At 44.4% G+C, this 41,593-nt stretch carries 49 protein-coding genes and 2 pseudogenes (1 of these 51 running past the window's edge); 45 read left to right on the top strand and 6 right to left on the bottom strand.

Features of this window, described 5'->3' with window-relative positions:
• The 7 genes from V7K97_RS22055 to V7K97_RS22025 all read left to right on the top strand — a co-directional run.
• A partial coding sequence (locus V7K97_RS22055) for a Fe-only/vanadium nitrogenase subunit delta (protein ID WP_334803115.1) occupies positions 1-834 on the top strand: 834 nt, incomplete at its 5' end.
• Positions 835-1,332: 498 nt separating this feature from the next.
• Complete coding sequence (gene vnfK, locus V7K97_RS22050) at positions 1,333-2,718, top strand: V-containing nitrogenase subunit beta (RefSeq protein WP_334803114.1); 1,386 nt, start codon at positions 1,333-1,335, stop codon at positions 2,716-2,718.
• A gap of 108 nt (positions 2,719-2,826) precedes the next feature.
• Positions 2,827-4,356: a nitrogenase component 1 gene (locus tag V7K97_RS22045; RefSeq protein WP_334803113.1), complete on the top strand. Its 1,530-nt coding sequence runs from the start codon at positions 2,827-2,829 to the stop codon at positions 4,354-4,356.
• Between the two features lie 339 nt (positions 4,357-4,695).
• Positions 4,696-6,219, top strand: a complete 1,524-nt coding sequence (locus V7K97_RS22040) for a nitrogenase component 1 (protein ID WP_334803112.1) — start codon at positions 4,696-4,698, stop codon at positions 6,217-6,219.
• A 421-nt stretch (positions 6,220-6,640) separates the two neighbouring features.
• Positions 6,641-6,856 carry a hypothetical protein gene (locus tag V7K97_RS22035; RefSeq protein ID WP_334803111.1) on the top strand — a complete coding sequence of 72 codons (216 nt, stop codon included), beginning with the start codon at positions 6,641-6,643 and terminating at the stop codon, positions 6,854-6,856.
• Positions 6,857-6,863: 7 nt separating this feature from the next.
• On the top strand, positions 6,864-7,289 hold the full coding sequence (locus tag V7K97_RS22030) for a type II toxin-antitoxin system VapC family toxin (RefSeq protein ID WP_334803110.1): 426 nt from the start codon (positions 6,864-6,866) through the stop codon (positions 7,287-7,289).
• A gap of 118 nt (positions 7,290-7,407) precedes the next feature.
• The gene (locus V7K97_RS22025) at positions 7,408-8,979 is read left to right on the top strand and encodes a metallophosphoesterase (protein WP_334803109.1); all 1,572 of its coding nucleotides are present in this window, start codon (positions 7,408-7,410) and stop codon (positions 8,977-8,979) included.
• A gap of 229 nt (positions 8,980-9,208) precedes the next feature.
• Here the strand turns inward: V7K97_RS22025 and V7K97_RS22020 are convergent, their stop codons facing one another.
• Positions 9,209-10,585, bottom strand: coding sequence for an ABC transporter substrate-binding protein (locus V7K97_RS22020; protein WP_334803124.1), 1,377 nt, complete (start codon positions 10,583-10,585; stop codon positions 9,209-9,211).
• Between the two features lie 158 nt (positions 10,586-10,743).
• On the opposite strand from V7K97_RS22020, the gene V7K97_RS22015 reads away from it, so the two are divergent.
• The 3 genes from V7K97_RS22015 to V7K97_RS22005 all read left to right on the top strand — a co-directional run bounded on the left by V7K97_RS22015 (position 10,744) and on the right by V7K97_RS22005 (position 12,664).
• A complete protein-coding gene (locus V7K97_RS22015; protein WP_334803108.1) occupies positions 10,744-11,502 on the top strand; it encodes a YebC/PmpR family DNA-binding transcriptional regulator in 759 nt (252 codons plus the stop codon).
• Positions 11,503-11,716: 214 nt separating this feature from the next.
• A complete protein-coding gene (locus V7K97_RS22010) occupies positions 11,717-11,896 on the top strand; it encodes a hypothetical protein (protein ID WP_334803107.1) in 180 nt (59 codons plus the stop codon).
• Positions 11,897-12,415: 519 nt separating this feature from the next.
• Entirely contained in the window at positions 12,416-12,664 is a 249-nt protein-coding gene (locus V7K97_RS22005) for a nuclear transport factor 2 family protein (RefSeq protein WP_334803106.1), read from the top strand.
• Here the strand turns inward: V7K97_RS22005 and V7K97_RS22000 are convergent.
• From V7K97_RS22000 to V7K97_RS21990, 3 genes and pseudogenes are all read right to left on the bottom strand, one after another.
• A pseudogene (locus V7K97_RS22000) lies at positions 12,638-13,868 on the bottom strand (RNA-guided endonuclease TnpB family protein). The gene V7K97_RS22005 and the pseudogene V7K97_RS22000 overlap by 27 nt on opposite strands.
• A 469-nt stretch (positions 13,869-14,337) precedes the next feature.
• Entirely contained in the window at positions 14,338-14,643 is a 306-nt protein-coding gene (locus V7K97_RS21995; protein WP_334803105.1) for an RNA recognition motif domain-containing protein, read from the bottom strand.
• Between the two features lie 264 nt (positions 14,644-14,907).
• Positions 14,908-15,129, bottom strand: a pseudogene (locus V7K97_RS21990) (phycobiliprotein lyase); the annotation flags it as partial.
• An 842-nt stretch (positions 15,130-15,971) separates the two neighbouring features.
• Between V7K97_RS21990 and V7K97_RS21985 the strand changes: the two are divergent.
• From V7K97_RS21985 to V7K97_RS21975, 3 genes are all read left to right on the top strand, one after another.
• The gene (locus tag V7K97_RS21985) at positions 15,972-17,417 is read left to right on the top strand and encodes an efflux RND transporter periplasmic adaptor subunit (protein WP_334803104.1); all 1,446 of its coding nucleotides are present in this window, start codon (positions 15,972-15,974) and stop codon (positions 17,415-17,417) included.
• A gap of 71 nt (positions 17,418-17,488) precedes the next feature.
• Complete coding sequence (locus tag V7K97_RS21980; RefSeq protein ID WP_334803103.1) at positions 17,489-20,770, top strand: efflux RND transporter permease subunit; 3,282 nt, start codon at positions 17,489-17,491, stop codon at positions 20,768-20,770.
• A complete protein-coding gene (locus V7K97_RS21975; RefSeq protein ID WP_334803123.1) occupies positions 20,771-20,980 on the top strand; it encodes a GNAT family N-acetyltransferase in 210 nt (69 codons plus the stop codon). It abuts the gene before it with no gap.
• A 42-nt stretch (positions 20,981-21,022) separates the two neighbouring features.
• Here the strand turns inward: V7K97_RS21975 and V7K97_RS21970 are convergent, their stop codons facing one another.
• Positions 21,023-21,499, bottom strand: coding sequence for an NAD(P)H-quinone oxidoreductase subunit N (locus tag V7K97_RS21970; RefSeq protein ID WP_334803102.1), 477 nt, complete (start codon positions 21,497-21,499; stop codon positions 21,023-21,025).
• Between the two features lie 799 nt (positions 21,500-22,298).
• On the opposite strand from V7K97_RS21970, the gene V7K97_RS21965 reads away from it, so the two are divergent.
• The 32 genes from V7K97_RS21965 to prfA all read left to right on the top strand — a co-directional run bounded on the left by V7K97_RS21965 (position 22,299) and on the right by prfA (position 41,017).
• Complete coding sequence (locus V7K97_RS21965; RefSeq protein WP_334803101.1) at positions 22,299-22,442, top strand: hypothetical protein; 144 nt, start codon at positions 22,299-22,301, stop codon at positions 22,440-22,442.
• 106 nt (positions 22,443-22,548) lie between these two features.
• Positions 22,549-23,181 carry a 50S ribosomal protein L3 gene (gene rplC / locus V7K97_RS21960; protein WP_334803100.1) on the top strand — a complete coding sequence of 211 codons (633 nt, stop codon included), beginning with the start codon at positions 22,549-22,551 and terminating at the stop codon, positions 23,179-23,181.
• 103 nt (positions 23,182-23,284) lie between these two features.
• Complete coding sequence (gene rplD / locus V7K97_RS21955) at positions 23,285-23,923, top strand: 50S ribosomal protein L4 (protein ID WP_334803122.1); 639 nt, start codon at positions 23,285-23,287, stop codon at positions 23,921-23,923.
• Positions 23,916-24,230: a 50S ribosomal protein L23 gene (locus V7K97_RS21950; protein ID WP_094349089.1), complete on the top strand. Its 315-nt coding sequence runs from the start codon at positions 23,916-23,918 to the stop codon at positions 24,228-24,230. The genes rplD and V7K97_RS21950 overlap by 8 nt, the downstream gene beginning before the upstream one ends.
• 99 nt (positions 24,231-24,329) lie before the next feature.
• A complete protein-coding gene (gene rplB / locus V7K97_RS21945) occupies positions 24,330-25,193 on the top strand; it encodes a 50S ribosomal protein L2 (protein WP_334803099.1) in 864 nt (287 codons plus the stop codon).
• Between the two features lie 86 nt (positions 25,194-25,279).
• Positions 25,280-25,558, top strand: a complete 279-nt coding sequence (gene rpsS / locus V7K97_RS21940; RefSeq protein WP_334803098.1) for a 30S ribosomal protein S19 — start codon at positions 25,280-25,282, stop codon at positions 25,556-25,558.
• 81 nt (positions 25,559-25,639) lie between these two features.
• Positions 25,640-25,996 (top strand): 50S ribosomal protein L22, encoded by a 357-nt coding sequence (gene rplV / locus V7K97_RS21935; RefSeq protein ID WP_334803097.1) that lies wholly within the window; start codon positions 25,640-25,642, stop codon positions 25,994-25,996.
• A gap of 53 nt (positions 25,997-26,049) precedes the next feature.
• Positions 26,050-26,829, top strand: a complete 780-nt coding sequence (gene rpsC / locus V7K97_RS21930) for a 30S ribosomal protein S3 (RefSeq protein WP_334803096.1) — start codon at positions 26,050-26,052, stop codon at positions 26,827-26,829.
• Between the two features lie 104 nt (positions 26,830-26,933).
• Positions 26,934-27,359, top strand: a complete 426-nt coding sequence (rplP, locus tag V7K97_RS21925) for a 50S ribosomal protein L16 (RefSeq protein WP_334803095.1) — start codon at positions 26,934-26,936, stop codon at positions 27,357-27,359.
• Positions 27,360-27,362: 3 nt separating this feature from the next.
• A complete protein-coding gene (gene rpmC, locus V7K97_RS21920) occupies positions 27,363-27,590 on the top strand; it encodes a 50S ribosomal protein L29 (protein ID WP_104906404.1) in 228 nt (75 codons plus the stop codon).
• 6 nt (positions 27,591-27,596) lie between these two features.
• On the top strand, positions 27,597-27,845 hold the full coding sequence (rpsQ, locus tag V7K97_RS21915) for a 30S ribosomal protein S17 (protein WP_334803094.1): 249 nt from the start codon (positions 27,597-27,599) through the stop codon (positions 27,843-27,845).
• 46 nt (positions 27,846-27,891) lie between these two features.
• Positions 27,892-28,260: a 50S ribosomal protein L14 gene (gene rplN / locus V7K97_RS21910; RefSeq protein ID WP_069070772.1), complete on the top strand. Its 369-nt coding sequence runs from the start codon at positions 27,892-27,894 to the stop codon at positions 28,258-28,260.
• Positions 28,260-28,613, top strand: a complete 354-nt coding sequence (gene rplX / locus V7K97_RS21905) for a 50S ribosomal protein L24 (protein ID WP_179068335.1) — start codon at positions 28,260-28,262, stop codon at positions 28,611-28,613. Before rplN ends, rplX begins: the two co-directional genes overlap by 1 nt.
• A 112-nt stretch (positions 28,614-28,725) precedes the next feature.
• Positions 28,726-29,274, top strand: coding sequence for a 50S ribosomal protein L5 (gene rplE, locus V7K97_RS21900; RefSeq protein WP_334803093.1), 549 nt, complete (start codon positions 28,726-28,728; stop codon positions 29,272-29,274).
• A 20-nt stretch (positions 29,275-29,294) separates the two neighbouring features.
• On the top strand, positions 29,295-29,696 hold the full coding sequence (gene rpsH, locus V7K97_RS21895) for a 30S ribosomal protein S8 (protein WP_334803092.1): 402 nt from the start codon (positions 29,295-29,297) through the stop codon (positions 29,694-29,696).
• Positions 29,697-29,816: 120 nt separating this feature from the next.
• Positions 29,817-30,365 carry a 50S ribosomal protein L6 gene (rplF, locus tag V7K97_RS21890; RefSeq protein WP_334803091.1) on the top strand — a complete coding sequence of 183 codons (549 nt, stop codon included), beginning with the start codon at positions 29,817-29,819 and terminating at the stop codon, positions 30,363-30,365.
• Between the two features lie 2 nt (positions 30,366-30,367).
• Positions 30,368-30,730 (top strand): 50S ribosomal protein L18, encoded by a 363-nt coding sequence (gene rplR, locus V7K97_RS21885; protein WP_094349098.1) that lies wholly within the window; start codon positions 30,368-30,370, stop codon positions 30,728-30,730.
• Between the two features lie 184 nt (positions 30,731-30,914).
• Positions 30,915-31,442, top strand: coding sequence for a 30S ribosomal protein S5 (gene rpsE, locus V7K97_RS21880; RefSeq protein ID WP_229547634.1), 528 nt, complete (start codon positions 30,915-30,917; stop codon positions 31,440-31,442).
• A 215-nt stretch (positions 31,443-31,657) separates the two neighbouring features.
• Positions 31,658-32,101, top strand: a complete 444-nt coding sequence (gene rplO / locus V7K97_RS21875; RefSeq protein ID WP_334803090.1) for a 50S ribosomal protein L15 — start codon at positions 31,658-31,660, stop codon at positions 32,099-32,101.
• 74 nt (positions 32,102-32,175) lie between these two features.
• Positions 32,176-33,486 (top strand): preprotein translocase subunit SecY, encoded by a 1,311-nt coding sequence (gene secY, locus V7K97_RS21870; protein WP_334803089.1) that lies wholly within the window; start codon positions 32,176-32,178, stop codon positions 33,484-33,486.
• 2 nt (positions 33,487-33,488) lie between these two features.
• Positions 33,489-34,043 carry an adenylate kinase gene (locus tag V7K97_RS21865; protein WP_334803088.1) on the top strand — a complete coding sequence of 185 codons (555 nt, stop codon included), beginning with the start codon at positions 33,489-33,491 and terminating at the stop codon, positions 34,041-34,043.
• A 212-nt stretch (positions 34,044-34,255) separates the two neighbouring features.
• On the top strand, positions 34,256-34,480 hold the full coding sequence (infA, locus tag V7K97_RS21860) for a translation initiation factor IF-1 (protein ID WP_006276978.1): 225 nt from the start codon (positions 34,256-34,258) through the stop codon (positions 34,478-34,480).
• 117 nt (positions 34,481-34,597) lie between these two features.
• On the top strand, positions 34,598-34,711 hold the full coding sequence (gene rpmJ, locus V7K97_RS21855) for a 50S ribosomal protein L36 (protein WP_015129703.1): 114 nt from the start codon (positions 34,598-34,600) through the stop codon (positions 34,709-34,711).
• Between the two features lie 115 nt (positions 34,712-34,826).
• Positions 34,827-35,207 (top strand): 30S ribosomal protein S13, encoded by a 381-nt coding sequence (gene rpsM, locus V7K97_RS21850; protein ID WP_334803087.1) that lies wholly within the window; start codon positions 34,827-34,829, stop codon positions 35,205-35,207.
• A 54-nt stretch (positions 35,208-35,261) separates the two neighbouring features.
• The gene (gene rpsK, locus V7K97_RS21845; protein ID WP_069070761.1) at positions 35,262-35,657 is read left to right on the top strand and encodes a 30S ribosomal protein S11; all 396 of its coding nucleotides are present in this window, start codon (positions 35,262-35,264) and stop codon (positions 35,655-35,657) included.
• Positions 35,658-35,967: 310 nt separating this feature from the next.
• A complete protein-coding gene (locus tag V7K97_RS21840) occupies positions 35,968-36,915 on the top strand; it encodes a DNA-directed RNA polymerase subunit alpha (RefSeq protein WP_334803086.1) in 948 nt (315 codons plus the stop codon).
• 32 nt (positions 36,916-36,947) lie between these two features.
• Positions 36,948-37,298: a 50S ribosomal protein L17 gene (gene rplQ / locus V7K97_RS21835; protein ID WP_229547639.1), complete on the top strand. Its 351-nt coding sequence runs from the start codon at positions 36,948-36,950 to the stop codon at positions 37,296-37,298.
• Positions 37,299-37,442: 144 nt separating this feature from the next.
• Positions 37,443-38,291, top strand: a complete 849-nt coding sequence (gene truA, locus V7K97_RS21830) for a tRNA pseudouridine(38-40) synthase TruA (protein ID WP_334803085.1) — start codon at positions 37,443-37,445, stop codon at positions 38,289-38,291.
• A gap of 146 nt (positions 38,292-38,437) precedes the next feature.
• Positions 38,438-38,899: a 50S ribosomal protein L13 gene (gene rplM, locus V7K97_RS21825; RefSeq protein WP_334803084.1), complete on the top strand. Its 462-nt coding sequence runs from the start codon at positions 38,438-38,440 to the stop codon at positions 38,897-38,899.
• On the top strand, positions 38,899-39,315 hold the full coding sequence (gene rpsI, locus V7K97_RS21820) for a 30S ribosomal protein S9 (protein WP_104906415.1): 417 nt from the start codon (positions 38,899-38,901) through the stop codon (positions 39,313-39,315). The genes rplM and rpsI overlap by 1 nt, the downstream gene beginning before the upstream one ends.
• Before the next feature lie 258 nt (positions 39,316-39,573).
• Entirely contained in the window at positions 39,574-39,816 is a 243-nt protein-coding gene (gene rpmE, locus V7K97_RS21815; protein WP_109011936.1) for a 50S ribosomal protein L31, read from the top strand.
• A 103-nt stretch (positions 39,817-39,919) separates the two neighbouring features.
• Positions 39,920-41,017, top strand: coding sequence for a peptide chain release factor 1 (gene prfA / locus V7K97_RS21810; protein WP_334803083.1), 1,098 nt, complete (start codon positions 39,920-39,922; stop codon positions 41,015-41,017).
• Between the two features lie 153 nt (positions 41,018-41,170).
• Here the strand turns inward: prfA and V7K97_RS21805 are convergent, their stop codons facing one another.
• Positions 41,171-41,593 carry the 3' portion of a hypothetical protein gene (locus V7K97_RS21805; protein ID WP_334803082.1) on the bottom strand. It continues 24 nt past the right edge of the window, so 423 of the gene's 447 nt are visible here — the last part of the coding sequence; its start codon lies beyond the right edge, outside the window — the gene reads right to left on this strand; the stop codon is at positions 41,171-41,173.

Below are 41,593 nucleotides of genomic sequence, written 5' to 3'. Positions count from 1 at the left end.
TTTGAAGGTGCGGTGAATATGGCACGCGATATGTACAATGCCATCTATTCCCCTCTGATGAAATTGGCTAACCTTGATATCCGTGGTGAGCAAAAGCTGCCAAGCACCAATGGTAATGGCAACGGTAAAGCAACCAAAGAGCTATCTGAGGAAGTCGTTTCTTTAATTCAACAGCAAGTTAAGGAAGCTACTTCAGAGGTCAAACAGCTAGTTAAGGAAGTTGCGCCACAGGTTCAAAAGCCAGCTAAGGAAGTTGCGCCACAGGTTCAACCCCAAGCTAAGGAAGTTGCACCACAGGTTCAAAAGCCAGCTAAGGAAGTTGCACCACAGGTTCAAAAGCCAGCTAAGGAAGTTGCACCACAAGTTCAACCACAAGCTAAGGAAGTTGCGCCACAAGTTCAACCACAAGCTAAGGAAGTTGCGCCACAAGTTCAACCACAAGCTAAGGAAGTTGCGCCACAGGTTCAAGTGCAAGCTAAGGAAATCGCGTCATACATTCAAGAGCGAGCTGCGGAAGTCACAAAATTAATTCAAGAACGGTGTTTGTGGCAGTTTCACTCTCGTGCATGGGATCGGGAAGAAAACATCAATGGTGTTCTCAATATGGCCGCCCAAATCTTGACTGGAGAAAAGGTGGTTCTGGAAACCTTGATCCAGAGGGGTTTTTATGCAGATGCGAAGATCCTTTCGGCTGACCTGGAAATTAGGTTTTCATGGTTAAATAGCATGGAGAACTCGCAAAAGAAAGCAGTACTGGAAGCTGTTAAGGCAATGCTGATCGATATTGTAATAACCAAGTCGAAGAATGGTGAGTTGCATTATTCGCTTTATTAAAGCAATTAGATCGGTAATTCAACCAAACTAGGACTTACGCAAAGGTAAGGAAAAACTAACCACAGAGGACGCAGAGGTTACGGGGGAATGAGAGTTTGAGAGGGTTTTTGCGTAAGTCCTACAAACGAACAGCGTTGTTGAATCGGAGTATGAATTAGAGTCTTGTCATCCTGTTAGTGTTTGTGCAGAAATTTTCTTACAGAGTAGAGACTTACAGAGTAGAGAGTGATGTCACCGACGGGCTACACCAAAAGTATTCCTAAGAAGCTTGGTATCTGACTACAGAAGCATCTCATCTAGCTTTCAAGATTTTCACGAAATTCAATTCTACTTTTCTTTTGTAATCGATGCTATGGGTAGCTTGCTTCTTGGTTGGATGCAGCGTTAGCTTGCCGCAGACATCGCTCCACTTTCTTAAGCTCAAAAAGACAATTCATCTCTTTGTTCAGCAACGCCAAACAAAATCACGCAATTTTTTACCACATAGGAGTCAAGAGAATGTCTTTAGTTGTAAAACAGAAAGAACGCAAGGGAATCATCAATCCTATATTTACCTGTCAGCCTGCTGGGGCTGAATATGCTTCCATCGGAATCAAAGATTGTATTCCCTTGGTGCATGGAGGACAGGGGTGTAGTATGTTCGTTCGTCTCCTGTTTGCCCAGCATTTGAAGGAAAATTTCGACATTGCTTCTTCTTCACTCCATGAAAATAGCGCTGTCCTTGGAGGACAGCCACGCATTGAGGAAGCCGTCAAGACCTTAGTAGCACGATATCCCGATTTACGGATTATCCCAATTATTACAACTTGTTCAACTGAGACAATTGGGGACGATATCGAAGGAACCATTAACAAGCTCAACGGCTTTTTAAAGGAGGCTTATCCCGATCGCAAGGTTATCCTTGTTCCTGTACATACCCCCAGTTACAAAGGCTCTCAAGTTACTGGCTATAATGTCGGCGTACATGCAATTATTTCTAGCCTAGCAAAAAAAGGCCAACCAACTGGCAAGTTGAACATCATCACTGGGTGGCTTAACCCTGGAGATGTCATTGAAGTTAAGCGCATCTTAAAAGAGATGGACGTTCCAGGGAATATCTTACTGGATACAGAATCCTTCGATGCGCCCACCATGCCCGATAAGACAAGTTTTGCCTTTGGGAATTCAACCATTGAAGAAATTGCTGATTCTGCCAATGCGTTAGGAACTATTGCCTTATGTAAATATGAAGGCGGTAGCGCAGCCGAATTCTTAGAAGAAAAGTTTAAGGTACCTGCAATCATTGGCCCAACACCAATTGGGATCAAAAATACCGACATCTGGCTGCAAAATATCAGCAAACTGACTGGTAAACCAATACCAGAATCTTTAGTCAGAGAACGTGGTAAAGCTATTGATGCGATCGCCGACCTCGCCCACATGTTCTTCGCTAACAAGAAGGTTGCTATTTACGGAGATCCCGATTTAGTAATTGGTCTAGCAGAGTTCTGCTTAGAAGTTGAGTTAGAGCCAGTGCTGATGTTGTTGGGAGACGACAACAGAGCCTGCACCAAAGACCCCAGAATTGCCCAGTTGGAGAAGCAAGCAGCCTGTGATATCGAAGTCATCTGGAATGCAGACCTCTGGGAATTGGAGCGCCGCATCAAAGATAAATCCCTGGAAATCGACTTGATTCTAGGTCATTCCAAGGGTCGATATATTTCCATCGATAACAAAATTCCGATGGTTCGGGTTGGCTTTCCCAGCTTTGACCGCGCAGGTCTGTGGAAATATCCTGTGATTGGCTATAAAGGAGCAGAATGGCTAGCAGATAACATTGCCAACGCCATGTTTGCAGATATGGAGAACAAGCACGATCGCGAATGGATCTTAAACGTTTGGTAATAGGCTGAAGAGGATACTTGATTATCTACCAGATCCCCGACTTCTTTAAGAAGTCGGGGATCTAAATCACCTACGCAACAGAAGTTTACGAAACATTGGAGAGTTATCATGACTGCAAGTATAGATCAGAATGTCGTATTTTACGGAAATTTGAGCGAACTCTATCGCTTGGCAAAAGAGGGTAAAATCAAGACCACTTTACAAGGTAGTCATACCCGCCCTTGTAAATTTTGGACTGCAACGAAGATTTTAAGTGGCATTAAAAATGCGATCGTCATTTCTCACGGGCCGAGTGGCTGTGCTTATGGTGTCAAGCGGGCATACAAGCTGACCAATAGCCGCAATAGTGGTTCACCTTATGAACCCGTGGTGACTACGAACATGAGTGAGAAAGCGGTAATTTTTGGTGGAGAAAAAGAATTAGCAGGCGCGATTCGAGAAGTAAATGAAAAATACCATCCAGATGCGATCGTTGTTGCCACTAGTTGTGCGTCTGGTATTATTGGGGACTGTGTTGATGACGTCGTGAATAAGGCGCGTGGCGAAATCCAGTCTGAAATCATGACGATACATTGTGAAGGATTTGCCGGGGAATATCGCAGTGGATTTGATATCGTATTTCGGCAAATCGTAGACTTTATGGAGCCGCCAACTCCAGAGCGGAAGGCACAACTAGCCGATGCTGTCAATATTGTGGGCGCAAAAATGGGCCCTGAAAGAACAGAAGTCGAAACTGATGTTAAAGAACTGGTGCGATTGATAGAAGGAATGGGGGCACGAGTTCACAGTGTCATCGCTGGTGACTGTACTTTAGAAGAACTCAAGCAAGCACCGAGTGCGGCAGTAAACTGTACTTTATGTTTGGATCTTGGCTATACCATCGGCAAAGCCATGTCAGACAAGTTCGGTACTCCGCTAAACTCTACCATCCTTCCCTATGGAATCACCGCTACAGAAAAATGGCTCGAAGGGGCGGCAAAATATTTAGGCATGGAAGAACAGGCGGCTGCCCTAATGGAAAGGGAATATGCCGCAATCAAGACTGAATTTGAAGCAGCTAAGGGTTATATAGAAGGTAAGTTAGCGATTATCGAAGGACATGATGCTATCAAGTGCTTATCCCTTGCTCACATGTTGGATCGTGATTTTGGGATGCGTGTAGTAATCTATAACTTCCATCCCTGGAGTACAGAAGCACGAGAAACCAGTGTAGACTACCTATTGGAAACAGGGTTAGACCCGGAAATCCTGATCACGAAAGGGACACTGGCCTTTGGCAAGTACGAGTCCATGAAACAAACAGAAGATGAATTACTGGATTTCATTGGTGGTCTTGATGCAGAATCGGTAGTTTATTTTGGTTCTTCCTTGAGTTTCCCCCATATTCCCGTAGTCGATTTAAATGCTATCTTAAATCGTCCCAGATTTGGCTATCGCGGAGCCTTAAAGGTCGCAAGGTGTATTAAAACAGCACTTCAATATGGCTTTAGACCTCGGAGTGCTTTAACCAAGCAAATGGTATTCCCTAAAGATTCTGGGTTGGCATCTGCTCAATCACTGACCGGAAAACTAGCCCAAGACCTACCTGACTGTACCGTATATGCAGAGAAGAGACGGGGCAAATGTTGCAACGAGTAATAAATGAAATGTGACTTTGCTAAATAAAAGTATGGATTTGTCTCACGCAGAGGCGCAGAAAATTGTAGCAGCTGTCTTATATCAGGTTCGGTTGAATACTTATAATTAGGGCTGACGCAAAGACACGGAGACGCTCTGACGCGGAGAGTTTGGAATTATGAGTAATTAAGCAAACTTGATATTAAAAGTCAAGCGATTGTTAACAAAAAACCGGGACTGGGTGCATTGAAGAACTGGAAAACACTGCACGCTGATTCGGTGGCGTCTAATACGAGCAAGGCTTAAGCCAAAAATGTCAAGGCGGAAGCCGTTACAGGCTGCGCGAAACACGGAATCGTCTTGGCAGAAGTCGCTACAGAGAAGACAGAAGCCGTTACAGGCTGCGCGAAACACGGAATCGTCTTGGCAGAAGTCGCTACAGGCTGCGCGAAACACGGAATCGTCTTGGCAGAAGTTGCTACAGGCTGCGTGAAACGCATTTACCATAGTCAAGCCTTAGAAAAACAGGAGGAAAAAATGTCTGCTGAAACAACTTTTGACAATTGTAATCATAGTAAAGACCCAGTAGTTGGCTGTGCCCTTGAAGGTATTGCAACTACAGTTGCTGGTATTAAAGATGTCAGTATTGTAATTCAGTCTCCACAGGGTTGCGCGTCTACTGTCGCAGCTGGGTATGATGCTCATGAGGTTGATTTCACCAAGCGGAAAGTAGCTTGTACTCGTCTTTTTGAGTCAGACATTGTAATGGGAGCGTCTGAGAAACTCAAAGGTATGATTAAAGACGCGGATAAATCTTTTGATGCTAAGGTGATGTTTGTCGTTGGTACTTGCGCGGCAGACATCATTGGTGAAGATATTGCGGGATTGTGCAACCAGCTTCAGCCAGATATCAAAGCCAAACTCGTTCCTTTAATGGCTGGTGGGTTTCGGGGCAATGCTTACGATGGCTTGGAGATGGGTTTGGAGGCTTTACTTCCTTTTATCAAAAAAAGGCAGACCAAGAGAAGGGGCAGGAAGCCAAGGATTGTAAATATCATTGCACCACAGGCAAATCTGAATCCTACTTGGTGGGCTGATTTGGAATGGGTAAAGCAGACGTTAAAATCTTTAAGGATTAAAGTACAGACGGTCTTCTCTCATAATACCTCCTTTGAAGAACTAGAGCAAGCTGGTGAGGCAACCGCCAATATTGTTCTCAGTCATGATGTTGGGTATAAGTTTGCTCGGAAAATGCAACAGACCCATGACATCCCTTTGATCCTTGATGATATACCTTTACCAATAGGTGTAAACAATACTACCCGGTGGTTGAAGGCATTGGCAGCACATTTTAAGATAGAAGAAAAAGTGGAGCCAATCATCAAACAAGGCGAAGAAATGGTCGTAGATACACTTCGCAAACGAGCATTGATGATTATTCCCCGATATCGTAACTGTAGAATTGCCGTATCTGCGGATGGGACGCTTGGCATTGGACTGGTCAGAATGCTCTTTGAAGAATTAGAGATGATTCCAGAAGTCTTATTGTTTCGCTCGGCGATGCCTGATTCTCGTTCAATTCTGGAGCGAGAACTAGACAGTCTCGGTCTTACTTCCCGCGTAATCTTTTCGGCAGATGGCTATCAGGTAAAACAGACTTTAGAAGAGTTTGATGTTGATGCTGTGATTGGCTCGGCATGGGAAAAATACATGGCAGAGGAATTGGGAATCAAAATTGCTTTTGATGTATTTAGCCCCACTAACAGAGAAACCTATGTTGACAAGCCATATTTTGGTTATGAAGGCATGATCAATATGATGGAGGTGATTGCTAACGATTGGGATAGAGCTTTTCGTTCCAAAGAGATTCATTGGACAAGTTAGTTTTGAGGATTTGTAGTAAGGACTTTAGTCCTTACTACGAAATTGCTTATCCATCAATTTCAAGTTGAAAATAAATTATCAGGATATTCATTTCAAGAAAATAGATTGAAAAAGTTTTCCCAAGAAAAATTCGCTTGTGAGGCAGGTGTAATTAAGGTATTAAGTAGGTAGGCACGATCAAACCAATATATGTTTAGTTTTGTAAAAACGGTGAAATAACATTGAAAAAGTAGCCAAATCTGACTCTTCTTGGTTGACAAATGGACAGTGGGGTGTAGTTCAGTTAGTGGCTTAGACAATTTTGAAAAATTGAGATAATTTGTAAGAGAAGTATACGTATCTTTACTACTTATTGCGTCGTCTAACCTACCCGTATCACCACAATCGGCTTAGGATAGACTAGAAGTAATTTTTGAGGAAAATGGTAGAAAAAATCACAGCTATATTTAATGGCAAAGTGTTCTATCCATCTGAAGCGATCGCACTGCCAATCAATACCCGTGTGCGAATCAGTTTTGAAATTTTACCGCCAAGTGAACATGAAACGGTATCATTTCTGCAAACGGCGCGATCGCTCAACTTAGATGGGCCACCTGACTGGTCTGCCAATATAGATAAATATTTGTATAATAAGTAAACTCTTCATGCATTCTGAAGTCTTTCTTGATACATCATTTGCCATTGCCTTATCTGCACCGAGCGATCGCTTGCATGACCGAGCCTTACATCTGGCTAAAATGTTACAAGCGGCAGAAACTCGTTTGGTGACAACACAGGCGGTAATGTTGGAAATTGGCAATGCCTTATCCCAACAACCTTATCGTCAGGCAGCAATCATATTATTAAATTCTCTAGTAGCAGACTCCAAAGTAGAAATTGTCCCCCTCTCCCAAGAACTCTATGAACGTGCTTTTGAGCTATATCGCGAACGAACAGAGAAAGAATGGGGATTTATCGATTGCGTATCTTTTATTGTGATGGAATATAGCGGAATTACTGAAGCACTTACTACTAATGAGCATTTTCAACAAGCAGGTTTTCGAGCATTACTGCGAGAAAATTTGCCGTAAGGATTGAGCATGGGCATTGGGCAGAGGGGAAAAACTTACTGCAACTTCTCCCCAGTCCCCACTCCTTCTTATTTCGTTACAATCGGCGTGTGCATTAGGCATTCAAGAGTTATCAGCCATGAAATTGATTTCCGATCCACCCATTCCTGTGAAAATCCAAAAGATGAAGGAACGGGTGCGGTGGATGCATCCAAGTTTTGTGCAACGGGGAATTGACCAAACCTGTATGGTTATAGATGATGGCAGGAAAGATAGTCCAGAATTTTCGTTTATGGTTATCGGTGATTCCGGTACCCAATCCCATTATCGACACCACCCGCAACGGCAAGTAGCCGAACTGATGCTGACTCACCGCGATGATTGCAGTTTTGTCTTGCACACAGGCGATGTCATCTATGTGGTGGGTTCCCAAGAGTATTATTCAACAAACTTTATTGAGCCTTACCGGGAATTTCTTGTCGGTGGCGACAAACCAAAAAGCATTCCTTATGATTGTATGGTGTTTAATCTGCCATTCTTGCCAGTACTTGGTAATCATGATTACTATGATGTGCCGTTGATGTACCGTTTATTTACTGGCACAACATCCTCACTACGTCGCCTGTTCCGCTACAAAGATATTGAGATTGGCTGGCATGGATCATATCAAGGTAATGCCTATGCACGGGCATTTATGGACTATACACAGGCGATCGCTTCCCCACAAGAACTAGAACGTCATTTAGATCAACATTACACTGCTAAAACTGATACAGGGCGGTGTTTGCGTTACGAACCTGGACAGTTTACCCGCTTACCCAATCGTTATTACACCTTTCGTTACGGCGGGATTGACTTTTTTGCACTGGATTCTAATACCTTTAATACACCATCACCTTTACCTGCAACTCAAGAAGGGGAAATTTACCGTCGGGAATTGCAAAAGCGTCGTGATGAGATCGATCGAGAAGAATTGCAGATTTTGAAAATATGCGATGGACTCAACCCAGATAAACCCACCGAAGCAGAACAACTCGATGACCTTAGTGCCAAATTAGACCAAATTAATGAGATAAAAATCGATATTGAAAAACAACTAGCATCTCAGAAAATGCCTGCGATCGACTTTGAACAACTTGAATGGTTGCGAAGCAGACTAATCGAATCTTGGAATAACTCTGAAGTGCGTGGACGTGTAATCTTTTTCCACCATCCCCCCTACGTCACAGAAGCTACTAAGTGGAATCAGGCACAAACCTTAGCGGTTCGCCACCGCTTGCGCTGGGTGTTTGAACAAGTGGCAGAAACTCTTGGTTCTCTAATTAAAGAACGTCCCATAGTTGATTTGATTTTAAATGGACATGCTCACTGTTTGGAGCATCTTTGCACAACTGATACCGGATTTGCGGACTCCCACATTAACTGCATTATCTCTGGTGGTAGCGGTCATCGTCCCCGCTATCAAAGGCGAGAGGGAACTGAATTGATGGAGACTTTTAGAGAAATTGCAGGTAAACCCACTCAGAAAGTTGCGGATTCAAAGCTTTTTGTGGGTCGTCATGACTACAATCTCCAAAACCGACTGCCTTACTCATGCGTGCGGATTGATGTTCTCGATGGTACGCCGCCCAAGTTTATCATCAGACCACTGATTACTGAACGGGTTGAAGATGAGTGGCATAACAGTGAACTTGAACCTTTTATGATTTAAAGGGGATGCGATGCCTAGGTTGCTAAACTACGCACCTGATAGCGCTTTTCAACTAAGTTGAACTACACCATTCCCCACTACTTCGGCAACTCTTGGAGACGCTACGCGTAGCAAGATCCCCGGAGGGGTACGCTCAGTACAAGTCCCCACTCCCCACTCCCTATTCCCCATCTCACCAAACACCTCGCGCCGTGGAAGCCCCTGGCTTCAGACATGGGGGTAAGCTTTTTCAAGCCCCCGGATTTATCCGTGGGGTTTCTGACTTAAAAATCAAATCTAGGCGTTGCTGAGTTGCTTTGAGTGATTCTGTTGGCGAACTTTTACCCAACAATACAGACTCAATCGCCCGACCTACACTGTCAGAAATCCGATTGTAACCAGGAAATATTGGACGCGATCGCCCATATTTAGCTTGATCTAAAAATACCTTCACCTGTGGTCTTTTATTCACAAAATCCTGATATTTTCGACTTTGGCGAGACTTCAAATTCACCGGCAAATAGCCAGTTCCCAATGCTAATTCTGTCTGAAATTCTTCACTCAAAGCATATTCGACAAACTTAAAAGCTGCTCTTTCGCGTTCCGGCGTGGTTTTAAAAAAGAAGAGATTTTCACCACCAATAACAGTAGCAGGTTTTTGCCCAACCGGAATGGGAAAAACATCAAAATCGACACCAGTCTCTTGAAATTGCCCCAGAATCCAAGGGCCATTTAATTGCATTGCGACTTTACCACTCAGCAAGTCATCTGTCTCATAGCCCCGTTCTGGACCAGATAAAATAGCGGAACCTTCGGTAATTAAATTGCGCCAGAATTGCAAAGCCGCGATCGCACCTTGATTATCTGACAAATCTACTGCTGCCGCATTCTGGGAATCACCACTCACCAACTCGCCACCACCACTCCACATAAACGGCAACCAGGTGAATACTGTAAATTCTCCCTTCCCCAAAGGCAAAAACATTCCATACTGATCTGTTCGTCCATCACCATTGGTATCACGAGTTAATTTTTTGGCAACTTGTCCAAACTCCTGCCAAGTCCGGGGTAATTCAGTAATTCCCGCAGCCTTAAACAAACTCGGACGGTAAAAAATACCAACATTGTTCGTTGCAAAGGGCACAGACCAAATTTTACCGTCGTATTTCATTGATGCATACAAAGCGGGGTCAATTTCGGCTTTGATTGGAGATTTTTCGAGCATTTCATCCAAAGCTAAAATAGCATCAAGTTCTACTAATTGACCTGCGATCGTCGGATTGTACCACAACAAATCTGGGGGTGCATTTCCTACCACCGCCGCTAAAATTTTGGGCGTTTGCTGATCTTGTTGCCCAACATAAAGGGACTCTACTTGAATATCTGGGTGCGATTGATTAAACTTGTCTACCAGCTTTTGCAGCACATCCCGATTTGGCGGCGGATTGACACCTTGCCAGAGGGTTAAATGAATTACTTTATCTTCTTTAACACCAGGTAGGATATTTTGACATCCAACTAAAGCTAGTATGCCCACGAATAATACAAGCAGCAAACTCGGAAAGTAGTGTGACACTTTCTTGATTTTTTGCTTGGCATAGCGAGGAGGGGAAAAAAAATCATGCATAATAATATTGATTAAATTGGGCATGGGGCATTGGGCATTGGCATTAGTTATTTTCCTCACCTCCCCTAATCCCTACTCCCTTTTACCAAATGCACCTTTGCATCGGGGCAAAAGCTAGGTATATCCTAATCTTGAATAGAGTTTGATAATTTTAAATTATGGCAGGACACAGTAAATGGGCAAATATTAAGCGCCAAAAAGCGGTAGTAGATGCAAAGAAGGGAAAAACCTTCACTCAGTTATCGCGGGCGATTATCGTTGCGGCTAGAAGCGGCGTACCAGATCCGGCGCTGAATTTTCAACTTCGCACGGCAATTGACAAGGCAAAGGCAGCGAGTATCCCCAATGATAATATTGAACGAGCGATCGCTAAAGGTGCAGGTACTTTTGGCGGGGATAATGCTATCTTTGAAGCGATTCGCTACGAAGGTTACGGCGCTGGTGGTGTAGCGATTTTAATCGAAGCCCTCACAGATAATCGCAATCGCACTGCTGCTGACTTGCGCGTAGCTTTTAGTAAAAATGGTGGCAATCTTGGTGAAATAGGTTGCGTTAGCTGGATGTTTGACCAAAAAGGCGTTTGTGTAGTCAAGGGTGTGGTTGACGAAGAACAGCTTTTAGAAGCATCCCTGGAAGGCCGTGCCCAGTCTTATGAGATGACTGAAGATGAGATGGCTGAGGTATTTACTGACATCGCAAATTTGGAAGCCCTTAGCCAGAGGCTCAAAGATCGAAGCATTAAGGTAATTGATGCCGAATTGCGCTGGATTCCCAGTAATACTGTAGAAGTTACCGATCCCGATCAGGCGCGATCGCTTTTCAAATTAATTGATACTCTAGAAGGCTTGGATGACGTGCAAAATGTCACAGCTAACTTTGATATAGCAGAAGAATTGATGGATATCAGCATTTCTTAATCAAAATTAACATAGGGATCATCGCCAAATTGATAATGTCAAAAATATTACATTTACGGTAGAAATGCCAGTAAGTACTAATACCACAGTATTGCACGTAAGTCATATATCTAAGGATGTAAAAATAGACATGAAAGATTCATATCAATTACAAACTTATGACATACGTCTAGTGGATAGTTAAATTGTTGGATTAACTGATGAGGATTTTCAAGTGAATAAGTTCGCTAAAGCGTTACTTCTGGCTCTAGTCTTTGCTGCTCCTGTAACCGTTTTTGCATCTCAAGCTCAAGCTCAAACTATCCATCACGCTAGCGTCAAAGCTGGTAAGCGTCATCACAAGACACATCACAAGCATAATGCTAAAAACCTAACTCATAGAACTCATAAATAGTTACTATTAGTCATAAAAGTTTCTAGTAGCTCTGTAATAAAGTTTAGTGTTGGTTTATCTGAAAAAATAATTGCATTATTTAACCCCGTTGGAATCCCTACCAATCAACGGGGTTTTTCAATTAACTTGCTCATGAAGACGCGATCGCGTAAAATAGTTACAACAGCCAGTTTGTTAATGTTTTTCATGTTCACCGATGTACGAGTCTTTTAATACCTCTCAAATATAAGTTTTAGTACTCAATGTTTGGGTTAAGACACCGTGAAATAACTGTCTAAATATAGAAAGACGGTATTTTCTTCTACCTTTGAATTCAGATTTTATTTACGTAATAATACTGATTATACTTTTAGATCGTTGCTGGCAAGGCGATTCAGATTGGTTATATATCCAGCATCAAAGGTCTGTTTAACTTTCGTAACCTTTCCTGGAAGTCAGCAGTGAATCGCAAAATACAATTAGTTGAGAGCGATCGCCTGATGCTACTTGCCACTATACAATTTAGTATTAACAAAATATATGAAAGCAGACTATTTAGAAGAATTGCTTTTTCGTGAGTTTGAGGAGCGTTTGCTTCAACCGAATGTACGAAAGTCAGCTAAAGATATCATCGACTTACTCGCTGACGAGTTCATTGAGTTCGGAAGTTCAGGGCGTGTTTTCGATAAACAGCAAATTATTAAGAGCTTGCAGAATGAACCTATCGAAGCCCTGACTCAAAGATCGATAACAGAATGTGAACTACCCCAACTTACCGAGTACGGTTGAAGTTGGGGCTTCTGTAATCACAGGGGAGTGCCACTACTATAGACTTTCGCCCAAGAATAGGACTTACCTCCCCTCCTACAGCAGAGACGGCTGAACCTTCCGCCTTTATCATTCTGATACCCTCGGCTCTAATATTTATCGCTGCGTTTCCATCCCTGTCATGATGAGTATTGCAATGAGGACAAGTCCACTCACGGACATCCAATGACAACTCACTGATTTGATAAAAACAATTAGAGCAGAGTTTGGAACTAGGGAACCACCTATCGATCTCAATCAACTTCGCACCTCTGCGCTCTAGCTTATAGGCTAAAAAGTTGGTGAATGTTCCCCATCCAACATCAGATATTGATTTTGCCAATTTATGGTTGCGTACCATACCTTTGATATGAAGATTCTCTACTATGACAGCTTGGCTATCGCTGACCAACTTATAACTAAGTTTATGCAGAAAATCCTGCCGCGAATTAGTAACTCGCTCGTACACTTTGGCAACAACTCTTCTATATCTATTTCTTGAAATACTCCCTTTTAATTTACGCGCTAATTTTTTCTGTTTGGCAATCAGATTTTTCTCATGTTTGGCAAGGTGTTTAGGATTGTCGTACTTAGAAATATGATTTCCGTCAGTCACAACTGCAAAGTGTTTCAACCCTAAGTCAATACCATAAATTTTACCCTCTGAAATAATTGGATTTTCACCCTTAACTTCAGTCAGTATAGATGCGAGATATTTACCTGATGGTGTTTTACTCACAGTAACAGTCTTTATTATCCCCTCAATCGCTCTGTGTATTTTGGCTTTGACTATCCCGATATTGCCAGGGAGCTTGACATCACCATCTACAATCAATACGTTTTGAGGATACTGGATAGACTGTTTTCCAAATTTAGATTTGAACTTAGGAAATCCAGCGCGTTTTGCAAAAAAGTTTTTGTACGCGGTAGTTAGATTCAGTGTTGTAGCCTGTAAAATTTGACTATAACAATCGCCTAACCAAATAGTCTCAGCAGATTTCTTGAGTACAGGAAGAAATGCGTTGAGTGCTGCACGGCTGAGTCCTTGACCCGTTTCCTTGTAAGTCTCGATTGACTTATTTAGAGCGTAGTTCCACCACCATCTAGCACACCCAAAAGCTTGTGCTAATTGAATTTGCTGCTCAACTGATGGATATAAACGGACTTGTACAACCTTGTGCAACACTCAACATCACCTCCTTGATATTTGTACTCTACCATAAATATGTATTGTGGTAAAGTACTAAAATATAATAATTGGTGGCATCTCTTACACCCCACTCCCTAATCAACCTGCGGTTGATATTAGTCGGAGGTGTTTTCGTCGTCACCCGGCTATCCATCCCCGCCCTGTAGAGGGACGGGGAATTCCGCCGAATCAGTTAAAACTTTAATTTTGGCAACAGGGGTTGTTTTGGTAACTTATCGTATACTCAGACATATATCTGGCGAAGAGCCTGTTCATTCACTGCGAAGTTCCATCTGGAAATTGAACAATGCTCGATGGAAAATGATCTTTCATCAGGGCACTCTGGTTAAAGAATGATATGTGCGGTATAATAACCAACTGCCCGAAATTATTTAGAGTCAAAGTTTTGCATAGAAAAGGCTCAAGCATTAATGCCTGAGCCTTTTGTAGATTAAATTAAGCTAATTTAGTAGCGGTTACGGTTGTAGCCGCCGCCACCACCACCACGGTTCCCACCACCACTTCTGTCTTCTCTTGGTTTGGCCTTATTCACTTTAAGGTCACGACCAAGCCATTCGGCACCGTCAAGAGCTTCAATGGCTTTTGTTTCTTCATCTTCTGAGTTCATTTCCACGAAAGCAAAGCCGCGTAAACGACCTGTTTCACGGTCAGTGGGTAGCTGAACACGCTTTACAGTACCATACTCTGCAAATACAGTACTCAGCGCATCTTGTGTAACATCATAGGAGAGGTTACCAACGTAAATTGACATTAAATGTCTCCAAAATCATAAGTTTGTAGAGATTTAGATTTCGGAGATAAGTCTGTAATACCAAAAGGGAAAAGCCTGTCAATACTAAAAACAAACACTGTCGCCGAATTAATTCTCATTTCACTTTCCATAATTACATAGCAACTAACTTTCGGGTGGAAAGTTTAAAAACCTGTTATAAAAAGTTATATAAGCAGTTAACAGCTAGGTGTTTGCTAGTCTCACAAGGGGTGAGGCTGTAGCCAGGGGCACTCACCCGATAAACTAACTCTCCACTCTCTTTTCTAAATATTGACCAATCATCAACTGCTCACCAGCACGGGAGATAATGGTTTGTCTGGTGCGGTATTTGCTGCCAATTAGCTTTAACTCTTCTTCAAACACTGAACCGTTGTACTCAGTTCGCAAACATAGGGTTTTCGGGTTGGAGAAATAATACTGAGCGGTGACTGGTTTGGATATGGCAAAACCGCGATCGCGATACAATCAAAAAAAGCAACTTATCTTTACTATTCTTAATATATTGGATTAAGCGTAAAAATTACTAGTACGACACGGCGGAAATAAAGCAACCATTTTAAATAGCCAGAAAGCCTACAAAATAAGCATTCTTTCTTTTTACTTTTGCCTTCTTGTACTAGGCATTTTGCTATGTTAATGTCAGCCTAAGTATCGCTACTTGATGTTGGGTATTTCCAAGAAATAAATTATCCAAATAAACGTAGACGCTGCATCGGCTTGCCGCAGGCTACCACAGAGACAAGGCAGCGCGGTCTTCTCCCTTGGCGCTAGCCTCTCCCAATGTGAGAAGGGGAGACGCTAAGAGCGATAGCGCCGGCGGCAAGCGAGTCCGCGTACCCTTACAGGGAAGCAAGCTACGCTTTTAGCGTCTCGTAGAGAGCGTCTGGGGGTTTCCCCCATGAGCGACTGCCGCGCAGAGAACACAGAGAGAAGATAAATAGAGAGGGTTTTGTGTCGGTTTTGGGATATTTTTTTATTTGTCAGTCCCTTGCCCGTTTTAGAAGTAGGGGCGTAAAAGCCCCGTATCTTCAGTAAAGGAAAGTCTTCTACTAGGGGCAGATTGCAAGAAATTTAAAAATATTTATACTGAGTAAAGAATTGCATCGGCGGCTAAAAAGCTGCCGACTCAATGTAATTAGTTAAAGTGGTGAGAATTTTTCTGAATAAAAAGTAATTTTTGATACAAAATTCTGCAAGAAGATAGCTAATTGACTCTCGCCGCTTTTCACTATTCATAATGTCTCAAAATTACTTGGTAATGCACGGCTGTTTAAACCCAAAAAGCTACCCAAATACGAGAAGAATAAATGATTTTGGATAAAAATAAGCCGCACAAGCAGGCGAAAATCTTACCTTTTGCAGCCGCTAACCAGGTAATTAATACCCAGTTAGATTCAGTTGTAAAAACTGATATGGCTGTTGTAGATACAAAGAGTAGCGTTGACACAAAGGTGTCTTTCCCTTTTGCATCCATATTATTGATTCCCTGTTTGCTGGGCATAGCACTGCTGACAACAAATTGCGGATCACTGCCCAAAGAAGAACCAGCTGATGCCCAATCTCAGAGTTCTGGTAGTGGACAACGTGGTGGTGCAACGGCTGTAGATGTGGCGATCGCTCGAACTGATTTGCTGCAAAGACAACCAGAATATATAGGTAATACAACACCCTTTCGGATTGTATCAGTGCGATCGCAAGTAGAAGCCCGGTTATTGGCTTTGAACTTAGATGTAGGCGATACAGTAAAGCTTGGGCAAAACGTCGGGCAGTTAGATGATGCCATACTTTTGACCCAATTAAAGCAAACAGAAGCAGAACTAGCAGCCCTCAAATCGGAAGTAGCTAGGGCAAACAATCAAGTAAGCAATGCCCGTGCAGATGTTGAACGGGCGCGGTTAGAAGTTGTGCAAGCCCTGGCAGACTCAGAACGGCAGCAGAAGTTATTCAAAGCAGGTGTAATCGCTGAACAAACTGCCCAGCAATCACGTACCCAGGCAAAAACAGCCGCCCAAGCATTACGGGCAGCCCAAGAGCAGGTTCGTACAGAACAGCAAGCCGTCGCTGCCGCCCAAGGTAGAGTACTTGCTCAACAGGCATTGGTTGCTCAAACCAAAGAGCGCAGCTCTTACGCTCGGCTCACATCACCTATCACTGGCGTAGTCACACAAAAGGTGACAGAACCTGGCAATCTTCTGCAAGCAGGTAACGAAGTCTTAAAAATTGGCGACTTTAACCGGATCAAAGTCATCGTACAAGTTTCCGAATTAGAACTGGCACAAATTCAGGTTGGACAGTCTGTACAAGTGCGCTTAGATGCCTTCCCCAAGGAAAGATTAATTGGCAGAGTTACGCGCATTTCCCCAGCTGCCGATGCCACAGCTCGCTTGATACCTGTAGAGGTAGTGATTCCCAACACTCAAGGGAAGATTGGTAGTGGACTGCTGGCGCGAGTCAATTTTGAAACCCAGACTCAACAGCGCGTAGTAGTGCCACAAACAGCGATTCAAAAACAAGCAGGAGCAGCAAAGGGAGCAGGGAAAGAGCAAGAAAACCCATCGGGGATGCTATTTGTGGTGAAAGACACAGAAGGTAAGACGAAAGTAGCGACGCGTGCTGTCACATTCGGAAAAAGGGCTGATGGCAAAGTGGAAATTCTATCTGGCTTGCAAGCGGGAGAGCGCTATGTTGTTCGGAGTGGTAAGCCGTTAAAAGAAGGTGACACTGTAAGTCTTTCAATTCTTTCAGAAAAGTAATAGTAGGGTGAGCAATAACCACCATACCAAGGAAAAAAGTACTCAGTAGTCAGCACTTATCACTTAGTATCATGCAACAAGCAAATAATAATGGCAATAGCGGATTTAGCCTGAGTGCGATCGCTATTCGCCAACACATTGGCACACTCATGCTTACCGTGGCAGTAATTGTCATTGGGGTATTTTTTCTCACAACGATCCAAGTCGATCTCCTTCCATCAATTACCTATCCACGAGTTAGTGTTCGGTTAGAAGCCCCTGGTATTTCGCCAGAAGTAGCCGTAGATGAAATCACCAGACCCTTAGAAGAAACTTTAGCGGCAACCGAGAATGTAGTGCAAATTTTTTCCCGCACCCGTGAGGGACAGGTGAACCTGGATTTATACTTCCAACCAGGGGGCGATATTGACCAAGCCCTAAACGATGCGACTGCTGCTTTTAACCGAGGCCGGGGACAACTGCCAGATACGATCGAGGAACCGCGCTTATTTAAAGTCGATCCCTCCCAATTGCCAGTTTATGAATTGGCACTGACATCTGCTTCGTTGCAAGGTAAAGATTTACGCGTATTTGCTGATGAAGAGTTAACGCGTGAACTCAGTGTTGTGCCAGGAGTAGCTTCAGTTGACGTATCTGGTGGTGCAGAGGAAGAAGTACGGGTGCTTGTTGACTTAAACCGATTGCAAGCTTTGGGTGTGGGGTTAAATGATGTCTTAAATGAATTAACAGCCCGTAACCAAGATACTTCAGGTGGTCGGATTCTGGGGCAAAATTCCGAGCCATTGACTCGGACTGTCGGGCGTTTCCAAAATGCCAAGGAAATTGAAAACCTTTCTTTGGAAGTTTCCTCTTCTTCTGCTACCGTTAATACCACTAATAGCAGTAATAACACTTCCACTACTACCCCTGCACCTTCCCGTCGCGTCTACTTGCGAGACTTTGCTGAGGTAATTGACGATACCGAAGACCAGCGAGTATTTGTTTACCTCAACCGTCAACCTGCTGTGAAATTTTCAATCCAAAAGCAGCCGGAGGCCAATACAATCACAGTTGTAGATGCTGTGAAGCGGCGAATTGAACAATTACGGCAATCGGGTTTAATTCCAGCAGACATGATTTTGAGTCCCACCACGGATGAATCCGTCTTCATCCGCAATTCTTTAAACGATGTGATTTTTTCGGGGATTTCTGGGGCGTTGTTGGCAGCAGCAGCAGTATTGTTATTTTTGGGATCGTTCAGGCAAACATTGATTATCAGTTTAACGATTCCGTTGTGTACTCTGGCAGCGATCGCTTTAATGAAAATATTTGGCTTAACGTTGAATGTTTTTAGTTTAGCAGGTCTGACATTAGGAGTTGGTCAAGCAATTGATACATCGGTTGTGATCTTAGAAAATATTTCCGAAAAAGCGGGGATGACCCCCAATCAGAGAGAGAGGGAAGAAGGGGATTCGGGGAGAAATTCTAAATTCTTTATCGACAGTGCGATCGCAGCTTCCCAAGAAGTAGAATCTGCTTTAGTTGCTGCTACAGCTGCCAACTTAGTTTCTGTAGTGCCATTCCTCTTAATTGGCGGCTTTATTGCACTGCTATTTAATGAACTGATTCTGACAATTAGCTTTGCAGTTGCAGCATCCCTTGTTGTTGCCATCACAATAGTACCGATGCTGTCTTCTCGACTCTTGGGAATTCGCTGGTCTAGTAGAATCAGTGAATTTTGGCTGCTTAAACAATTTAATCACCGGTTTGAAGACGCTACGCGGGGATACGGTAACTTCTTAACCAGAGTTTTACGCTATCGGCTGCTTGTAGTCACTGCCGCTTTACTAATTTTAGGCGGTAGTAGCTTCTTGATGTTTGGTCAAATTCCCCAAGAAATTTTACCCCGCATCAGTACTGGTCAAGCTAACTTGAGAGCGCAGTTTCCGCCCGGTACACCTTTAGCAACCTCTGAAAAAGTTATGCAAATTGTCGATGACATTTTGCTCAAACAACCAGAAACCCAATCTGCTTTCACAACTGTGGGTGGTAATTTATTTGGTAGCAGTACTACAGAAAATCCTTTACGTGCCAGTAGCACCATCAATCTTAAACCAGGCACAGATGTCGAAGCCTTCGTTAAAAAAGTAACTCAGGAATTTAACAAACTCAACTTAGCAGGAATTCTGCTGCGCCTCAATCCTGGTCAGGTGCGGGGTTTAATCTTGAGTAACTCCCCAGTACAAGGGTCAGACGTTGACGTGATTTTGCAAGGTGAGAATGAAGAAAACTTAACGCAAGCAGGCGCACAAGTGCTGCAAGCGTTACAAGAAAGGGCAAAATTAGCGACATTCCGACCAGATGCCGACCCCCGACAACCAGAAATCCAAATTCGCCCTGACTGGGAAAGAGTTTCAGCTTTAGGGTTGAACGCCGGACAAATTGGTGCAACAGTTCAAACAGCAATTGAAGGTTCAGTTCCGACGCAAATTCAACGCGGTAATCGTTTAGTTGATGTGCGGGTGCAGCTAAATAAAGAAGCCATTCAGCGTCCTTCCCAGTTAGAGCAATTACCGCTATTTACAGAAAACAATCAACTAATCCGGCTTTCAGATGTGGCCAACATTCAAGAAGGTCAAGCGCCTGGTGAGGTGCAACGGATTAATCAGCGCCAAGCTTTTATTGTCGCCGGAAATCTTAGCGAAGGAGCTAGTCTTGGTGAAGCGATCGCAGAAGTCAACAAGGTACTCCAGGATGTAGACTTACCTGATGGGGTTTCCATTGTGCCTAGTTCTGCCCAAGAAACTAATCAGCAACTTCAGGATGCTTTAAAAACTTTGGGGGCGTTGGCGACGTTCTTAATTTTTGTAGTTATGGCGGTGCAATACAATTCGTTGATTGACCCATTGGTAATTATGTTCACCGTACCACTAGCCTTAGCTGGGGGAATTTTTGGACTTTACATTACCAAAACTGCAATTGGCGCAACTGTTATTGTTGGTGTGGTGCTACTAGTGGGAATTGTGGTAAACGCAGGGATTCTAATGGTGGAACTGGCGAACCAAATTCGGGATGAAGAAGGTTGTACTCGCCAAATTGCCATCATGAAAGCTGCTCCTCAACGTTTGCGCCCAATTATCATGACCACAGTCACCACTATTTTGGGACTGTTTCCTTTGGCATTGGGTATTGGTGAAGGTTCGGAGTTTTTGCAGCCTTTAGGGATTGTAGTTTTCTTTGGGATGGCGATCGCAACAATGCTGACATTATTTATCATCCCCTGTTTTTATATTCTGCTGCACGATTTGCTAGGTGGAAATTGGGCGAAGCTTTTGTTAATCCGATTGCGTGGATTTAAGAAAAAATTGATTTGAATCCCTGATGATATCTGGGTCGAGGCGGAATATCGCCAAAACGGAATTGCGCGGCAGATGGTGATGCTAAGTTTTGAACGCTTTCATCAGATGGGTGTTAAGCAAATTCGTCTAGATACAGCAATTGCTAACGAGGCTTCACGGCAGTTATTTGCATCTTGTGGTTTTCGCTTCAGCATTATTGAAATGCTGATTGAATTGAGTCATTAGTCATTAGTCATAAGCTTATGACTAATGACTAATAACAAAGGACTAACTAGCTAACAGAGTTTTTTCTAGAGAAGTCCAACGGAAAGAGCGATCGCCACCTCTCTCAATAACTACTTTTACTCGTGGTTCTAGCTGAGGCAAGTTTGTTAAATACTCAAGTTCCTCATTAGAAAGAATATGCCCTTCAATAATCCACAAGACCAGCCCCTTTGACTTTGGTGATAGCTGTTCTAGATGAGAATTGAGAATTGGCGGCAAATAGTACACATGACCCACTGCTGCACCGCTACCAGTGCTTTTTTTACCAAGATGAGGAGGTCTGACTCCATGAATTCTTGTGAGATATGCAGCTACGTCACCCAGTCCCTTAGCGGTAATGTGGAGAGTAGTATAGCCAGCGGCCCGTAATCGGCGCTGATATCGACCTTCATAACCCCCTTCCAGAGGTACATACACTCCAAGAGCGCCAAATTTTTCCAGATCGCGGATTAAACCGTTGCCAGTGGTAATTAGTGCCATAGATTTTCGTCTTATCCCACTTAGATATCTCTATTATTTACCCTGAACCGATAGATTAGAAGCATTTTTTTGGGCATTGAGAAGAGGCAGAGGGGCAGGGAGCAGGGAGCAGAGGGGAAAGAAGAGGCAGAGTTTTTGAATTTTGAATTTTGAATTTTGAATTGATTTCTCCCCCTTGCCCCCTGCGCCCTGCTCCCTTGCTTCTTCCCCAGTCCCCACTCCCCACTCCCCACTCCCCATTCCTCAAAAATAACTCTCTAAATTACTGGACAAACCTAAATAAATAATTTATATTATTAGATTGTGACCAAACACGCAAATTAGGTTGACTTTTTACTGTCATTCTGAGGTAGTGTTAGCATCAAAAACTGATGACTTACATCCAAATTGGATAATCTAACTCAGATTGATCGTAGACTGGTAAACTAAGAAAGCTTTCAGGTCAACATCGGGGCTGATGGACGAACAACCAAAGTCAATCCTAAGCTCCAGACTCCATTTACTCCTGTGCCTCTGAAAAGTAGGCAAAATCTTAAACAATAGTTTAAGGTATTTAAGGAAGTAAAACTGAGCAGCAATGTTGGTTTCATGGCATTACGTCAGTCTCAGTTAATGGATACTGGGCGGTAAAAACCGCTTAAGTCCAACTGCAACACGGCAGTAGCCAATCTCCGGGAACCCGTCTTATAGGCGTGTAAAAATCGGAAAACCCGCCGACAGCGCTGCCTCCAGAAAGTGCCAGAGCAATTGCTTGGACGAAAGCATTGCTGCACACAGCTTAAAGCTGTAGCGCCTTGCATTGATTCCAGAAGTTACACCTTCCCAATGGGAAGAAACTTGTGGCTGTTCTGGTGAACTAGTGAGTGAAGCTAAACAGATTCACCAAGCAGTACGGACACGGTTTGTTGTGTCCGAAAGCATTTGGAGCGGTTTATTTAAATAAGCCATTCCAAATTTCGCAGGCTAACCCAGCCTAAACTGATGCGTACAAAGCGTGTCCTCTAGAGTCTAATTCCAAGGTCAGCAAGTAGAAAGGAGAACCAGTTACTGTGTCTGTAGGTATTCTCGGCACCAAGCTGGGCATGACCCAAATATTTGACGAAGCAGGAGTAGCTATTCCTGTGACTGTCATTCAAGCAGGTCCATGCACCGTTACACAAGTTAAAACGAAAGAAACCGACGGTTACTTTGCCATTCAAGTTGGTTATCACGAAGTCAAACCCAAGGCACTAAACAGACCACTACTGGGTCATTTGGCAAAATCATCTGCCCCAGCATTGCGTCACTTAAATGAATATCACACCGATAGCTCTAGTGATTATGCTTTAGGTCAACAGATTAAAGCAGATATTTTTAGCGCAGGTCAAATTGTCGATGTCGTCGGCACAAGCATCGGTCGCGGCTTTGCGGGAAACCAGAAGCGCAACAACTTTGCTCGTGGACCCATGTCACACGGTTCCAAAAACCACAGAGCGCCTGGATCAATTGGTGCTGGTACAACACCAGGTCGTGTCTATCCAGGTAAGCGGATGGCAGGTCGTTTAGGTGGAAAACGCATCACAATCCGTAAATTGACGATAGTGCGAGTTGATTCAGAACGCAACTTATTGCTAATTAAGGGAGCCATTCCTGGTAAACCAGGCGCTCTAGTCAGCGTTGTGCCTGCAAAAATAGTGGGATAGTCAAAAGTCATTAGTCAGAAGTCATTAGTCAAAAGTCATTGGCTAAGGACAAATGACAAAAGACCAATGACCAATGACAAAGGACAAAGGACAGATAAGAAAAATGGTTGAAAGCGTAGTTAAAAATTGGCAAGGAGAACAGGTCGGCGAGACGACCTTCGAGTTGCGCGTTGCCAAAGAAGAAACAGCGTCTCATATTGTGCATCGCGCCTTAGTACGGCAATTGACCAATGCTCGTCAAGGAAATGCCAGTACAAAAACTCGTGCTGAAGTCAGAGGTGGTGGCCGGAAACCTTGGCGACAAAAAGGTACTGGTCGCGCTCGTGCCGGGTCTATTCGTTCTCCATTGTGGCGTGGTGGTGGTGTGATATTTGGGCCAAAACCCAGAGACTTCAACCTCAAATTGAACCGCAAAGAGCGACGTTTGGCACTGCGGACAGCATTTGTCAGCCGCATTGACGACTTGATCGTAGTAGAAGAATTTAGCACTGAGCTATCTCGCCCCAAGACTAAAGAATTAGTGGCAGCCCTTGCTCGTTGGGGAGTAGTACCAGAAAGCAAGTCACTGTTAATTTTGTCTGAGATTGCGGATACAGATAATGTTTATTTGTCAGCCCGCAACATTGAAAATTTAAAACTAATTGCAGCCGACCAGCTAAACGTTTTTGATTTACTGCACGCTGACAAAATTGTAGTTACGGCATCAGCCCTAGAAAAAATTCAGGAGGTCTACAGTGCCTAGCTTTGACCCCCGTGACCTTGCCGACTTAGTACGTCGCCCGATCGTCACCGAGAAAGCGACCATCTTGATGGAGCAAAACAAGTACACCTTTGAAGTAATTCCCAAGGCATCAAAGCCAGAAATCAAGGCTGCGATCGAAGACTTATTTCAGGTCAAGGTTGTAAAAGTCAACACCATCCTACCACCGCGAAAAAAGCGGCGCGTTGGTAAATTTATTGGTTATAAGCCCCAATATAAGCGAGCGATCGTCACTGTCGCACCTGGGGATGAAGACAAGATTAGACAAGTTCTATTCCCAGAAGTCTAAAAAAGTTGTGAGTTAGGAGTTAGGAGTTAGGAGTTACTGAACTCAAAACTCAAAACTCAAAACTCAACACTCAGCACTCAGCACTCAGCACTTAAAAATATGGGTACTCGTTCTTATCGCCCTTATACCCCCAGCACTCGCCAAGTTACAATCTCTGACTTTGCGGAAATTACCAAAACCGAGCCAGAGAAATCCCTAACAACCTCGAAGCATCGCGCCAAAGGTCGGAACAATCACGGGCGGATTACTAGTCGTCGCCGGGGTGGCGGACACAAACAGCTTTATCGGATCATCGATTTTAAAAGGGATAAACATAATATTCCTGCCAAAGTCGCAGCGATTGAATACGATCCTAACCGCAATGCCAGAATTGCCCTTTTGTATTACCAAGACGGCGAAAAACGTTACATCCTTCACCCCAACGGGTTGAAAGTTGGAACAATAATTGTTTCTGGCCCTGATTCTCCCTTTGAAGATGGTAATGCCTTACCGCTCTGGAAGATTCCCTTGGGTACTAGTGTTCACAACGTAGAATTCACACCTGGTAAAGGTGGTCAAATTGTACGGGCTGCTGGTGCTAGCGCTCAAGTTGTGGCAAAAGAAGGTAATTTCGTAACTCTCAAGTTGCCTTCAGGAGAAGTCCGCTTGATTCGACGTGAGTGCTACGCCACTATTGGGCAAGTAGGCAACACCGATGCGAGAAACCTGAGTGCAGGTAAAGCCGGAAGAAATCGCTGGAAAGGTCGCCGTCCTAAGGTTAGAGGTAGCGTCATGAACCCAGTGGATCACCCACATGGTGGTGGTGAAGGTAGGGCACCTATCGGTAGATCTGGGCCTGTTACACCTTGGGGTAAACCCACATTGGGCGCGAAGACACGCAATCGCAAGAAACTCAGCAGCAAGTTGATTATACGTCGTCGCCGTAAGTCTTCTAAACGCGGTCGCGGTGGTCGTGAATCTTAAAGAGTTAGAAGTTATGAGTTATGAGTTGAATGTAACTTACTAACTCCTAACTCCTCAGTCCTAAATCCTAAATCCAAAATTGAATTATGGGTCGTTCTCTAAAAAAAGGTCCTTTCGTTGCTGACCATCTCCTAAAGAAAATTGAAAAGCTCAACGACAACAACAGAAAAGAAGTTATTAAAACTTGGTCACGAGCTTCAACAATTTTGCCCCTAATGGTTGGTCATACCATAGCTGTTCACAACGGACGGCAACACGTTCCAGTTTTTGTAAATGAACAAATGGTGGGACACAAGTTGGGTGAATTTTCCCCGACACGTACCTACAGGGGTCATGGAAAAAGCGACAAAAAAGCGGGTAGGTAGTCATTAGTCATGAAGTCATTAGTCATTAGCTAAAGACAAGTGACAAATGACAATTGACAATTGACAAAATCGGAGAAAATTATGGCTACTAATACTACTGAAGTAAAAGCGATCGCTCGTTTTATCCGCATCTCGGCCTACAAGGTGCGTCGCGTACTCGATCAAATCCGGGGGCGATCGTACCGAGAAGCGTTAATCATTCTGGAATTCATGCCCTATCGCGCCACTGAACCCATATTGAAGGTTCTCAGAAGTGCTGCTGCCAATGCCGAACACAACGCTGGATTAGATCGGACTCAACTAGTGATTACTCAGGCTTTTGCCGATCAAGGTCCGCCGTTGAAACGGTTCCAGCCAAGGGCGCAAGGTCGAGCTTACCAAATTCGCAAGCCGACGTGTCATATTACTGTGGCTGTTGCAGCCGCCCCAGAAAAATAAGCACGTTTACACGAATAAATTGCGTAAAGTAAGAAATTTTAGAGGAAGCATTCGTGGGACAGAAGATTCATCCAGTTGGTTTTCGCCTGGGTATTACACATGAACATCAATCCCGTTGGTTTGCTGTTCCTGATCGTTATCCAGAACTTCTACAAGAAGATTACAAACTCCGTCAATATATAGAACAAAAGCTGGGTAGACAGGCTCAAAACAACGCCGGAATTTCCGAAGTACGGATTGAGCGCAAAGCTGACCAAATCGACTTAGAAGTACGCACAGCTAGACCAGGTGTAGTCGTGGGTCGTGGTGGACAAGGTATCGAATCCTTACGTACCGGACTCCAAGGAGTGTTGGGTGGTAATCGCCAAATTCGCATTAACGTAGTTGAAGTTCAACGAGTTGATGCTGATGCCTACCTGATTGCCGAATACATTGCTCAACAATTGGAACGTCGGGTTTCCTTCCGGCGGGTAGTGCGGCAATCGATTCAACGCGCCCAACGCGCTGGTGTCCAAGGTATTAAAATCCAAGTCAGTGGTCGGCTCAACGGTGCAGAAATTGCCCGGACAGAGTGGACTCGTGAAGGTAGAGTGCCTTTACATACCTTACGGGCTGACATTGACTACTCTTATTGCACAGCAAAAACTGTTTACGGCATTCTGGGCATCAAAGTGTGGGTATTTAAGGGAGAAATTATTCCTGGACAAGAACCAGCTCCGCTACCACCGGCAAGCCGTGATCCCCGCGATCGTGGCGATCGCGATCGCGAACCCCGTCGCCGTCAACAACAACGTCGTCGCCAGCAATTTGAAGACCGCTCAAATGAAGGGTAAACGGGGACTGGGGACTGGGGGCTGGGGACTGGGTAAGAATTCTCAATCCCCAATCCCTAATTCCCAATCCCTAATCCCCAGTACCTAGTACCCAGTAGCCAATCATGTTAAGCCCTAGAAGAACTAAATTCCGCAAACAACAGCGCGGACGGATGGAAGGACTAGCCACCCGTGGTAGTACCCTCAATTTCGGTGATTTTGCACTCCAAGCTCAAGAACCTGCTTGGATTACCTCGCGTCAAATCGAGGCTTCTCGTCGGGCAATGACCCGTTATATTCGTCGGGGTGGACAAATCTGGATTCGGATTTTCCCTGATAAACCTGTAACCATGCGTGCTGCTGAAACCCGCATGGGTTCCGGTAAAGGTAATCCAGAGTTTTGGGTAGCTGTAGTCAAGCCGGGGCGAATTTTGTTTGAAATCGGTGGAGTTACTGAAGAAATCGCCCGTGAAGCTATGCGTTTGGCTTCATTTAAACTGCCCATCAAAACCAAGTTTATTGTGCGCTCTCAACCACAGGAGCAGGAGTAACTTATGCCTCTTCCCAAGATTTCAGAAGCTAGAGAATTAAGTGACGAGAAGCTCTCTGATGAGATTGTCGCCATCAAAAGACAACTATTTCAGTTGCGCTTGCAAAAAGCCACAAGACAATTAGAAAAGCCCCACCAGTTCCGACAAATGCGCCACCGCCTAGCCCAATTGCTGACGCTAGAAACAGAACGCAAACGGGCAGCAAGTCAATCGGCTAAAGAAAAAAAGTAGGAGATTATGGCAGTTAAAGAACGAGTTGGCTTGGTAGTGAGCGATAAAATGCAAAAAACTGTGGTAGTCGCCATAGAAAACCGCGCTCCTCACCCCAAGTACGGCAAGATTGTGGTTAACACCCAACGATATAAAGTTCACGACGAAGAAAATCAGTGTAAAGTAGGCGATCGCGTTCGCATTCAGGAAACTAGACCCCTGAGCAAAACCAAGCGCTGGAAAATCACAGAAGTCCTGAACGTCAAGCCTATTTAAACCTCATCGTTGTTAGAAACTAACAACATTACAAGGGAGAATAATTGTGATTCAACCCCAGACCTACCTGAATGTGGCAGATAATAGCGGCGCCCGCAAACTAATGTGCATCCGTATATTAGGCGGAGGCAACCGTCGTTATGGTTTTATCGGCGATAAAATTATCGCCGTTGTCAAAGATGCTACACCCAATATGGCTGTAAAAAAGTCTGATGTTGTGGAAGCAGTAATTGTTCGGACTCGGAAAGCTGTATCTCGTGACAGTGGCATGAGCATTCGCTTTGATGATAACGCGGCTGTAATCATCAACAAAGATGGTAATCCCAGAGGCACACGGGTTTTTGGCCCAGTTGCTCGGGAACTACGCGATAAAAACTTTACCAAAATTGTTTCTCTGGCTCCGGAGGTGCTTTAATGGCAACCAAACAGGGTACGCCCAAAGTATTCCACAAAATGCACGTCAAAACTGGCGACACTGTACAAGTGATTGCTGGCAAAGACAAAGGAAAAATTGGCGAAATTACTCAGGCACTTCCCCAACTGAGTAAAGTCATCGTCAAAGGTGTCAACATTAAAACCAAGCACGTCAAACCCCAGCAAGAAGGGGAATCAGGGCGAATTATTACCCAAGAATTCCCGATTCATAGCTCCAACGTCATGCTTTATTCCACCAAGCAAAACGTTGCCAGTCGTGTTGGTTACACCTTTACCTCAGAAGGCAAAAAGGTCAGAAAACTCAAAAAAACTGGCGAAATTCTTGATAAATAAGAATTAGCCAACTTGAAATTTTAGATTTTAAATTTAATCCAAAATCCAAAATCTAAAATCCAAAATTAAAGTTTCCCTGACCAAGCCCAGGGATATCAGGACAAAAAAAACTATGCCGACAACAAGACTCAAAACCTTATATCAAGAGACAATCGTCCCCAAACTGATCAATCAGTTTCAATATACCAACGTTCATCAAGTACCGAAGTTGGTAAAGGTGACGATTAACCGAGGTTTGGGTGAAGCAGCTCAAAATGCGAAGTCCTTAGAGGCATCCATTAACGAAATTGCCTTGGTAACAGGTCAAAAACCAGTGGTGACACGGGCGAAAAAGGCGATCGCTGGCTTTAAGATTCGTCAAGGGATGCCAGTAGGGATCATGGTTACTCTTAGAGCCGAACGGATGTATGCCTTTTTCGACCGACTAGTTAGCCTATCACTACCCAGAATTCGAGATTTTCGCGGCGTTAGCCCTAAAAGCTTTGACGGACGCGGTAACTACACTCTGGGTGTGAGAGAACAGCTAATTTTTCCAGAAGTCGAATACGACAGCGTTGATCAAGTACGTGGGATGGATATTTCCATCATCACCACAGCAAAAAATGACGAAGAAGGACGCGCCTTACTTAAAGAATTAGGAATGCCCTTTCGCGATCAATAAGTTCATCAATAGAGGGAACGATGGCGGCTAACGACACAATTGCAGATATGCTGACGCGCATCCGCAATGCCAACCTGGCGCGGCATCAAACTACACAAGTGCCAGCGACAAAAATGACCCGGAGCATTGCCAAAGTGCTACGGGAGGAAGGCTTTATTGCTGAAATCGAAGAAGCAGAAGAAGGGGTAAAACACAATCTGGTGATTTCCCTGAAATACAAGGGTAAAACCCGTCAGCCTCTAATCACCGCCTTAAAGCGAGTGAGTAAACCTGGCTTGCGTGTTTACTCCAATCGAAAAGAATTACCAAGAGTACTAGGCGGTATTGGCATTGCCATTATTTCTACATCCAGTGGTATTATGACTGACCGCGAAGCGCGGCGTCAGAACTTGGGTGGCGAAGTGCTTTGTTACGTTTGGTAGTCATTGGTCATTAGTCATTTGTCACTTGTACTGACTTGTGCCGAGCGAAGTCGAGGTAGCGTAGTCGAAGTATTAGTGAAAGGCAAAGGACAAAGGACAAATAACAAAGGACAAAAATTCATGTCTCGTATTGGTAAGCGTCCAATTACTATTCCCGCCAAAGTTCAAGTGGCGATCGATGGTACGAATATTGTGGTGAAAGGGCCGAAAGGAGAACTTTCTCGCACTCTCACACCGAATGTCTCAGTTTCCCAAGAGGGAGAAATATTACAAGTCAATCGTCGGGATGAAACTCGTACCTCAAAGCAGCTACACGGCTTAAGCCGCACTTTAGTTGCCAACATGGTCGAGGGAGTATCCCTTGGTTTTCAGCGCCGTTTGGAAATTCAAGGTGTTGGTTACAGGGCACAACTTCAAGGGCGTAACCTAGTTTTGAATATGGGTTACAGCCATCAGGTACAAATTGAACCACCAGAAGGAATTCAGTTTGCCGTAGAAAATCCTACTAACGTCATTGTTAGCGGCTATGACAAAGAAATCGTCGGTAACACAGCCGCCAAAATTCGTGCCGTTCGTCCACCAGAACCTTATAAAGGTAAAGGCATTCGCTATGCCGGTGAAGTGGTCAGACGGAAAGCTGGTAAGACTGGTAAGGGTGGTAAGAAGTAGAAATGAAACTTACTCGTAGAGAATCAAAAAACCGTCGTCATCGACGTGTCCGTGGTAAAGTTATTGGCTCCCCAGAACGTCCCCGTTTAGCGGTATTCCGTTCTAATGAGCATATTTATGCCCAGCTAATTGATGATACTCAGCATCAAACCATAGTGGCAGCCTCAACTGTCGAACCAGAGTTGAAATCTAGTTTAGCGTCATGTGCAAACCGCGACGCATCGGTACAAGTTGGGAAGTTGATCGCAGTGCGATCGCTAGAAAAAGGCATCACTAAAGTAGTATTTGATCGCGGTGGTAACTTATATCACGGTCGTGTCAAAGCCCTAGCTGATGCAGCCCGCGAAGCTGGTTTAGATTTCTAAAGTCATTGGTCATTAGTCATTGGTCATTAGTTATTGGCAAATGACAAAGGGCAAATGAAAACTGACAACTAGACCCTTCAGGTGACGCTCCTGCGTCGCTATCGCTTCGCTAACGCCAGTTACTTATGAGGGAGACCCCCAAGACCGCACTGGCTCACAACTGACATTCACCAGAGCATAAATTATGGCAACAGAGCGTAAAAGTAGAACAAAGCGTGCCAAAAAAGAAGAAACCACTTGGCAAGAGCGGGTTATTCAAATCCGCCGCGTAAGTAAAGTGGTCAAAGGTGGTAAAAAACTCAGCTTCCGAGCGATCGTTGTCGTTGGTAACGAACGCGGTCAGGTTGGAGTCGGAGTAGGCAAAGCCTCAGATGTAATTGGCGCCGTCAAAAAAGGTGTAGCCGATGGCAAAAAACACCTTATTGATGTCCCAATCACCAAATCCAACTCCATCCCCCATCCGATTGATGGTGTCGGTGGCGGTGCAAAAGTGATTATGCGTCCAGCCTCACCTGGTACTGGGGTAATTGCGGGTGGTGCTGTACGAACTGTATTGGAATTAGCAGGAGTTCGTAACGTTTTAGCCAAGCAACTAGGCTCCAACAATCCGCTCAATAATGCTAGAGCCGCAGTTAACGCCTTATCTACACTGCGTACCCTTGCTGAAGTCGCCGAAGATCGCGGTATTCCTATTCAAAATCTCTACATCTAAATTTAGTCATTAGTCATTGGTCATTAGTCATTAGTGAATAACAAAGGACAAATGACAAATGACAAACGCCCCTACGGGTGACGCTCGTTCCTCGCTAACGCTGCGCTAACGCCAGTTACTCATGGGGGAGACCCCCATCGCTCTTAGCGTCTCCCTTTGGGAGAAGACCGCACTGGCTCACAAATGACAAACGACAAATGAGAACTTGATAAATTATGAGACTCCATGATGTTAAGCCGCAAAAAGGCTCAAAGAAACGCAAGAAGCGTGTAGGTAGAGGTATTTCTGCTGGTCAAGGTGCCAGTGCTGGTCTAGGTATGCGGGGTCAAAAATCTCGTTCTGGTAGTGGTACCCGACCCGGTTTTGAAGGTGGTCAACAGCCATTGTACCGCCGCTTACCTAAGCTGAAGGGCTTTCCGATTGTTAATCAGAAGATTTACACTACGATTAATGTAGAGAAGCTAGCCTCCCTTCCCCCTAATACCGAAGTAACTTTGGCCTCATTGAAAGCCGCAGGTATCCTGACTGCTGTCAAAGGGTCATTGAAAATTTTAGGTAACGGGGAATTGAGCATTCCGCTTCAAGTACAAGCGGCAGCTTTCACAGGTTCAGCTCGTAGCAAAATTGAGGCAGCTGGTGGTAGTTGTGAAGTTTTATGAGTGAGCCGGAACAGCGCACTTAAATGCAAGCCAACTCGCTGCCAGTGCTTGGTTCACTATCAAGGTAGCACTCTATGATCAGTCGAGATAAAGCCCCAACGGCTCAAGAAACTTTTATGCAGATGGCGCAGGCAGCTGGCCTCAGAGGTAGGCTGCTTGTCACCGTCGGTATTTTAATTTTGGTTCGCCTGGGCATCTTCTTGCCCGTGCCAGGGATTGATAGACCGAGATTTGCCGAAGCCATATCGGGCAATAATTCCATATTCGGCTTATTGGATATATTTTCTGGGCGAGGACTTTCGACTTTGGGAGTCTTTGCTTTAGGAATTTTGCCCTTCATTAATGCGTCTATTATCATCCAATTACTCACGGCGGCGATTCCAACTTTAGAAAATTTACAGAAAAATGAAGGGGAAGCCGGTCGCCGAAAAATATCGCAAATTACCCGCTATGTAACTGTAGGTTGGGCGATTCTGCAAAGTACAGCTTTTTCGGCATTATTCATCCAGCAATTTGCCTTAAAGCCAGGACCGATCTTTGTCGCTGAAACTGCGATCGCTCTGACTGCTGGTTCCATGTTCGTCATGTGGGCGTCAGAACTGATTACAGAGCGGGGTATTGGTAACGGAGCATCATTGTTGATTTTTGTCAATATTGTTGCATCATTACCAAAAGCTTTAGGCGATACCATCGACTTGGTACAAGTCGGCGGTCGGGAAGCAGTGGGTCGGGTGATCGTACTGGTCTTAGTTTTCCTAGCAACAATTGTTGGTATTGTGATTGTGCAAGAAGGAATGCGCCGCATCCCAATTATTTCGGCTCGTCGCCAAGTAGGTCGGCGGGTTTTGGCAGAGCAGCGTAGCTATCTACCCCTGCGGCTAAATCAAGGCGGCGTGATGCCAATTATTTTTGCTGCGGCCATCCTCAGTTTGCCACTGCTGATCGCCAATTTCACTAAAAATACCGAATTGGCGAATATAGTTAACACTTATTTGAGTCCAAGCGGTTCTAGCTCCTGGGTCTATGCCTTGGTCTACATGATTTCCATCGTTTTCTTCAGCTACTTCTATTCTTCGTTGATTCTCAACCCGGTAGATGTGGCGCAGAACTTGAAGAAAATGGGTTCTAGTATTCCTGGGATTCGTCCTGGCAAAGCAACTAGTGAGTATATTGAACGCGTATCCAACCGACTAACTTTTTTGGGTGCGATCTTTTTGGGCTTCGTTGCTATTATTCCGACCGCCGTGGAAAGCGCTTTGAATGTGAAAACTTTCCGGGGAATAGGTGCTACCTCTTTGTTAATTTTAGTTGGTGTGGCAATTGAGACAGCTAAACAAGTCCAAACTTATGTCATCTCTCAGCGCTATGAAGGAATGGTGAAATAATAGTGACGCGATTAATCTTCTTGGGGCCACCTGGGGCGGGTAAAGGAACACAAGCTCAAACCTTGGCTGAACACTTGAATATTCCCCATATTTCTACGGGTGAAATATTAAGACAAGCCATGAAAGAGCAAACTCCTTTAGGAATCAAAGCTCAAAGTTATGTTGATAGCGGCGAGTTAGTACCCGACCAGCTTGTGCAGGACTTGGTACAGGAGCGCCTCGGTCAACCAGATGCCAAAAATGGTTGGATTCTTGATGGTTTTCCCCGGAAAGTGACCCAAGCAGCTTTTCTGGAAAAGTTACTGGAAGAAATACATCAAGGTGGCGAAAGGGTAGTCAATTTAGATGCACCAGATGAAATTGTCATCGAACGTTTGCTTGCTAGAGGACGAAAAGATGATACGGAAGAGGTGATTCGTCGTCGTTTAGAAGTATACCGTGCGGAAACTGCACCTTTAATTGATTATTATGGCGATCGCCAAAAACTCCTAACAGTCAATGGCAATCAGTCCCAAGAAGATGTCACTGGTGAACTACAAAAGGTAATCGCTTCCTGAAAGGGGAGTAGGGAGTAGGGAGTGGGGAGTAGGGAATTCACAACTTATCACTCACTATTCTCCACTCACCACTCCCCACTCCCCATAGCAAAAAAAAGATCAATTTTAGCTAAGATATATTAATAAACTGTTGATATATTTCTTAAAATGTGTTTCTTTGCAGATGAAGGTTGCAACTGAACACGAAATTGTTGAGTTGAGGAAAAAACAAATTGTCTAAGCAAGATTTGATTGAAATGGAAGGCACGGTTACAGAGTCTTTGCCCAATGCGATGTTTCGCGTTGACTTGGACAATGGCTTTAACGTGCTAGCACACATTTCCGGCAAGATTCGCCGAAATTATATCAAGATTTTGCCCGGCGATCGCGTCAAGGTGGAGTTAACCCCCTACGACTTGACCAAAGGCAGAATTACCTATCGACTACGAAAGAAGTAAGTATATGTAGAGAATTTTACCATAAAACCTTTTTTTTGACTGTTCACTAGTCATTTAACTGGATTAATTTCCCTAGAAATGCTATAATTTTATATTTGGAGTCAAAGAATAAAAGGCATGAAAGTTAGAGCCTCAGTCAAGAAAATTTGTGAAAAGTGTAACGTGATCAAACGTCGTGGTCGCGTCATGGTGATTTGCGTGAACCCCAAGCACAAGCAACGTCAAGGATAACACTCTTACCAACAGAGTGAGTTGCAGGACGCATATCATCATTAAAACGAAAAGACGCGATTAATCACGTTTTTCCAACCAACAGTAATTGCGAGAACAATAGGGAGAGTTCATTGTGGCACGTATTGCCGGAGTAGACCTTCCACGCGATAAGCGCGTCGAGATCGGTCTGACTTACATCTACGGAATTGGGTTATCACGCGCTCAAGAAATTATAGCGGCAACTGGTGTGAACCCAGACACCCGCGTTAAGGACTTAAGTGATGCCGATGTGACAGCCCTCCGAGGGGAAATAGAAACCAACTATCAAGTTGAAGGCGACTTGCGGCGCTGGGAGTCTTTGAACATTAAGCGCTTAGTTGACATTGGTACCTACAGAGGTCGTCGTCATCGTATGGGCTTACCAGTCAGAGGACAAAGAACTCGCACCAATGCCAGAACCCGTCGAGGCAGAAGGCAGACAGTGGCTGGGAAGAAGAAGGCTCCAGGGAAATAATTTTGCAACGCTTGCTAATCCGAGCAAGTTTTACCTTAAATCACCTAAACAAGTATGGCGAGACAACCAACTAAAAAAACCGGGAGCAAGAAGCAGAAACGGAATGTGCCCAGTGGAATGGCCTACATCCAGTCTACTTTCAACAATAGCATTGTCACCATTACCGATCAAAACGGAGATGTCATCTCCTGGGCTAGTGCTGGTTCTAGCGGTTTTAAGGGAGCAAAAAAGGGAACTCCCTTTGCAGCGCAAACTGCTGCTGAAAGTGCAGCCCGTCGAGCTATTGATCAAGGAATGCGCCAAATTGAGGTAATGGTCAGTGGTCCGGGAGCAGGTAGAGAAACCGCTATCCGGGCACTTCAAGGAGCAGGACTGGAAATTACACTGATTCGGGATATTACCCCCATTCCTCACAATGGTTGCCGTCCACCCAAGCGCCGTCGAGTTTAAACACTAAGACTTAGACTGTGAGGACGAAAAGTTACAACCAGCAATGACGGCTTGGGCGTTTAACGTGCAAACTGTCATTGAGTAAAAGCTTGGGCAACCAGAAGCGTGTCAGATTTTCCCACCGGAGAAGCTGTTAAACTTCGGGATACCCAAAATATTATTAGCCCCTGCAAGCTCAATAGAAGTGTCAAACTATACCGTAATTTTATACTAGTAGTTTGATATACCTATAATCTACAGGACATAAATTCAATTCGGGAGGCAATTGATTTGTCTGCTAGCAGCACCTTAGAAAAAGGGAGGCTCATCCGTGGCGCAGTTTCAAATTGAGTGTGTAGAGTCGAATACCGAGGAAAGTCGGAACCATTACAGTAAATTTGTTTTGGAACCTCTAGAACGCGGTCAAGGAACAACTGTTGGCAACGCACTGCGGCGGGTTTTACTGTCAAACCTAGAAGGTACGGCAGTTACAGCCGTGCGGATTGCAGGCGTTTCACACGAGTTCGCCACAGTTCCGGGTGTGCGGGAAGATGTACTGGAAATCCTCATGAAAATGAAGGAAGTTATCCTCAAAAACTATTCTTCGCAGCCCCAGATTGGTAGATTACTCGTTAGCGGACCAGCAACAATCACTGCGTCGCATTTTGATTTGCCCAGTGAAGTAGAAGTCATCGATCCGACCCAGTATGTAGCCACCATCGCTGAGGGTGGAAAGCTGGAAATGGAATTTCGGATCGAGAAAGGGAAAGGCTATCGCACTGTAGAGCGAGGACGTGAGGAAGCCACATCGTTGGATTTTCTCCAAATCGACTCGATATTTATGCCGGTGCGAAAAGTCAACTACAGTGTTGAAGAATCTCGTGGGGAAGACTTGATTCCAAAAGACCGACTACTGTTGGAAGTTTGGACAAATGGCAGTATTTCCCCGCAGGAAGCACTATCTTCGGCTGCTGCAATCTTGGTAGATTTATTCAACCCGTTGAAAGATATCTCCCTAGAGCCAACAGACACAGGTTCGGATATTCCAGACGACCCGACTGCCCAGATACCCATCGAAGAGTTGCAACTTTCTGTGCGGGCATATAACTGTCTCAAACGGGCACAAGTTAACTCTGTGGCAGATTTGTTGGATTATACCCAAGAAGACCTCTTAGAAATTAAGAACTTTGGGCAGAAGTCAGCAGAAGAAGTTGTGGAAGCTTTGCAGCGACGGCTGGGCATCACCCTGCCAATGGAAAGAGGCTCTAAACACCCTTAAGAAAAACCGTTCATAATTCATAGTGCATAATTATGCGTCACCGTTGTCGCGTCAAAAAACTCAGTAAACCAGCCGATCAACGCCGTGCTTTATTGCGATCGCTCGCCACCGAGCTGATCCGTCATGGTAAGATCACCACCACTTTAATTAGAGCGAAAGTTCTCCGAAGTGAAGTGGAAAAAATGATTACCCTAGCCAAAAATGGCTCCTTATCAGCACGTCGGGAAGCCCTTGGCTATATCTTCGACAAACAACTGGTTCACGCTCTATTTGAGCAAGCTCCAACTCGATATGGCGATCGCCAGGGCGGTTATACCCGCATCATGCGTACCGTACCGCGTCGGGGTGATAATGCAAAAATGGCAATAATTGAATTGGTTTAAGTCATTGGTCAATTAGTCATTAGTCATTAGTCATTGGTCACTTGTACTGACTTGTGCCGAGCGAAGTCGAGGTAGCGTAGTCGAAGTATTAGTGAATAACAAAGGACAACTGACAAAAGACAAAGGACAAAGGACAAAATCTGTATGTTAGAAAGCCACCAGCCTACACAAACACATCGAGTAGCCTTGGTAATCCAATACCTGGGCACTCATTTTCATGGCTGGCAACGGCAAAAAAACCAACGGACAGTCCAAGAAGAGATAGAAATAGCGATCGCTACTATTCTTGGGTACCATGTGACACTACATGGGGCTGGGCGAACCGATTCAGGAGTTCACGCTGCTGCTCAAGTAGCCCATTTTGAAGCAACAGGTTTTATTCCGCCTCACAAGTGGGCAACAATCCTCAACAGCTATCTGCCGCCAGATATATTAATCAGAGCTTCAGCTAGTGTCGATAACCGTTGGCACGCTCGCTTTAGTGCAGCCTATCGACGGTATCGCTACACAATATATACTGAAGATCGGCTTAACTTGTTTGTAAGACCCTTCAGTTGGCATTATTATTATGCACCCCTGGATGAATCTTTAATCCAAGCTGCCTTGAAACCTCTGTTGGGAAAGCATCACTTAGCTGCTTTTCACCGTGCAGGCTCAGACCGATCGCATTCCTGGGTAGAGGTGCAAGCAGCAGAGTGTCGTCGCAGTGGGCCATTTATCCATATTGAAATACAGGCAGATGGATTTTTATATGGCATGGTACGGCTGTTGGTAGGGATGCTGGTACAAGTAGGTTCTGGACAACGAACACTTTCTAGCTTCACCGAACTCTGGAAAGAAGAACGGCGGGAAGAAGTGAAATACGCCGCACCGCCTCAAGGCTTGTGCTTGTTGCGAGTCGGCTATCCCGATTTTCCCTTTTCAAAAGAGATTTGGTACGACACCTTGCCAAAGTTCGTCACTAGTCAAGAGTCATTAGTCATTGGTCAGTAGAGACGCGATTAATCGCGTCTGTACAATGGTCAGTAGAGACGCGATTAATCGCGTCTGTACAATGGTCAGTAGTGAATAACAAAGGACAAATGACAAAAGACTAATGACTAATAACAAATTAAAAATGACAAAGGACAAATAGACAAATGACAACGAGTAAAACATACCTTCCTTCTCAAGCAACCCTTGAGCGTGAGTGGTACATAGTAGATGCCACCGATAAACGCCTCGGTCGCCTCGCCAGCGAAATCGCCCAGGTATTGAGAGGCAAAAAGAAACCCGAATATACACCCCACCTAGATACAGGTGACTTCGTAATCGTCATCAATGTCGAGAAAGTAGCAGTCACAGGCAAAAAGCGCACTCAAAAGCTTTACCGCCGCCACTCGGGTCGTCCCGGTGGGATGAAAACGGAAACTTTCGCTAAACTGCAAGATCGCATACCAGAGCGGATTTTAGAACAAGCTGTTAAAGGTATGCTACCTAAAAATAGTCTGGGTAAGCAGTTGTTCACCAAGCTGAAGGTTTACGCTGGGCCTACGCATCCCCATGATGCTCAAAAACCCAAAGAACTAAAAGTTAGTACAATTCCTGGAGAAGAAAATTAATGGTAGTAGCAGATGCTAATAGCGGTCGCGCCGTATACTGGGGTACTGGTCGCCGTAAGAACGCAGTAGCACGGGTACGCTTGGTTCCAGGCACCGGTCAACTGATTGTGAACGGTAAAGATGGAACCTTGTATTTCCAATTCAACCCCAACTACCTGGGAGTGATTAAAGCACCCCTGGAAACTCTGGGACTAGAAAACGAATATGACATTTTGGTGAAAGCAGAAGGCGGCGGCTTGACCGGACAGGCTGATTCTGTCCGTTTGGGAGTTGCTCGTGCTTTGTGCCAACTCGACCCAGACAACCGCCCACCTTTGAAAACCGAAGGTTATTTGACTCGCGATCCGAGAGCAAAAGAGCGGAAGAAATATGGTTTACATAAAGCTCGGAAAGCGCCTCAGTACTCTAAGCGTTAGGGAATTTTGGATTTTGGATTTTGGATTTTGGATTTAAAATTACTCTGAATAAAGCCGAAAGAATATCTAATTTTTTTAACGAACCGCCATCGCGCAGCGTCTCGTAGAGAAGGACGCCAAGAACGCCAAGGAGGAAACAGAGAAAAAATAGGTAATTTTATAGCCCGAAGAGAGTAATGGAAAGTCTAAAATCTAAAATTCTACAAACGCTGAAGAGCTAAAAGTTATAATTGATATAGATTCATCACAAAAGGAACAATGGCTAAAGCTGATATTCACCCCAAGTGGTATCCAGATGCTAAAGTTTACTGCAACGGTCAAGTTGTTATGACCATTGGCTCTACTAAGCCAGAATTGCACGTAGATGTTTGGTCTGGAAATCACCCATTTTACACCGGCACTCAGAAGATTATTGACACTGAGGGTCGAGTAGAGCGCTTCCTCCGTAAGTACGGCATGAGCAGCACTCAAACATCTGGCGACGACCAAAACAAAAAGTAGCGAGTTGGCTCTGCTGTTAACGACGGCCCTGCATCAGCTGGGTCGATTTTCATTTATATGCTCGAGCCAATTTGTTATTTTTTAAGGAGCGATCGCACTCGTCATGGCTGAATCATACTTACTGGATAAACTCAAATCCGTTGAACAAACCTTTAATGAATTAACCCGTCGTCTTGGCGACCCCGATACCGCTAGCAATCCTGATGAGTATCAAGAAATTGCTAAGTCTCGTTCTTCTTTGGAAGAGGTAGTTGATACATATGAAATTTGGAAAACAGCCCAAGAAGACTTGATCGGAGCGCGTCAGGTTTACAAAGAATCTGCCAGTGATCCTGAGTTGCAAGAAATGGCATCACTGGAAGTAAAAGAACTTGAAGAAAAAATAGAACATTTAGAGTCTCGCTTGAAAGTCTTACTGCTACCACGCGACCCCAATGATGAAAAGAATATCATGTTGGAAATTCGCGCTGGTACTGGTGGCGATGAAGCAAGTATTTGGGCTGGCGATTTGATGCAGATGTACACCCGCTATGCCCAGACTCAAGGTTGGAAAGTTTCTCTAGTGAGCGAATCTCGCGGAGAAATGGGTGGCTGGAAAGAGGTCATTCTCGAAATTAAAGGTAATGACGTTTACAGCCAGTTAAAGTTTGAAGCTGGAGTGCATCGTGTGCAGCGCGTGCCGGCAACTGAGTCGGGGGGACGCGTTCATACTTCCACAGCTACCGTGGCGATTATGCCAGAGGTGGATGATGTGGAAATTCACATTGACCCAAAAGATATTGAAATGACCACAGCCCGTTCTGGCGGTGCTGGTGGGCAAAACGTCAACAAGGTGGAAACAGCCGCCGATTTGATGCACAAACCCACAGGGATTCGGATTTTCTGTACAGAAGAACGCAGCCAGTTGCAAAATAAAGAACGGGCGATGCAAATTCTGCGGGCGAAGTTGTATGAGATGAAGTTACGCGAACAACAGGAAGCTGTAACTTCCATGCGGCGATCGCAAGTTGGTACTGGATCGCGATCGGAAAAAATTCGCACCTATAATTATAAAGATAACCGCGCTACCGATCATCGGTTAGGTCAGAATTATTCCCTTAACCCTGTTTTGGAAGGTGATTTAGAGACGCTGATCCAATCTTGTATATCTCTAGACCAACAGGAACGTCTCGCGGAGTTAGCGACTGCTGCCGTTAACTAATTTTTGTTGTTAAATATTCTGTAAAACCACTTGAATTTTCACGTCATCTGGAAAAGCTAACGCGAAACCTAACCCCCCAGCCCCCTTCCCTGCAAGGGAAGGGGGAGAATTCAAAGCCTCTCTCCTGCAAGGAGAGAGGTTTTGCAGATTCAGTTAAATATCCTGTAAAACCACTTGTTGTACTGTTGCTTTTAACACAGACAGGTGGTTTTCTAATATTGCGTGGAGTGTATCTTCTATTTCACTGGGATAATGGTAATAAGCAAATTCATACTTCATAACGTAATTTAGCCTCGCCCATTCCTTCAGGGTTTCACAGGTATAAATTAGCTTTTCTACTTCTTCTTGCCAACGTGCAAAAATCCGGTAGCTAAAAAAGCTGCTGCATATATTGCCTTTTGCATCCCAGTAGGAAATACACACTTGATGCTTCAGAAGGTGGATTTTTTTGATTTGCTTAACATCGTAGCCTTTAACTTTTAAAGCTTCTTTGGTTTCTGCGTCAGAAATGTTCCACTGTTCTGGTTTAATTTTATTAGTGGCTATAAGGTTTTTACCTTTGCGGCGATATTGATT

It is taken from the genome of Nostoc sp., assembly GCF_036917815.1.
Classification (GTDB): Bacteria; Cyanobacteriota; Cyanobacteriia; order Cyanobacteriales; family Nostocaceae; genus Nostoc.
The sequence above is the reverse complement of the archived record's forward strand: the minus strand, read 5'-3'. Positions and strand labels throughout refer to the sequence as shown.

Coding starts and splice junctions, on each gene's coding strand:
- vnfK (WP_334803114.1), top strand. CDS start 1,333: ATGTCTTTAGTTGTAAAACAGAAAGAACGCAAGGGAATCATCAATCCT.
- V7K97_RS22045 (WP_334803113.1), top strand. CDS start 2,827: ATGACTGCAAGTATAGATCAGAATGTCGTATTTTACGGAAATTTGAGC.
- V7K97_RS22035 (WP_334803111.1), top strand. CDS start 6,641: ATGGTAGAAAAAATCACAGCTATATTTAATGGCAAAGTGTTCTATCCA.
- V7K97_RS22030 (WP_334803110.1), top strand. CDS start 6,864: ATGCATTCTGAAGTCTTTCTTGATACATCATTTGCCATTGCCTTATCT.
- V7K97_RS22025 (WP_334803109.1), top strand. CDS start 7,408: ATGAAATTGATTTCCGATCCACCCATTCCTGTGAAAATCCAAAAGATG.
- V7K97_RS22020 (WP_334803124.1), bottom strand. CDS start 10,585: ATGCATGATTTTTTTTCCCCTCCTCGCTATGCCAAGCAAAAAATCAAG.
- V7K97_RS22015 (WP_334803108.1), top strand. CDS start 10,744: ATGGCAGGACACAGTAAATGGGCAAATATTAAGCGCCAAAAAGCGGTA.
- V7K97_RS22005 (WP_334803106.1), top strand. CDS start 12,416: ATGAAAGCAGACTATTTAGAAGAATTGCTTTTTCGTGAGTTTGAGGAG.
- V7K97_RS21995 (WP_334803105.1), bottom strand. CDS start 14,643: ATGTCAATTTACGTTGGTAACCTCTCCTATGATGTTACACAAGATGCG.
- V7K97_RS21985 (WP_334803104.1), top strand. CDS start 15,972: ATGATTTTGGATAAAAATAAGCCGCACAAGCAGGCGAAAATCTTACCT.
- V7K97_RS21980 (WP_334803103.1), top strand. CDS start 17,489: ATGCAACAAGCAAATAATAATGGCAATAGCGGATTTAGCCTGAGTGCG.
- V7K97_RS21970 (WP_334803102.1), bottom strand. CDS start 21,499: ATGGCACTAATTACCACTGGCAACGGTTTAATCCGCGATCTGGAAAAA.
- rplD (WP_334803122.1), top strand. CDS start 23,285: ATGGTTGAAAGCGTAGTTAAAAATTGGCAAGGAGAACAGGTCGGCGAG.
- rplB (WP_334803099.1), top strand. CDS start 24,330: ATGGGTACTCGTTCTTATCGCCCTTATACCCCCAGCACTCGCCAAGTT.
- rpsS (WP_334803098.1), top strand. CDS start 25,280: ATGGGTCGTTCTCTAAAAAAAGGTCCTTTCGTTGCTGACCATCTCCTA.
- rplV (WP_334803097.1), top strand. CDS start 25,640: ATGGCTACTAATACTACTGAAGTAAAAGCGATCGCTCGTTTTATCCGC.
- rplP (WP_334803095.1), top strand. CDS start 26,934: ATGTTAAGCCCTAGAAGAACTAAATTCCGCAAACAACAGCGCGGACGG.
- rpmC (WP_104906404.1), top strand. CDS start 27,363: ATGCCTCTTCCCAAGATTTCAGAAGCTAGAGAATTAAGTGACGAGAAG.
- rpsQ (WP_334803094.1), top strand. CDS start 27,597: ATGGCAGTTAAAGAACGAGTTGGCTTGGTAGTGAGCGATAAAATGCAA.
- rplX (WP_179068335.1), top strand. CDS start 28,260: ATGGCAACCAAACAGGGTACGCCCAAAGTATTCCACAAAATGCACGTC.
- rplE (WP_334803093.1), top strand. CDS start 28,726: ATGCCGACAACAAGACTCAAAACCTTATATCAAGAGACAATCGTCCCC.
- rpsH (WP_334803092.1), top strand. CDS start 29,295: ATGGCGGCTAACGACACAATTGCAGATATGCTGACGCGCATCCGCAAT.
- rplF (WP_334803091.1), top strand. CDS start 29,817: ATGTCTCGTATTGGTAAGCGTCCAATTACTATTCCCGCCAAAGTTCAA.
- rplR (WP_094349098.1), top strand. CDS start 30,368: ATGAAACTTACTCGTAGAGAATCAAAAAACCGTCGTCATCGACGTGTC.
- rpsE (WP_229547634.1), top strand. CDS start 30,915: ATGGCAACAGAGCGTAAAAGTAGAACAAAGCGTGCCAAAAAAGAAGAA.
- rplO (WP_334803090.1), top strand. CDS start 31,658: ATGAGACTCCATGATGTTAAGCCGCAAAAAGGCTCAAAGAAACGCAAG.
- secY (WP_334803089.1), top strand. CDS start 32,176: ATGATCAGTCGAGATAAAGCCCCAACGGCTCAAGAAACTTTTATGCAG.
- rpmJ (WP_015129703.1), top strand. CDS start 34,598: ATGAAAGTTAGAGCCTCAGTCAAGAAAATTTGTGAAAAGTGTAACGTG.
- rpsK (WP_069070761.1), top strand. CDS start 35,262: ATGGCGAGACAACCAACTAAAAAAACCGGGAGCAAGAAGCAGAAACGG.
- rplQ (WP_229547639.1), top strand. CDS start 36,948: ATGCGTCACCGTTGTCGCGTCAAAAAACTCAGTAAACCAGCCGATCAA.
- truA (WP_334803085.1), top strand. CDS start 37,443: ATGTTAGAAAGCCACCAGCCTACACAAACACATCGAGTAGCCTTGGTA.
- rplM (WP_334803084.1), top strand. CDS start 38,438: ATGACAACGAGTAAAACATACCTTCCTTCTCAAGCAACCCTTGAGCGT.
- rpsI (WP_104906415.1), top strand. CDS start 38,899: ATGGTAGTAGCAGATGCTAATAGCGGTCGCGCCGTATACTGGGGTACT.
- rpmE (WP_109011936.1), top strand. CDS start 39,574: ATGGCTAAAGCTGATATTCACCCCAAGTGGTATCCAGATGCTAAAGTT.
- prfA (WP_334803083.1), top strand. CDS start 39,920: ATGGCTGAATCATACTTACTGGATAAACTCAAATCCGTTGAACAAACC.